The organism is Flagellimonas lutimaris (assembly GCF_003581615.1).
GTDB lineage: Bacteria > Bacteroidota > Bacteroidia > Flavobacteriales > Flavobacteriaceae > Flagellimonas > Flagellimonas lutimaris.
Genome location: NZ_QXFH01000070.1, coordinates 865073 through 922743, shown reverse-complemented (window position 1 = coordinate 922743; position 57671 = coordinate 865073). Strand labels below are relative to the sequence as shown.

The following is a 57671-nucleotide window of genomic DNA, read 5'->3' as shown; positions in this document are numbered from 1 at the left end:
TGGCAAAAGGGCCATTTTTGAATATCGAGGTGATATTTTTACTTTCCCTAAAGAAAAAGGAAGTTGGCGGAACTTGACGCAATCTTCAGGAGTGGCCGACCGCTATCCAATATGGTCTCCACAAGGGGATAAAATTGCATGGTTTTCAGATGCCAGTGGAGAATATCAATTGGTAGTGTCCGATCAGTATGGGCAAAACCAAAAATCCTATCCTTTGCAAAATCCCACCTTCTATTTTAAACCGGATTGGTCACCAAATGGACAATACATTGCCTATACGGATACGGATTACAATATGTGGTACATCGATTTAAAAACTGGTAAAGTCACTGCGGTTGATACGGACCGTTATGCCCACCCCAACCGTACCATGAATCCTGTTTGGTCTCCGGACAGTCGTTGGATTACTTACGAGAAACAACAAGACAGTCATTTTAAGGCCATATTTATTTATGACACTCAAACAGGAAAAAAAGTTCAGGTAACCGAAGGTACGGCAGATGCTACCAGTCCTGTGTGGGACGTATCGGGTGAATACCTTTACTTTTTGGCCAGCACAGACTACGGATTGGCTTCAGGCTGGCTGGATATGAGCTCTTACGACCCCAGTACCACCCGCAGTTTATATGCTCTGGTTTTGAGCGCATCGGGCAAATCTCCCAATCTACCCACAACGGACGAGGAATTGTCTAAAAAGGAAGAAAAAGAGTCAGAAAAGGGGTCAAAATCCAAAAAAAGTGAAAATAAAGAGGAAAGCGAGGATATTGTAAAACCTGTTATTATCGATTTTGCGAACATACAGGATAGAGTTGTTGCCCTCGACCTTCCTGCACGTAACTATCAATTTTTACAACCAGGAACGGAAAATAAAGTGTTTGTTGCAGAAGCTATTCCGAATGCAACGGGCCTAAAAGTTCACACTTATAATGTAACCGAAGAAAAGGCCACAGATTTTGCTGATGGAGTAACCAATATGGTTACATCCGACACAGGTGAATTTACGTTGCTAAAAAATGCAGGTGGTTGGATGATCACCGATACTAAGGGCACACCAAAACCTGAGGACAATCTTACCATCGATGCCAAAATCAAGATTGATCCCCAAACGGAATATGCACAGATTTTTAAGGAAGGATGGCGTTTTATGCGTGATTTTCTGTATGTGGACAATGTGCACGGAGCGCCTTGGGACAAAATATATAGCTGGTACCAACCTTGGATCAAACATGTGAAGCACAGAACAGATCTAAATTATGTCGTGGACATTCTTAGTGGTGAAGTAGCTATTGGACATTCTTATGTTGCTGGAGGGGATATGCCAGATGTGGACCGAGTACCTGTAGGTCTTTTGGGAGCGGATTTTGATATAGTCGATGGCTATTACAAAATCAAAAAAATATATACTGGGGAACAATGGAACCCAGAGTTACGCGCCCCTTTGGCCATGCCAGGAATAGAAGTAAAAGCCGGTGACTATCTATTGGCAATCAACGGAAGACCACTAAAAGCTAATCAGAATATTTATGAGCTTCTGGCCCAAACTGCGGACCGCACTGTTAATATAACTGTAAATGGCACTCCTAGCTTGACCAATGCCAAAATGGTTACAGTGAAACCAGTAGCCAACGAGTACCAATTGCGATATATGGACTGGGTGGAGACTAATAGAAACAAGGTAGACAAGCTTTCCAATGGAAGATTGGCCTATGTTTACATACCGAACACTAGCGGCAATGGTTTTAGCAGCTTCAACAAATATTATTTTTCCCAACAGGACAAAAAAGGTGTCATTTTGGATGAAAGAAACAACGGAGGTGGCTCAGCAGCGGATTATATGATCGACATCATGGCCAGGGAACCTATCGGCTATTTTAACAGCAAGGCCAACGATAATAGACCATGGACAAGCCCCATTGCAGGTATCTGGGGTCCAAAGGTCATGATTATTAACGAACGAGCAGGCTCTGGAGGTGATTTGTTGCCTTATATGTTCAAGGAAAAAGATTTAGGCCCTTTAGTAGGCACCCGAACTTGGGGAGGTCTTGTCGGTACATGGGACACCCCTCGTTTTATTGATGGTGGCCGTATGGTGGCTCCACGAGGTGGATTTTACAATACCAATGGTGAATGGGATGTTGAAGGAAAAGGAATTGCCCCGGATATAGAGGTAATCCAAAATCCAAAGGCCATTGTACAAGGAAAAGACCCACAATTGGAACGCGCAGTACAAGAAGCACTACGACTTTTGGAAACCCAAGAGTTTATAATGAAACCTGAACCTCCCGCACCTGTGCGATGGAAACGTCCCGAAGGATATGACAAAGAAGACAATAGATAATTAAAAAAGGCACCCAATCGGTGCCTTTTTCATTCCTTTTCATAGCTTAATAATCAATTGCCAAAACTATTTGCCAATCGCGGTTTTTGACTTTTGCTCCCTATAAACAAATCCGTAAGCGGTTTAAAGTGTCGCTTCCACTGGTAGGGAGCAAAGTCAAACCATAATTTAACTTCGGGGGTGTTACCGTCCTCCACCGTAAAACCGTCCTCAATCTGAAAATCCAAACGGTCGAACGAGTTGGCGGATTCCACTACACCATCCTGATATTTAAACTGGTTGCCCCAACCCGCTATGTAAAACCGCAATGCGGTATATTTACCTTCGGGCAAAGAAAGTACGCTCTTGGAACGAATAAAGTTTCCAGAAGCTATTCCTTTTAGGGTTACTGGGTTCTGACCAGGAAAATCTATAATAAAGTGCTCATTACCCTGCTCATCGATTGCCGAGAATTTGGTAATGTTAAGGGACATTTCTGAAACATTTAGCGTCTTAGCGGCCTCATTTCTCAAGATCAACTCAACTCCATGGGTTTCGGCAGCATACTTCGCTGTCATTACACTTGGTATATAAGGAGCTGTCGACCACATTGTTGGATAAAAATTCGTATTCTTCATAGCTATTGTATATATAAATTATACAGGTACAAAATTGAGGTGGTTTTATTGCCCCTACGTCCAATAGATTATCCAGTTTATATGCTCAATTAACCCTAAATAGACTTTTTAAGATTTTTTTAGGTTAAAATGACATAAATCACAAGTTTTCTATCTTTAGGAACCGAACATAAGCACATGAAAAACATCTTTTTAGGCCTATTAACTGTATGGGCCTGCAGCACCAACCTCTGGTCACAAGACACCAACGCTCTTTTGATTAACACCCATAATAGAAAAACCACTTCGCTCAATGGGTCATGGCACTATATTGTGGACCCTTATGAAAATGGATATTACAATTATCGGTACGAACCTTTTGACCAACAGGAACAACCTTCGACCAATGCCTATTTCACAAATACAAAACCAAAGAGTCCTTCAGATTTAATTGAGTATAATTTTGATGAAGCGGACACTATGCAGGTACCAGGTGACTGGAACACACAAAAAGAAAAACTATATTATTACGAGGGCACTATTTGGTACAAAAAATCTTTTGATTACCCGAAGACTAACCTCAAAAACAGAATATTCTTATATGTTGGAGCAGCCAACTATAAAACCGAAGCATATTTAAACGGTGAAAAACTGGGCACCCACATCGGTGGTTTTACCCCTTTCAATTTTGAAGTGACCCATCTATTAAAAGAGAAGGACAACTTTATCATCTTTAAAGTGGATAATAAACGAACCAAAGAAGGGGTTCCCACCCTAAACACGGATTGGTGGAATTACGGCGGCATTACACGCGACGTAAAGCTTATTGAAACCCCTCTTACTTTCATCCAGGATCATTTTGTGCATTTAGATTCAAAAGACAACAACATTATTAAAGGTGAAGTCAATTTGAAAGGCGGGAAGAATTTGGCCCATGAAGTCACGGTTGAAATTCCTGAACTGCGTATCAAAAAGAAATTGACTACGGATACTTCGGGTCGAGCTACTTTTGAAATCAAATCAAGAAAAATTGAATATTGGTCTCCCGAAAATCCAAAACTTTATGACGTATCCTTTACAACGAATGACGAAGAGCTTCAGGATCAAATCGGTTTCCGAACCATTACCACACAAGATGACGACATCCTCCTAAATGGGAAACCTATCCTTTTAAAAGGTATCAGCCTACACGAAGAGAGCCCGATTACCAAAGGGAGGGCCAACTCCAGAGCAGATGCTGAAAAGGTTTTGAGCTGGATCAAAGAAATGGGCGGAAATTATGTGCGGCTGTCTCATTATCCGCACAACGAGCATATTGTACGACTGGCGGATGAAATGGGAATTTTGGTCTGGGAGGAAAATCCAGTGTATTGGACCATTCAATGGAACAATCCAAAGACCTACGCGAATGCTCAAAATCAATTACTGGAAATGATTCAACGGGATAAAAACCGCGCTGCAGTAATCATCTGGTCCATGGCCAACGAGACCCCCGTAAGTGATGCAAGGAACACTTTTCTGACCAAGCTTATTAAAACCGCCCGAAAGACCGACCCAACCCGATTGATCAGTGCTGCCTTGGAACAAAGTAGTGACCCAAATAATCCCAACATCAAACATATTGATGACCCTATGGCAGATGTGGTGGATGTGCTCAGTTTTAACCAATACCTGGGTTGGTACGGGGGTACGCCCGAATCATGTAGAGACGCCCAATGGGAAATCACTCAAAACAAACCTGTGATCATTTCCGAATTTGGTGCAGGTGCCAAACAAGGTCTACATGGAGATAAAAATGAAAGATGGACCGAAGAATATCAAGAATACTTGTACATAGAAACCTTGGCCATGTTGCAAAAAATTGACCAATTGAGCGGAATATCACCTTGGATCTTGGTGGATTTTAGATCACCAAGAAGACCGCTTCCCCATATTCAAGATGATTATAACCGTAAAGGATTAATCTCCGAGGATGGCAAAAAGAAAAAAGCCTTTTGGGTGCTCAAAGAATTTTATGATACTTGGAAATAAGTCAGGAATTAAATACTGTAAAAAGAGTAACTTCCCTTTTCTAGCTGATAGATAAACCATGAAGATTAGTTATATTTTTTTATTGCTGGCACTGGTAGCCGAGATTATAGGAACCATTGGAGGATTTGGGTCTTCGGTATTCTTTGTGCCGTTGGGCAACTTTTACTTTGATTTTTACTCGGTACTCGGCATGACGGCTATTTTTCACCTTTCAAGTAACGTCAGTAAGATTTTCCTGTTCAAAAAAGGATTGGACAAAAAATTGTTGCTCTACATTGGGGTTCCTTCGGTAATCTTTGTAATTGCGGGAGGATTTCTATCCAAAGTGGTGGATAGTGGTTCACTCGAAATTGTATTGGGGGTTTTTCTGGTCGTGTTTAGCCTTTTGTTCCTCATCAAAACTGAAATTATAGTACTTCCCAATAAAAGAAATTCCGTAATCGGAGGAGCACTATCAGGTTTCTCTGCTGGACTTTTAGGCACCGGAGGTGCCATTCGGGGACTTACCATGGCCGCCTTCAATCTGGAAAAAAGTGCTTTTATTGCCACTTCTGCCTTTATCGATTTTATGATTGATTTTTCACGAACCTTTGTCTACTACGAAAATGGATACATTGGAAAACAAGAATTGACCTATTTACCGTTTTTGTTCGTCATTGGATTGGTAGGCACCTATTTGGGAAAGCGAATATTGCATTATATCCCTCAGGACAAATTCAGAAAAATTAGCTTGATTTTAATTCTGCTCATTGGACTGGCAACCATTACCAAATTGGGATTTGACCATTTGGGCTAATTTTCCTCGTAGTTCCCACCAATTTTGTCCAACACCTTTAAAAAGGTTTCAAATTCGGAATCATCAATGTTCTTTAAAGCCAATTTTCTCAATTGAAGTGCACTGGGTAAGGTCAAGTCCAAAATTTCCTGTCCTTTCGGGGTCAGTTCCAGTTTAAAACGCTTTTGGTCGCCCTCAAAACGGGTTTTGGAAATCCAGCCTTTACGCTCCAGACCGCCAATAACCCTCGAAGTTGTGGCCCTATTTCGAAAGTTTTCGTTTACAATATCACGCTGACTGGCATTCTCTCCCAGTTGATAGATTTGGTAGAGAATCACCCATTGCTCAATGGTCGTATCCACACCAAGCTCATCAAATTTGCGTAAATACGCTTTTTGAATCTTACGGAGCACCAAATCCAAATGGAACCCCATTCCCTGTATTTCATCTATACGATTAAGCATTTTTTTAAAGAATAGCCACAAAAATAGGGATTCCGATTTTGTCAGCTCTAAGTCATCAGAATACAGCATAAACTTTAACTCAATTTTCAGTCAACAAAATCGTTTTCGTATCTCAAAATTATTATTTTTGTTGTTGGTGCAACAAAATAAAACTGAACAATAAAAACGTAAAAATAATCATGGAGACATCAACACTTCCAAAAGACACAAATACATCCGCAGATTTTATGCCCATTAATGGGACCGACTATGTCGAATTATATGTGGGCAATTCCAAACAAGCAGCTCACTTTTACAAAACAGCCTTCGGGTTTCAATCCTACGCACAAGCAGGTTTGGAAACCGGATTAAAAGACCGCGAGAGCTATGTGGTAGTGCAGGATAAAATTAGATTGGTACTTACCTCCCCACTTAAAAGTGGAACCGAAATCGGAAAACATATCGACAAACATGGTGACGGGGTTAAAGTGGTGGCCCTTTGGGTGGATGATGCCACCCAAGCCTATAACAATGCCATGGAAAGAGGCGCCAAATCCTACATGGAGCCCAAAGTTGAGGAGGACAAAGATGGAAAAGTGGTACGTGCGGGAATTTACACCTATGGTGAGACCGTTCATATTTTTGTGGAGCGTAAAGATTACAACGGAACTTTTCTGCCTGGCTTCAAAAAATGGGAGACTCCAGATTACAACCCAGAACCAACAGGGTTAAAATTTGTGGATCATATGGTGGGTAACGTAGGATGGAACAAAATGAACCATTGGGTGAAGTTTTATGAAGATGTTATGGGATTCAAGAACATCTTATCATTTGATGACAATGATATCTCGACCGAATACACTGCATTAATGAGTAAAGTAATGAGTAACGGGAACGGTCGGATAAAATTTCCTATCAACGAACCCGCGGAAGGTCAGAAAAAATCACAAGTTGAAGAATATTTGGATTTTTATGAAGACGAAGGAGTACAGCACATCGCTGTGGCCACGGACGATATCATTAAAACCGTTCGTGATTTAAGAAGTCGTGGCGTGGAATTCCTAAGAGTTCCTGCCACTTATTATGATGCCGTTACCGACCGTGTAGGTGAAATAGATGAAGATATTGCTCCACTAAAGGAATTAGGCATTCTGGTAGACCGTGATGATGAAGGTTATTTATTGCAAATCTTCACCAAGCCCGTTGAGCCTAGACCAACGATGTTCTTTGAAATTATCCAAAGAAAAGGCGCACAATCGTTTGGAAAAGGTAACTTTAAAGCATTGTTCGAAGCCATAGAGCGCGAGCAAGAGCTTCGAGGCACATTGCACTAAAAATTGTAAATTATAGGTGTTAAGTTTTGGGTATTGATTTATGCTCATAACTTAACACTTATCACTTAAAACTAAAGCAATGCCTATTTATCATAAACTCGGGAAAATTCCGCAAAAGCGGCATACCCAATTCGAGAAGCCCGATGGCAGCCTCTACTACGAACAGCTTTTTGGAACTATCGGTTTTGATGGGATGTCCTCACTTTCCTATCACGTTCACAGGCCCACACAGGTCAAGGAAATTGGTGAAGCGTTGGATGTGAGCCCAAAGATTGCGGTAGAAAAGAATATTACCAGCCGAAAGTTCATTGGTTTTGATGTGGCGCCCAAAGATGATTTCTTGGAAGCGCGCGAACCCTTATTGGTGAACAACGACGTTCACGTAGGTTTGGCCGCGCCAAGAAAATCCGTGACGGATTATTTTTATAAAAATGCGGATGCGGACGAAATGCTCTTTATCCATAAAGGGACAGGGACATTGAAAACCTTTTTGGGCAATATTCCTTTTGAATATGGGGATTACCTCATCATTCCACGTGGGATGATTTATCAAATAGAATTTGATACAGAGGACAACCGCATTTTGTACGCCGAGTCCTTCCATCCTATTTATACCCCTAAACGGTATCGAAACTGGTTCGGACAACTTTTGGAACACTCCCCTTTCTGTGAGCGTGATTACAAATTGCCACAGGACCTTCAAACTTTTGATGAAAAAGGAGAGTTTTTGATGAAAATCAAAAAGCAAGGCATGTTGCATCAACTCGTTTATGCCTCGCATCCTTTTGATGTGGTAGGTTGGGACGGTTACAACTTCCCTTACGGATTTTCCATTCATAATTTTGAACCAATCACGGGACGCGTGCACCAACCGCCACCTGTACACCAAACTTTTGAAACGGGTGCTTTTGTGGTATGTTCATTCTGTCCCAGGCTTTACGATTATCACCCCAAAGCAATTCCAGCGCCTTACAATCATTCCAACATAGATTCGGATGAAGTGTTGTACTACGTGGATGGTGATTTTATGAGCCGGACCGGTATTGGCCCCGGCTATATTTCGTTACATCCAGCAGGTATTCCCCACGGACCGCACCCCGGCACTTACGAAGCTAGTATCGGTAAAAAAGGCACGGAGGAACTTGCGGTGATGATTGACACCTTTAAACCATTGCAAGTAACAGAGAACGCCCTCAAAATTGATGATGGTAAGTATTATAAATCGTGGTTGGAGTAAATTTGAGATAATTGAATGTCATTTCGATATGAGCGAAGCGATTGAGAAATCTTATCCCCAGATTTCTCACTTTGATTTCGACTGCGCTCAATCTGACAGTTCAAAATGACGAAAAGATAAGATTCCCGTTTTCACGGGAATGACATATAAAACAATATATGATCATAGAAATACCTGAAAACTCAGATTTTTCGATTCACAATATTCCCTTTGGGATTTTTTCTACGCAGGACAGAAGTCCACGGGTAGGGGTTGCCGTTGGAGAACATATTTTGGATTTAGCCGCCGTCGCCGAATTGGATGTGTTCGATTTCAACACGGCGCTACTGGAGAAAGACACTTTAAATGATTTTATTTCCCTTGGGAAAGAAATCACTACACGGGTCCGAAAAAACATTCAGTATTGGTTAAAGGACAACAATTCGGTTTTGGCCGGAAAGCCCGAACTCTTTGTGAAACAATCCGAAGCCCAAATGCATATGCCTATTGCCATTGGGGATTATACCGATTTTTATTCCAGTTTGGAACATGCAACCAATGTGGGCAAAATGTTCCGTGACCCAGAAAATGCACTCTTGCCCAACTGGAAACATATTCCCGTGGGCTATCATGGTAGGGCAAGTTCCATTATCGTAAGCGGACAGCCCATCTATCGTCCAAAAGGGCAAACGAAACCCAATGATGCAGAAGCTCCCGTTTTTGGTCCTACGCGACGTTTGGATTTTGAATTGGAAATAGGATTCGTTTGTGGAAAAGAAACCCAATTGGGAGATTCCATTTCTACAAAAGAGGCCGAGGATTATATCTTTGGGCTAGTGCTCTTTAACGATTGGTCGGCCAGGGATATCCAAAAATGGGAATACGTGCCGCTTGGTCCATTCTTGGCCAAGAATTTTGCATCATCGATATCCCCTTGGGTGGTTACTTTAGAGGCTTTGGATCCTTTCAAATTAGCAGGACCCAAACAAGAACCCGAAGTATTGCCCTATTTGAAGTATGATGGTGAAAAGAATTACGACATCAATCTAGAGGTCGGCATCACACCAGAACAAAGTGATGAAACCACGGTTTGCTTTAGCAACTTTAAGCATATGTACTGGAATATGGCCCAACAATTAGCGCATCACACGGTAAACGGATGTAACATTAACATTGGAGATATGATGGCTTCCGGAACCATTTCAGGTAAGGAAGAAAATAGTTTTGGCTCCATGCTCGAATTATCGTGGGGAGGCACAAAACCTATAAAACTAAAAGATGGGAACGAACGAAAATTTATAGAAGACGGCGATACGGTCACGATGAAAGGTTATGCACAAAAAGACGATATTAGAGTCGGATTTGGCGAGGTGACCACTAAAGTGTTGTCTGCAAAATAATTTTGGTAGTTGAGCGAAGTCGAAACTACTTGATTTAAAATTATGACTTCGACTCCGCTCAGTCACTTAGACTGAAAAAATTAAATAGATTCCTGCTGGAGTTTATGCTGAGCAAAGCGAAGCGCAGAAATGACATAAGAAACTAAAAAACATTCCCACCGGAGTTTATGATGAGTAAAGCAAAGTGCGGGAAGGATATAAAAATAAAATATGATCAAAACCATAGACCCAACCACAATACCTCAACCAGAACTGTACAGTATTTTATCGACTGCGGTAGCTCCAAGACCGATTTGCTTTGCAAGTACGGTGGACGCCGAGGGCAAGGTAAACCTGAGTCCGTACAGTTTTTTTAACGTCTTCAGTTCCAATCCACCTGTGATGGTGTTTTCCCCAACAAGAAGTGGCAGGGACAATTCCTTAAAACATACGCACCAAAATGTGGTGGAAGTACCAGAGGTGGTCATCAATGTGGTGAACCATGCGATGGCAGAACAAATGTCACTCTCGAGCACAGCTTATGACAAATATGTGAACGAGTTCGTGAAAGCTGGTTTTACCGAAGTGCCCAGTGTCAAAGTAAAACCGCCACGCGTGGGCGAAGCACCCGTATCTTTCGAGTGCCGTGTATTGGAAGTAGTTGAATTGGGACAAATTCCTGGGGCTGGAAATTTGATTATTGCGCAAGTGGATATGATTCACATCAATGACGAATACTTGACGGATAATGTCCTAGACACCGAAAAATTGGATTTGGTGGGCCGTATGGGGGGCAACTGGTATATCAGAGCCATTAAAGAGTCTTTGTTCGAGATTCCGAAACCTGTTCGCACGCACGGAATTGGTGTAGATGCATTGCCAAAAGGCATTCGCGAGAGCGATGTGCTCACAGGAAACAATTTGGGCCGATTGGGAAACTTAGAAAGTCTCCCTGCCACGGAAGACATTAAAACCATTGTCGAGAATGAAGGGGTGCAAAATTCTTCCAAGGATGAATTACACATCTTGGCCAAACAGCTATTGGAAAATGGAGATGCCGTAAAAGCGATGGCCTATTTATTATTTGCGGAGGGCTTATAAAGTTTGATAAAAATGAAAAAAGACATAACATCCATTTTCAAGGCCCATTTGGTGCCAAAAGAAGTATACAAAGGCGGAAAAAACATACCCCCGACCGATAAAAAAATATACAAACTGTCCTCCAATGAGAATCCTTTGGGTGCATCACCAAAAGCGGTTGCCGCTATGAAAGCTGCTTTGGACAACATCGATATTTACCCCGACCAGACCGATATTCGTTTACGCGAGGCTTTGGTTAAAGATTTTGATGGTCAGTTGAGTGCCGACCAGTTTCTGTGCGGCAATAGCGGTTCGGAGGTTATCGATATACTGCTTCGGGCTTTTATCAACGAAGGGGACGAGGTTATTTTTTCCAACCCTTGTTTTCTGCCCTACTCCGTTTTTTCCAGATGGTACGGAGCCAATCAGGTCGATATCCCCCTATTAGCCCCCAACTACGATTTGGATGTGGAGGGTATTTTAAACGCCATCAACGAGAAAACAAAGATGATATTCCTGACAAGTCCCAACAATCCTACGGGGACCTATATTCCAAAATCCGTGATGGATGATTTTATGGCCCGTGTTCCTAAAAACATTTTAGTTGTATTTGATGAGGTCTATCGCCACTTTGCAGATGCCGAAGATTATGTCACCGCATTACCTTATGTTTTGGAAGGCCACAATGTGGTTGGCCTCAACAGTTTTTCCAAAACTTATGGTTTAGCCGGGCAACGTATCGGGTATGGATATACCACAGCGACCATTGCCAGCTATGTGCGCTTAATCCACAAACCTTTTTTGCTTCCACTGACCTCGATTGAAGCAGCTATCGGAGCTTTGAACGATACCGAATTTATTGAAGAAACCGTGAAAACCGTTCTGGAAGGTAGGACTTTTATTGCTAAGGCATTTGATGAATTGGGCATCAAATATTGGCCGAGCCAAGCCAACTTTTTTATTATTGACCCGCCATTGCCCGAAATTAAATTCACGGACAAAATGATGGAGGAAGGCATTATGGTTCGACCTGTTTCGCAGTTTGGAGCTCCTGGCATGGTACGTATTACCATAGGTGATGCCGAGGCGAATGAAGCTTTGGTAAAGGCGCTTCGGAAAATTAAATAGCCTTAATCTAAATTCGTCAATTCGAGTGGTTTTTGGAGTGAAACGAAAAAATTGTATCGAGAATCAGAATTTCAATAACATGAAACAAGTTCTCGATACTTTTTCCTGAAGGAAAAAACTCGAACTGACGATTTGACTAAAATGGATTCCGCATCCTGCTTCGGCTTCGCTCAGCATCCGTGCGGAATGACAAGAATTACAACACAAACCGATAAGTTGCTTTCAGCAAAAAGATATTGTGGGGTTTTTGTCCAAAAATATTATCCCCTAAGCTCGGCAACAATCCTTCGGCTGGATTACCCGACTGAGTCACATCTTGCGACCACACCAAGAAAATTTCCGAGCCCGGAATATATTCCCAACGGATTACCAAGTTGGAACGGAACTGTACAAAAGAAAAATCGGGGTCATCAAAGCTAAAATCGGTCACACCATCCAAATCTTCATCAATGGCATAAGTTCCATCGACCAAACTGGTTTGTTGATTGTTATACTGAACAAATCGATTATCAAAAGTTTTGGCTATGGGGTCGATAATATGTTTAAAGTTGGAATAGCGTCCTCTGGAAATAAAAGGTTGTCCCCAGTATTGTATGGTCAAATTCGGGTTGATAGTATAGTTCAATCGAAACGACATGCTCAAGGTACGCTGATTGATTTCCCCATTCAGGTAGCGGGGCGAACCATTCACATCATCAAAATTATCAATGAACTGCAATTTATCTTGATTGATTCTCAAGGACGGAAAAACTGAAATCCGCAATGCATTTAAAGGTTGGTACACAAAACCACCCTCCATATAATAGGTCTTTATGGAATTATCCAGAGCCTTTCTTCCATTATGGAAGAAGGAAAATCGCAATTTCTTTCTATAATCGGTATTGATTCCGTTCCAAAAACTCACCCAAGGGGATTGTCTTAACCTAGGGCCTCCCCGTAGAGCAAAATTGGAATATTCAATAGGCGCATAATTGAATCCAATGTTGGTTCTCCAATTGTTTTTCCAGTTTTGCCAACTGTTGGTATTAAACTGCAGATAATTATGATTGCCTTGAAAATCCCATGCCGTCCAATGGTTATAATTAATACCCACACGCCTAAACGTGCTATCTGGTTTTAGGGTTTGATACCCAATCCAGGTATAGTGACGGACGTCATCAGCTTGTCGCTGAAATCCTATATCGTTGAGTTCCAATTCCGGTGAACGCCATGTGGCGCCAGATTCAAATTTCCAGTGACCGTTACCCACCTTACCTATTTGCACATTACCCCCTGTTCCTGTCATTGATGTTCTTGTGGTATCCACGGCAACATGATCGGCACCAACCCTATTGAACAAATGGGTGATGGATTCCTGTGTATTGGTAATGGCTTCTTCACTACCACGAACATGGCTCATGGTAATATTACCCCCCAAATACCAATCCCTATTTGCCCACTGGTGTTTAAAATCAAAACCTCCTGTGTAAGCGGCATCATGTAAAAAATTAAGTTGCTCAGGAATTTGTTCCCTATTGGTCGCCGTAAAGATTCCTCCTATATAGGAGTTCCTTTGATTGAAATCCTTTTGTAATCTTCCCACAAAATAATTGGTAAGGGGCTCCACCATTTCCTTTCGGGCATTCCCATTACCATTTAAAATGGTAGCGGTTCGCTGGGCAGTTACGCTTTCGAGCACGCCTATGGCCCACCCATCCTTGGTTTTACCACTAAATTTTGCTGCACCAATGATCGGGGTATTATCCGGTTGGTCCACAAACTCATCGTCTGCAGTATCTGGATACCCTTGCGGGCTTCTACCGATTCTTCGGGAATAAAAAATATTATCGGAACCGAATGTATTCCCTGCTTCGGATTGAGATACTCTAAAATCAAAGATGTTCTTGTTCTCCACAAAAAATGGACGACGCTCTTGGAAGAATATCTGAAACCCGTCCAAAGCAATGGCCGAAGGGTCAGCATCCACTTGTCCAAAATCGGGATTTACCGTCAAATCCAAAGTTAAATCGTTGGTAATTCCAATTTTTGCATCCAATCCAGCGGTGATATTACTTTCGCTTCCATCTCGAAACGGATTCCCTTCTTCTGCTTCGTAGGTTTCGGTCTTTGCTACCGTGTAAGGCTGAATCTCCAATTGTTTTTGAGGCTCAATATTTTTTAGACCATGTAGTTCTCCAAACTCACTTACCCAACCAGGTTGGTCCACAGGTTTGCGTTGCCACACGGAGCGTTCTTCGTTTCTAAAAAATCGTCTGGTCGACTGAAAACCCCAAACCTGCTCCTCGGCACTCCCAAATTTTAACTGACTTAATGGAATACGCAGTTCGGCCGTCCACCCCTCATCATCCAAATGGGCCTTGGCATACCAGATAGGATTCCAACTAGAATCCCAATTGTTACCGTTATTGGATATAAACTCATCACCTTTTACCCCTGCTGCGGTAATGGTAAAAGAAAATGCTGTACGTTTATCAAAATAACTATCAATATTGAACTCCACCCAGTCACCATCAAAACCATCCCTTCGGGATAACCTTTTTACAATTTTATCGGGCTCATCATCGTAACAACGTACACCTATATATAGGTTCTTGCTATCATATAGTATTTTAAATTTGGTTTGATGGGAAGGTGGTGTGTTTTCATCGGGCTGCCATTCAATATAATCCCCGCCCCATTCTACCAGATTCCACGCCTCATCTTCCAAAATACCATTAATGGTTGGAGCGGCATATTCCCCCAAAGCTTTGGTGGTATATTTTTTTTTGATAATGACCTCTGTGGAGTCTTGGGCTTGAAGGTTATAAACAAAGAAAAGACTAAAGAAAACCAGAACTGCGTTTCTCACGGATTCGTTTTTTGAATTAGATTGATGCAGTAAAGACCAATAAAAATCGTATGAGTTACAGCAGAAATTTTTTTTAATCTTTTTTTAACATTTTCACGGACTATATTGCGACTCTTTTTCGAACCCGTAGATTGAAATTGAAAAAAGTAGAAAAATATTCCAAATCAACCGTTTGTATTTCAATCTAATAATTGTACATTTGCAGCCCGTTAATCGGGATAGATTATTAAATCAATAATATTCGAGAAGTGGATACATTAAGTTACAAAACTATTTCCGCCAATAAATCTACTGTTGACAAACAATGGTTATTGGTTGATGCTGAAGGACAGACCTTAGGAAGATTGGCGTCTAAAGTAGCCAAAATACTTAGAGGGAAATACAAGACCAACTTTACCCCTCATGTTGATTGTGGAGACAATGTTATTGTCATCAATGCTGAAAAAATCGACATGTCCGGTAACAAATGGGAGGATAAAGAATATCAAAGATATACTGGGTACCCAGGTGGGCAACGTTCTGCTTCCGCAAAAGAAGTATTGGAAAAACATCCTGAGCGCATCATTGAAGCCTCTGTTAAAGGAATGCTTCCAAAAAATAAACTTGGAGCTGACTTGTTCAGAAACCTTAAGGTATATGCCGGTGCTGAGCACGGACAAGAAGCGCAAAAACCAAAAGCTATAAACTTAAACGACTACAAATAATGGAAGTGGTTCATAAGATAGGTAGAAGAAAAACCGCTGTGGCTAGAGTATATGTTTCCGAAGGATCTGGAAACATCACAGTAAACAAAAGAGATCTTAACGATTACTTTACCACTGGTACATTGCAGTACAAAGTGAAACAACCTTTCACTTTAACTGAGACAGATGGTAACTACGACGTAAAAGTAAACGTTTACGGTGGTGGTATCACTGGTCAGGCAGAAGCTGTTCGTTTGGCTTTGTCCAGAGCAATGTGCGAAATAGACGCAGAAAACAGAAGCGTTCTTAAGCCAGAAGGTTTGTTGACAAGAGACCCAAGAATGGTGGAAAGGAAGAAATTCGGTCAGAAGAAAGCCCGTAAGAAATTCCAATTCTCCAAACGTTAATATACCATGGGTGCTACGGCATTCAATTATAGATAAGTTCATTGAAAACCCTGAAATTATGTACTATACTTTCAGGGTTAAATTTTTAACCAAGTTGTCGTTGTTCTAAAAAGGATAATGTATTCGACTTTTTGGAAACTAGTTTAGCATCTAAATGGGTTGGGCGAACAAAATTTTGTGACCACCAATGCATTGCTACTTACAACGGAACGTAAACTAAGTACAAGAAATGGCAAGTAAAATTGAAGTAAAAGACTTACTGGAAGCAGGTGTGCATTTTGGACACCTAACAAGAAAGTGGAATCCAAACATGGCTCCTTACATCTACATGGAGCGTAATGGAATCCACGTGATCAATCTCTACAAAACGGTAGCAAAACTTGAGGAAGCTAACGAAGCTCTTAAGAAAATTGCATCCTCAGGAAGAAAAATCCTTTTTGTAGCCACAAAAAAACAAGCAAAGGACATTGTAGCGGACAAAGTATCCAAAGTAAACATGCCGTACATCACAGAAAGATGGCCAGGTGGTATGTTGACCAACTTTGTAACCATTCGTAAAGCTGTAAAGAAAATGGCAGCTATCGACCGCATGAAGAAAGACGGTACTTTCAACACCCTTTCTAAAAAAGAAAGATTGCAAGTTGACCGTTTGCGTGCCAAGTTGGACAAGAACTTAGGTTCCATTGCCGACATGACTCGTTTGCCAGGTGCACTTTTCATTGTTGACACCATGCGTGAGCATATCGCAGTTAAAGAAGCTCAAAAATTGAACATTCCAATTTTTGCAATGGTAGATACCAACTCCGACCCTCGTGATGTTGACTTTGCCGTTCCTTCCAACGATGATGCTGGTAAATCCATTGAAATCATTATGGAATCAGTAACACAAGCAGTTGCTGAAGGTTTGGAAGAGCGCAAGAGCGAGAAAACTGGCGGAAAAGACAAAGAAGAAGCCAAGGCTGCCAAAACTGAAGAAGCTCCAAAGAAAGAGGAGAAAAAAGTTGAGGCTGCTCCAAAAGCCGCTGAAGAAAAGCCTGCTAAAAAAGCTGAGGCCGCTCCCAAAAAAGAAGAAAAAGCTGCTGAAGAAAAACCAGCCAAAAAAGAGGCTAAAGCCAAGCCAGATGACCTTACCAAAATTGAAGGTATAGGACCAAAAGCTGCTGAAGCGTTGGCTGCCAATGGCGTAGGCACTTTCGCTGAGCTAGCTGATGCTGATGCCGAAAAGGTTAAGGAAATCTTGACCGAGGCCAGCTCTACTTTAGCTCACTTGGACCCAACATCTTGGCCAAAACAAGCCAAAATGGCTGCTGATGGCAAATGGGACGAACTTAAAGAATGGCAAGACAACGTAAAAGGTGGAGTTGAATAAACCCACTGATTTAACATTGTCCTAAACAAAAACACTTTCATAGTGTTTTACTTTACATAAAATTTAAAAAGAAAAGAAAATGGCAAAGATTACCGCCGCAGAGGTAAATAAATTAAGAAAGACCACCGGAGCTGGAATGATGGATTGTAAAAAAGCTTTGGTCGAAGCAGAAGGTGATTTTGAACAAGCAATAGAAATCCTAAGAAAAAAAGGTCAAAAAGTTGCAGCAAAAAGAGCTGATAGAGAATCTTCAGAAGGTGCAGCCATCGCAAAAGTAAGCGGCGATAGCACTCAAGGTGTTGTTATCTCTTTGAACTGCGAAACTGACTTTGTTGCCAAGAACGATAGCTTTGTAAAACTTGCTAACGATTTGGCTGATTTGGCACTTGGTTACGACAGCAAAGATGATTTTCTTGCTGCTTCCATTGATGGTATGACCGTTGCCGATAAATTGACAGAGCAAACTGGTGTTATCGGTGAGAAAATCGAAATCGGAAGCTTTGAAAGATTGAACGCTCCTTTTGTTGGATCATACATTCATGCTGGAAACAAAATTGCAACCTTGGTTGGTTTGTCCGCCAATGTTGATGGTGCTGCTGAAGCTGCTAAAGATGTAGCCATGCAAGCTGCTGCCATGAACCCGGTTGCCTTGAACGAAGATGGTGTAGATCAGTCAATCATCGACAAAGAAATCGAAATTGCAAAAGATCAATTGCGTCAAGAAGGTAAGCCAGAGGAAATGTTGGATAAAATCGCTCAAGGTAAATTGAAGCGTTTCTTTAAAGACAACACTTTGGTAAACCAAGCTTTTATTAAAGACAGTAAGCAAAGTGTTGCTCAGTACGTTAAATCTGTAGATTCCAGCTTGGAAGTTACTGGTTTTTCAAGAGTAGCTTTGGGATAATCCCAAGAGATTACCATATAAAAAAAGCCCCTTTAAAGGGGCTTTTTATTTTTACACAATTGACCTATTTGCCTACTTTGATTTTATCAAAATATCTCCATTAAAAGTCTTTAGCAAAAGCTCAGGGCCGCCCCCGTTGATTTTACCTTTCAGCCATTGCTCCAGCTTCACTTTGTATTTACCCGAAGTTTGCTTTTTGTCCACTACGGGTTTATTCTCCACGATCGAAATATCAAAATCGGTGTAAATATCCCCCATATCAGATTTTGCTTTTACATTCGCTTTTACTGAACTGGAAAAGACAACTTCAACATCGCCATTAAAACTACTAAATGCCATATCGGCAATATTTCCAACACTTTTAAAGTCTGCTTTCACCTCTCCGTTGGTGGTGTTTGCCGTAACGGCACCTTCCACACTGCCCAAGGTTATGCTTCCATTGACATTACTGATCTCCATATCCCCAGAAACGTTTTGAACATTAATATCTCCATTGTTCACCGTACCCAACTTTAGCGAAAAGTTGGAAGGCACCTTAATATCGAAATCCGTTTTTCTGTTCCAAGCCTCATTATTAATGGCAACTACATTGTTATCTTCTTCGGCACTTATGTTTAGCCCAGAATTTCCAATCCGTTTCATACCATTTTTAGTCTTGTTCGACGTTTCTTCACCCTCAACAACAAAAACTTTCACTATAACATCTTTGCCCTCATAACCAGTTACCGTAATAGATCCACTGATTTGATTTAGTTTTAAGGTTCCTTCTTGCCCTGGACTGCTAAGTGGAACCGCAAATAAATCCACTTCCTTTTTCTGCGCTGATACTATTCCTGTAAAAAGAACTAGTCCAATAATTATTAGGTTTTTTATTCTTCTCATGTCTTTATATTTTTTTAATGAATACATTTCCGTTCAAAGTCTCAAAATCAAAATCAACTTTGCCCCCTCCTATCTGTACCACGGGCCTGGTCTCATACTTATATTTGGGCTTACCCGTACTGCCCTCTTTTTTATTTGTCTTCATAAACTGTTTGTCTATGTCAAAATCGGTGAACATTTCCCCATTCATGCTTTTGAAAGAGATTTTGGCCGAAAGAGACTCTTGATACGAAATATTAATGTCCCCGTTCAATGCATAATATCTAGAGTCAATACTCGGGTTTTTTGCATATGAAATATCCACATCACCATTAATACAATGTACTTTGGTCTTTCCCATAATATTTGAAAGGACAATCCCGCCATTCACATTATTTGCCTCTACATACTCGCCTTTGGTGTTTTTCACCAGTAATTCTCCATCATTCACCGTACTTACATTGATTTTTACGGCATTGGGAACTTTCAACTTAAAGTTCAACGTATGCTCATAGGGAATATCATCATTATTGTTGCACCAATTATACCGCAATTTTTCCTTGTCAAATTCTATATACGGGGCATTGGGATAAAGTATGACCCTATCGGATTCTTGCACAACTTCGAGTGTAAGCTCTTCTTTTCCCTGTTCTAAATCGTTGGCATTGTCCGCAGTAATAATCTTTTCAACTTCCAAAACAACTTCGTTACCACCATAACCTTCAACAGCAACAGAGCCAAATACATTTTTTACTACCAAACTATTGCCAGAAGTATTGGCAAGGGTGATATTTTTTCGAATTACCTCCTTGAATTCCTTTTGTTGTGCCTTTGCACTCCACACACCTATCCCTAGGGAAAGACATGTCATAACTAATAACCGTTTCTTCATTTTTTAAAAATTTTGACTGTTCGTAATTTGATTTTTGCCCAAAGGGCGATTGATAAATAAACTATATGATTGATTCAATACTTTTTTCGATTCTCTTTTTTACCGTGGTATCCAATTGCTTTTGCTTGAGCAATTGCCTGAACGGTTCTATGGAAGCCTTTTCCTGTAGTGCTACCATTAAATTGGCAAGGGTAATTTGTAAAATCGGAGACTCTTGATTTGCAATGGACTTCACCAAACCTTGTCTAACCAAGGGATTATCCACATAATTGGTCAAGGATTCCACAGCGGCCAATCGTACATTTACATTAGGGTCATGATTAAGGGTCTGCAAAAGGGCCTTGATTACAATATCATCTGCATTCTCGAACTTATTGGCTTCGCCCACCCCTTGCAATCTTTGATTGGCCGAAGGTTGATCTAAGAGTGTCAATACCAACTTTTGCCTTACCTCCGCTGTTTCATTGCCATTAACCGAAATTTGTGTTGGCTCATTTCGTCCCATCGATGGCGCCAAATAATAGCCCGCCCCCAAACCAATGGCCAGCAATAAAATTCCAAATGCCAATTGCGGCCTAAAAATGGCGAACAATCCTTCAAGAAAATTACCGCCCATAGAACTACTTCTTTTCTTATCTACTTCATTGGAAAGCATTTCAAAAAATGTTTCATCCATTTTAGCCGAGGGTTCTGGTGCGTCAAGCACGTCAACCATGTTCCAAGTATCTAACAAATCTGTATACCGCTCTTTATACTTGGGATTTTTATCCAAAAACTTCTCAAACTCCCTTGCCTTATCCAAAGACATGGTTCCCATCATAAAATCCATTGCTTCCAATTCAAATTTTCCTTCTTCCATCATGTCGTTTCCAATTGTAAAAAAATCGTTCTTAAATCCTTAAGTGCCCTATGCGTCCTGACCTTGGCAGCCCCTTCGGAACAACCTAGTATCTCGGCAATTTCATTCAACTTCAGTTCCCTGTACTTGCTCAATAGCAAAATTTCTCTTTTATCATTTGGTAAAAGGGAAAGGGCACGTCTCAACATAATTGCATTCCCATTTTGTTCCATAGCTTCATTTAGGCTATCCTCCGACCCCATTTCGGTATCTTCTGGAGCAATATCCCTGGATATGCCCTGTTTTGAAACCTTAATGTGATGATCATAGTTGATATTTCTTGCCATACTGAACATCCAGGCAGTGAACGAACCTTCTCCTTTATAAGATTTCCTGTATTTTAAAATTCTGACAAATACATTCTGCACTAAATCTTCACTTACCGAAGGATTGTTCCCCAAGTTGTAGAAGAAGCCAAAAAGATTTCTTTTATGCCGTTCATAGAGCAGGCCTAACTTATCCAAGTCGCCATTCTTTACTTTCATCATTAAGTTATTGTCGGTTAGGTTTTGCAATTTTCTGGTTTTTTAGGCCTGTTGAAGGATATACCGTACTTTTTTAAAAAGGTTACAGAATGTATGGATTTTTTTATTCCTTTTATTCTGGGTATATCTTATTTTTCTATGATTTCCCGTAAATAATTTTGATTATTTTTGTCCGGACTTCAAGAAACTCTCAATGCATTACAAAAGAATTTTATTAAAATTAAGTGGAGAAGCCTTAATGGGCGAACAACAATACGGTATAGACGCCAAACGATTGGACGAATATGCCGATGAAATAAAATCTGTGGTCGAGAAAGGTGTTGAAGTAGCCATTGTAATTGGCGGAGGAAACATTTTTAGAGGCCTTTCCGGAGCAAGTCAAGGAATGGATAGGGTCCAAGGTGACCACATGGGCATGTTGGCCACGGTAATCAACGGTCTTGCCCTACAAAGTGCACTTGAACTAAATGGAGTTCAAACCCGATTACAGTCTGCCATAAAAATCAATGAAGTAGCAGAGCCCTTCATTAGAAGAAGAGCCATTCGCCATTTGGAAAAAGGAAGAGTGGTAATTTTTGGAGGTGGCACCGGTAATCCTTATTTCACTACGGATTCGGCTGCAGTTTTGAGGGCCATCGAAATAAAAGCAGATGTTATATTAAAGGGCACCCGTGTTGATGGTATTTACACATCGGACCCGGAAAAAGATAAAAATGCCACCAAATTTGATTCCATTTCTTTTAACGATGTCCTTTCCAAAGGACTTAAAGTGATGGATACCACGGCGTTTACATTAAGTCAGGAAAACGAATTGCCAATCGTAGTCTTTGATATGAACACACGTGGCAACTTAATGAAAATAGTATCTGGAGAAAATATAGGGACCGTGGTCAATGTCTAAACTTGGCATACACTTTGGTTTAATTTTATAAATTTGATTGTTATGGACGAAGACGTAAAATTTATTCTTGATAGCACAAAAGAAAGCATGGAAGCAAGTATTGAACACTTGCAAAAAGCATTGACCAAAATTAGGGCAGGTAAAGCTAGCCCAATGATGCTTTCAACTGTAATGGTCGATTATTATGGTTCACAAACACCGCTTTCCCAAGTATCCAACATCAATACTCCCGATGCCCGAACACTTTCCGTTCAGCCTTGGGAAAAAAACCTATTGGCCGAAATTGAAACTGCCATCATGAATGCTAATTTAGGCTTCAACCCTATGAACAATGGTGAAATGGTAATTATCAATGTTCCACCTTTAACAGAAGAAAGAAGAATACAGCTTGCAAAACAGGCCAAAGGAGAGGCGGAAGATGCTAAAGTGAGCATCCGAAGTGCGAGACAAGATGCAAACAAAGAATTAAAAGCATTGGATATCTCCGAAGACCTATTAAAAAATGCTGAAGTTGATGTGCAAGAATTAACCAACTCCTATAGCGATAAAGTGGATACCATCTTGACCGCAAAAGAGGCCGAGATCATGAAGGTTTAAAACTTGGATTTTGACAGGAGTCTTTCCTAGGAACACAACATATCATTTTTTACCTTTGCGCCCAACAAAACCCACATGGTAGCAAAGCTCACTAAAGGATTTTGGCCTAAGGTCGCAAGAATTATCCTCCGTAATAGAATCCTCATTCTTTTAGGGGTTGTTGGATTTACCGTTTTCTTAGCGCTTCAGTGGAAAAACATGCGTTTTTCCAACACAGAAGCCAATATTCTTCCCGATGACCATCCAGCTAGTGTTCAATACAATGCTTTTACCAAAATATTTGGCGAGGAAGGCAATGCCATAGTTTTGGCCATCAAGGATTCTGCCTTGTTTACTCCCGAAAATTTCAACCGATGGAACACATTGAGCAAACAACTGGAAGCTTTTCCTGAAATTGATTATGTTATTTCCTTAGAAAACCTGAAAGAACTCATTAAGGATAACGACACCCAAACGTTCTCCATGGAGCCCTTAATAGCCGCTCCTCCCAAGACTAAATCTGAAATAGATTCGCTGACAAACCACCTTTTCAACGAACTGCCTTTTTACGATAATCTGGTTTACAATCCCAAAACCGGTACCATCCAAACCGTTGTTTATCTAGATAAAGATATTATGAACACGGCGGTACGAAACGAGTTTATTCTCAATGATCTCGCCGAGCTTGTAGATGACTTTGAACAAGAGACTAACATGGATGTCCGTGTTTCCGGAATGCCCTACATTCGAACTTGGAACACAAAATCCATTGTGGACGAAATCGGCCTCTTTATAGTAGGCGCACTGCTCGTAACCTCTATTATTTTCTTCTTTTTCTTCAGAAGTTTTAGGGCCACTTTTATATCTATGTGTGTAGTGATCATTGGGGTAATGTGGGCCTTTGGAATACTTGGCCTTCTCAAATACGAAATCACGATTCTTACTGCTTTGATTCCGCCGTTGATTATTGTAATCGGGATTCCCAATTGTATTTTCTTGATCAATAAATATCAGCAAGAAGTAAAAAAACACGGAAACCAAGCACTTTCCCTTCAAAGGGTGATCAGTAAGATTGGTAATGCCACCTTAATGACCAACATTACCACAGCTTCAGGATTTGCCACCTTTATCATATTGGACAGTGATTTATTACGAGAATTTGGTATCGTAGCCTCCATCAACATCATAGGCATTTTTATCCTATCCCTTCTGATCATACCCATTGTCTACAGCTTTATGCCGCTTCCCAAAACAAAGCACTTAAAGCACTTGAATAAAAAGTGGATGGACATTTTTGTCAATTGGATGGAGAACATAGTAAGAAACCATAGGATTGCCGTGTACATTACCACAGTTGCAGTTTTGGTATTGAGCATTATTGGAATTTACCAAATGCGGATAACAGGAAGTAGGATTGAAGATCTCCCCAAGAAAAGTCACTTTTACAAGGATATCCAGTTTTTTGAAGCCGAGTTTGATGGCATTATGCCCATGGAAATTGTGGTAGACACCAAACGTAAAAATGGGGTGGTAAAACCTGCCACGTTAAAACGAATGGACCGATTGGGAACGGTAATCGATGAAATTCCGGAATTATCGCGACCTATTTCTATTGTGGACTTAGTGAAATACTCCAAACAGGCCTTTTACAACGGAATTCCAAAATACTATCAGCTGCCAACGAGCCAAGAGAACACATTTATTATGAATGCCGTTCAAAAGTCATCCACCGAAGGAACAGATCTTTTGCAAAGTTTTGTTGACAGCACAGGCCAAACTGCTCGTTTGACCACGTACATGCGCGATGTAAAAATCGACCGTATGGAGGAAATTGAAAAGGACCTGCAAGAAGCCATCACAAAAGAATTTCCATCGGAACGATACGATGTCTTTATGACTGGGAAAGCTCTATTGTTCCTAAAAGGAACAAAATATTTGGTCAAAAACCTGTTATTGTCCTTAGCACTGGCCATTGGATTGATTTCACTCTTTATGGCTTATCTATTCCGGTCCTTTAAAATGGTCATCATATCCTTGGTGCCTAACTTACTACCACTGGTTATTACCGCAGGGGTTATGGGGTATTTAGGGGTGCCTATAAAGCCGTCTACCATCCTGGTATTTAGTATTGCCTTTGGGATATCGGTTGATGATACTATTCACTTCTTGGCCAAATACCGTCAAGAACTCACCGCGCATCGTTGGCACATCAAAAGGTCGGTATATGCCGCTTTGCGTGAAACAGGGGTGAGCATGTTCTACACATCCATTGTTTTGTTCTTTGGATTTTCCGTATTCATTATCTCAAGCTTTGGGGGCACCAAAGCATTGGGAGGTTTAGTTTCGGCCACTTTGCTTTTCGCCATGTTGTCGAATTTGATTTTGTTGCCATCGTTGCTACTGTCTTTAGAAAGAAGTATTGCCAACAAACAGGTGCTCAAAAAACCACAAATCGACATTTTACCCATGGACGAGGACAACCTCAAGGACAAATAGTGTTCGAAACGGCCATAAATTAGGCCATTCCATTGCCATCGTTTTTTATCAAAAACCTATCTTTACCAATTAAATTACGATAGTTTTAGAATGATGTCTTATTCCATAAAAGAATTGCTAGAAAAGCAACCCGTAGGAGATTCCGTTGAAGTAAATGGATGGGTAAAAACATTTAGAAGCAACAGGTTTATCGCCCTGAACGATGGGTCGACCATACATAATCTCCAATGTGTCGTAGATTTTGAAAATTTGGATGAAGCTTTGCTCAAACAAATTTCGACCGGAGCCGCCCTTAAAATAACTGGAACTTTAGAAGAGAGCCAAGGCCGGGGACAAAGTGTGGAAATCCAGACTACAGATATATTTGTGCACGGAACTGCCGACCCAGAGACCTACCCTATTCAACCTAAAAAACATTCGTTGGAGTTTTTAAGGGAAAAGGCACACCTTAGAGTGAGGACCAACACCTTTTCCGCTGTAATGCGAGTTAGGTCAGTACTTTCTTTTGCTGTTCACAGCTATTTTCAGCAAAACGGGTTTTACTATATGCACGCTCCCATCATCACAGGTTCCGATGCCGAAGGTGCCGGGGAAATGTTCCGCGTATCTACTTTGGATGCTAAAAAACCACCATTGGATGATGCAGGTGAAGTGGATTATTCCGAAGACTTTTTTGGAAAAGAGACCAACCTTACCGTATCAGGTCAGTTGGAAGCAGAAACCTACGCCATGGGATTGGGCAAAGTATACACTTTTGGACCCACATTTAGGGCCGAAAACTCCAACACATCACGTCACTTGGCAGAGTTCTGGATGATCGAGCCCGAGATGGCCTTCTTTGATCTGGATGCCAACATGGACCTTGCGGAAGATTTCATCAAATATATAATCCAATACGTTTTGGACCATTGCCAAGATGACCTGGAATTCCTAGAGAAACGCCTTTTGGACGAAGAAAAGACCAAGCCTCAAAACGAGCGCTCCGAAATGGCATTGATAGAAAAGCTAAAATTTGTGGTCGAGAACAATTTCAAAAGGGTATCTTACACAGAGGCCATTGATATATTAAAGAACAGTAAGCCGAACAAAAAGAAGAAGTTCCAGTTCCCTATTAATGAATGGGGTGCAGATTTGCAGAGTGAGCACGAGCGCTTCTTAGTAGAAAAACACTTTAAGTGCCCCGTAATTCTTTTTGATTACCCAGCAGATATCAAGGCATTTTATATGCGATTGAACGAGGATGGTAAAACTGTTCGCGCCATGGATGTACTTTTCCCTGGAATTGGTGAAATAGTTGGAGGTTCCCAAAGGGAAGAGCGTTTGGACGTGCTGGAGCAAAAAATCAAAGAACTGGATATAGATGCCAAAGAACTTTGGTGGTATCTGGATCTAAGGAAATTTGGTACTGCAGTACATAGTGGTTTTGGTCTAGGTTTTGAACGTATGGTACAATTTGCCACAGGAATGGGGAACATAAGGGACGTAATCCCCTACCCTAGAACACCGCAGAATGCAGAGTTCTAATTTGATTTTATTATTTTAAGAAAGTAAGATTGTAAATCATCAATCCGTATGCTGAAACAACATCTACAGTTTAAGCTTTCCCAGAAACTGTCTCCACAGCAGATTCAGCTCATGAAACTTATTCAATTGCCAACACAGGCTTTTGAACAAAAGTTAAAACAAGAGCTGGAGGAAAACCCTGCTTTGGAAAGTGGTAAAGAGGAAACCGATGCTTTGGATGATATTTACGACGACACATATGATGATTCCGGGGATAACGAGAGCATTGATACCGAGGAAATCAATATTGATGATTACCTGAGCGACGATGAAATTCCCGATTACCGCACACAAGCTAACAATTATAGTGCGGACGATGATGACAAAAGGGTTCCCTATGCTGCAGGAACATCGTTCAACCAATACTTGATCAATCAACTGAACACTGCTTATCTGGACGACCAAGAATGGGCCATTGCAGAATTTTTAGTGGGCAGCGTGGACGAAAGCGGCTATATACGCAGACCGCTTGCAGACATCATGGACGACCTTGCCTTCACACAGAACATCTATGTAGAAGAGGAGAAAATCGAGGAGGTTCTTAAGATTGTTCAAGATTTGGATCCACCAGGTGTAGCCGCACGATCTTTGGACGAATGTTTGATCATTCAACTAAAACGAAAAGAGCAGAAACCATCTGTTGAGCTGGCTATAAATATTCTTGAAAAGTCATTTGATCATTTCACAAAAAAACACTACACAAAGCTTATACAGAAACACCACATTTCCGAGGAGCAACTCAAAGAAGCTATTTTAGAAATAGAGAAACTCAATCCAAAACCAGGAGGATCCTATTCAGGGAACACCCGTATGATCGAGCACATTGTGCCCGATTTCTCCATTAAAATTGTTGATGGCGAACTGGAGCTTACCCTAAACGGGCGAAATGCTCCAGAGCTTCATGTTTCCAAGGATTACAGCAATATGCTGGAAGGCTATAAAAATGCCAAGGAAAAGTCGAAATCCCAAAAGGACACGGTGATGTTCATCAAACAAAAGTTAGATGCGGCAAAATGGTTTATAGACGCCATAAAGCAGCGACAGCAGACACTTTTTATCACGATGAGCACCATTATGGAATATCAAAAGGAATATTTTATGACCGGGGACGAGAGAAAATTACGCCCAATGATTCTAAAGGATATCGCGGACAAAATAGATATGGATGTTTCCACGGTTTCAAGGGTAGCCAACAGTAAATATGTAGATACGCCCTATGGAACCAAATTGATAAAAGATTTCTTTTCCGAGTCCATGAAGAATGAGCAAGGAGAGGATGTTTCCACCAAGGAAATAAAAAAGATTCTGGAAACCGTTATTCGGGACGAGGAGAAGAAAAAACCCCTTACCGATGCGAGATTAGCCAAAATTCTAAAAGAAAGGGGCTACCCTATTGCCCGGCGAACCGTTGCCAAATATCGGGAACAGCTTGGCATACCAGTGGCAAGGTTAAGAAAGGAAATTTGATGCGCCATATATTCCACATCATCTCATACCTATTCCACCCATTATTCATACCGATTGGAGGTACGATCGTCTATTTTATGATTGCTCCTTACAGTACTTTGGAAACCCAAAGCGGGAACATACTTCCTATTTTTATACTAACCGTAATTATCCCTATCATCTTTTTTTTGATCTTGAAAAACTTGGGGGTAATCAGTTCCATATTTTTACCAACCATACAAGAACGAAAATATCCTCTTTATATAAGCTGTATCATCTTTTTGATGATTCTATATAAAGTAATACCAAATAATTACGTAAACGAGCTCTTTTACTATTTTACAGGGTTGCTAACAGCTACTAGCGCTACACTTATTCTATTGTTCTTAAAATTTAAGACGAGTATGCACCTTTTGGGCATGGGAAGTATTCTAACCTTTATGATTGCCTTGAGTATTCATTTTGAAATCAATATTACCATTGCAATCAGCCTATTTACGCTTTTTACGGGGATGGTGGCTACTTCAAGATTATACCTTAAAGCACACACCAAAAACGAACTTTTGATAGGCTTTCTCCTTGGCTGTTGCTCCCAGTTGATTATTTTGAAATACTGGCTATAGGATATAGAATATCAATCCAATTCTAAGAACCCTAAAATCAATAGGATTACCGGCCTCAATGGTAGTTCCTTCCTTGAGTAAAGTATTTAAACCATAATAGGCATGAATGTTCCATGTATTGTACCCGAAATTCAATGTAAGTCCATATTGGAACTTTTCAATATCAGGATTGGAAAAAGTAGTATTACCTGTTTCTGTAACCAACTTGGACCTACCGGAAAAAACATAACCCAATCTGGCCCCGGCATAGATTCGCCAAAACTTATAATCCTCGGCGTTAGAAGTGCGCCATCTTAATTCGAAAGGGAGTTCAATGGCATGAGTGGCCAACTTACTCCTATTAAAATTGGATTCATCCACTATTTCATATAAGACCGCAACAGCTTCTTCGGTGGCCATCAAATTGGAATAATAGGAGTTTATGGCATAACCCAATCCCAAACCAATCCCAAAATTTCTTTTTCGATTTAATGGAATATCCTTAATAAAGCCAACTTGTAAATTATAGGAAAGATTACGTTGTGCAACATTATCCGGTTTATCAACTAAAACATTATAGCCAACTCCAATATAAAATTGATCTTCCAAGTATCTATCATCCACTTGTTGCCCATCAGATAAAGTGACTTGACTGAAAACAGGAACTGATAGCAACATAGCTGCCCCTAGTCCTAATCGAAATATGATACGAAACATGATGTGTTTGTTTTAAACAAAAAACGCCTCAAATTAAAAATTTGAGGCGTTTCCCACTAAATCTAAGCTATTGGCTACTGTAGATTGTTAAAAGCATCCCCTTCATAAGTGGTATAATTCACTTTAAGGGCATTAACTTCTCTCAATTGTTGCTTAATATCAGTGATAAGACCCATATTCGCGTCTTTATCAACCTTTAAAGCCGTAGTCAATACATTTTGAAGCTCTTGGGGTTTCTTTGCACGTTCTGCCAATATGAATGTACCAACTTCGTCTACGTTGGCAAATTTATCATTCAATTGAATCTTAGGCTCTGTACCAAAAACTTTTTGATATTCTTGTGTAGGTGTTCCTACATAAATGTAAATTACACGATCCTTCTTTTCCAACTTCTTTATTTCAGAGGCATTGGGAAGGGTATTGGCAACCATTAACGAACTATCTTTCATAGTGGTTACGGTCATAAAGAAGAACAATAGCATGAAAACGATATCTGGCAACGAAGCTGTTGACACCGCTGGCAAATCGCCATCCTTCTTTTTGGTAAACTTAGCCATATTAAATAGTTTTTAATTGGTTGTTGTTTCTGCTTCTGAAAGCTTTTGCGGGAACATATCTTGGATACGTTTCACTTTATCTTTCAATTCATCTCTTACGCTTGATGGGGTTTCAGGATTAAGATATTCTGCTTCCATTTTGGTGAAATCCCTACCGAACAAACGTTGTGCTTCTCGGTTACGCAAGTCATTGTAAGCACCAACCAATTCATTTTGAACGGTAATATAGGTACTGTACTTTGTCTCCCTGTCATTTTTTAATGAGATAATCGCTTTTGTTGGGTTATCTGATGAGGAAGGATTCTTTCTACCTTTACAGTAGCTACAAGTACCGTCTGCACCATTTTCCAAAAATGCCGTGGCAGCTTCTCGTAAATCCTTAATTTCCATTAGATTATCCTCAACTAAAAGTTGACCATTTCTATTGATATTAACAGTAAAAATGTTCTTCTGCTTAATTATAACATCTGTATCTGGCGGCTCAATTGGCGGCAACATACGATCCAAACCTGCATCTGTTTCAATGGTGGTGGTCACCAAGAAAAAGATAAGCAAGAGGAACGCAATATCCGCCATGGAGCCGGCATTTACTTCCGGTGCTCCTTTTCTTCTAGGCATAATTCAACTTTTTTACTTAACAAACATTCTTTTCAATCCTGGGAATACCATTAGGACCACAGCTAGTGCGGTTAGGATGAAAAATACATTCAATCCCATTCCAATGTTTTTCACAGTTCCTTCCGTGGTTTCAACTCCTCTTTCGGACATTGTTTCTACCACAGCCATATTATCAGATGAAAGCCCATAGGATATAGCCACAACAATGGCCAATCCGCCTATAGCAAACAAGGCTTTCTTAATGCTACCTTTAGTGGTGAACAATTTTGCCAATCCAAAAACTAATGACGTAATAACAGCAATAGCTAATAGGATATACATAATAATGAACATAAAGTTCATTGAACCACTATTAATGGCATTTGGATCATCGGCAGACGGAAGAGAGAACCAAAGCACGGCTGCAAGCAATCCGATGACGATGAGTAATATTTTTACTATTTTATTCATGATTCTCGATAGTTTTTAATTCGTAATTATTTTTTATGGGCAGCCAACATGTCAATCAATGCAATTGAGCTGTCTTCCATGTCATTTACGATACTATCGATTTTAGCAATAATATAGTTGTAGAAAATCTGAAGGATAATCGCTGTAATCAAACCAAATACAGTAGTCAACAACGCCACCTGGATATCACCTGCAATCAAGGAAGCACTCAAGTTCCCTACCGCTGCAATTTTCTGGAAGGCCGCAATCATACCGATTACCGTACCCATAAATCCAAGCATGGGAGCAATAGCGATAAACAAAGACAACCAAGAAACGTTTTTCTCCAATTGACCCATTTGTACACCTCCATAGGCAACAACAGCTTTTTCAGCAGACTCGATTCCTTCATCAACTCTATCCAAACCTTGGTAATAGATAGAAGCAACAGGTCCTTTTGTGTTTCTACAAACTTCTTTAGCAGCTTCAACACCACCAGAAGCCAAAGCGTCTTCAACTTGTTGTTTCAACTTAGTGGAATTTGTAGTTGCCAAATTCAAATAAATAATTCTTTCGATGGCTACAGCCAATCCCAAGATCAAACAAAGAAGTACGATACCCATAAAGGCAGGACCCCCTTGGATAAATTGCTCTTTCAATACTTGGGTGAAACCTTTGCTGGCTTCAGCTTCTTCTTGCAACATTGCTGCAGATGCAGTTGTAGTTCCCATCACAAACATTCCGGCAGCAGCCAGAGTAAAGGATATTTTTTTCATTTTACTTAAACTTAAATTTAGTTAGTTAATAATGTTAAAGATATAAAAATTTTATAATAGAAAAACTAAAATACCTTGCAGAGAGGAAGGGATTCGAACCCTCGATACACTTTTGGTGTATACACACTTTCCAGGCGTGCGCCTTCGACCACTCGGCCACCTCTCTATTGTTTCATTTAGGGCGACCAATAAACAAAAAAATAATTAGTTATAGAAATTTGAAGCGTTAATTTTACACCATTTCACCGCGAAGTGGCGTCTCGAAAATTGTCTTGAACAATTTGTCGGGAACCCTTGTCCCAATTAGGTACATCGCCTTTGCAATAGCCGCCTCGGTTGTAATATCCTTGCCGTTAACCAGTTGCATCTCCTTAAGCTTTTCACTGGTTTCGTAATGCCCCATAAAAACGCTTCCTCCCGAGCACTGAGTCACATTAATTATGTGTAATCCTTTTTCTTTGGCAATTTTTAATTCATTCAAAAACCAATCGTCCATTGGAGCGTTACCTGCACCGTAAGTTTCCAAAACAAGGGCCTTTAAATCAGGAATGTTCAACATGGATTGGAGTACATTTTGGTTAAGCCCAGGAAATAATTTTAAAATCGCCACCCTATTATCCATCTTTTTGTGGACTTGAAGCGACTTATTTTTGGTCACTTTTTTTAATAAATAGTTGTGATGCACCTTTAAATGCACCCCAGATTCAACCAATGACGGATAATTTAAAGAGGCAAACGCCTCAAAATGTTCCGCGTTTATCTTGGTGGTTCGATTGGCTCGATATAGTTTATACTCAAAATACAATCCCACTTCCTGCACCACAGGCTTCCCTTTTTTCTGAAGGGCCGCTATTTCAATAGAAGTAATAAGGTTTTCCTTGGCATCTGTACGTAAGTCCCCAATTGGCAGTTGGGACCCAGTGAAAATGACCGGTTTTTCCAGATTTTCCAACATAAAACTAAGTGCCGACGCAGAATAACTCATGGTATCGCTACCATGCAACACCACAAAACCATCATAATCCCCATAATGTTCTTCAATTATAGATGCAATAACCGCCCAGTAATCGGGATTCATATTCGAAGAATCGATTGGGTTTTCGAACGAAACTCCTTTCAGGTTACAATCCAGCTGTTTAAGTTCAGGGATATTTTTGACGAGTTCATCAAAATTGAATGCTTTGAGCGCACCTGTTTTGTAATCCTTCACCATCCCGATGGTCCCCCCGGTATAGATCAGTAATATGTTGGTTTTCTTTTTCATAGGTCAAATTCCGAATATTTCCATGGAGTTTGCTGTAGTAATTTCCGCGATTTCCACTTCGGGTTTACCATATATAGACGATAGTTTTTCCAACACCTTTACTATGTAGTAGCTTTCATTCCGTTTTCCGCGATAAGGGGTCGGTGCCAAATACGGCGCATCGGTTTCCAAAACAATATGTTTGAGGTCGATTTGATTCAAAAACTTATCAATTTTGCCATTTTTAAAGGTAGCCACTCCCCCAATACCCAACTTCATATTATAAGATATGGCTTGATGGGCCTGCCCCAAGGTTCCCGTAAAACAATGAAAAATCCCGAAGAGGTCATCTCCCTTTTCTTGTTCCAAGACTTCGAACACCTCATCAAAAGCATCACGGCAATGAATCACTATCGGCAAATGGTATTTTTTCGCCAACTGAATCTGATAGGCAAAAGCCTCTTGTTGCTCTTTTAAAAAGGTTTTGTCCCAATACAGGTCCACCCCTATTTCACCAACCGCGTAGAACTTTTTCTTGGATAGCCATTCTTCCACATGGGCCAACTCATCCTTATAATTTTCTTTTACGTGGGTCGGGTGCAATCCTGTCATTAAAAACACATTTTCAGGATAATTAGATTCCAAATCCAGCATGGATTGCGTGTAAGTGGAATCGATAGCAGGAATAAAAAAACGTTCCACCCCGACATCCAGGGCACGCTGCATCATTTCATCTCTATCTTCATCAAAGGCTTCACTATATAAATGGGTATGGGTATCGGTTATAATCATTTTACTATTTGATATTTTCCTGAACGGGCATTAAATCCTTCTTGTTCCTATACAATTCCATGGCTTTTTGGAATTTTAATGCTCCTTCTTTGGTTTGGTCAAAAATGAATCCATTCAACTCTGGATGATTTTTATCTATCCATGAAACCAAATTTTCACGATTAGAAGCCCATAAGGAATCATTGAAATCAACATATTCGACAATGTCAATACTTTGTATCGCACCTTGCTTAATTTTCATGATTTCATGGGTGATAAATGGGCTGTCCTGCAAAAAAAGAATCCTATCACACTCTTTTGACACCTTCAAGTGAAGATTTTCACCATCTTCTCTTAAATCCAAAATCTTATATTTTGGACCAAATACCGAGTCCCATTGAAATAGGGTACGATAATCTTCCTTGGCATAGGTTCTTATGTAATCCATCTCGTTAAACCGTATACTGTCCAAAAACAATCCAACCACTTGATTATAATCTGATGCATTTAAGGCATCAATATAGTCTTCAGCAATTTGAATCTTATCAATTTCCCTATTTTTTTGACCACAGGAAATTGCAACAGCAATGCAAAGAATTAAGACGGCAATCTTTTTAAAATTGAAAATATTCATAACGCAAAAATAGGCTTATCTTAGACGCCCCAAAACTTTGTTTCTGATTAAAGCCCCTCGAGGGCATATTTTCATATGGCATCACTCAAAAAATTCCTCAAATCCAAAGACTACATTAAAATACCTTTGGTATTTACCGAAACGAACCACTTTGAACTCGTGGCAACCCTCAACGGTATAACGGGGAAATTCATCTTGGACACCGGAGCATCCAACACCTGCGTTGGAATGGATAAAATCGAGTTTTTTGAAATGGCTTCCGAAGCAACAGACATTAAAGCTGCGGGGGCAGGCGCCACAGAAATGGAAACCCTGATTTCCAATAAAAATAAAATCCAAATTGGGGATTGGAAAAAGAAAAAGCAGAAGGTTGTTCTCTTTGATCTCACTCACGTTAACCAAGCTTTGGTCGCTCACAATGCATTGCCCGTGGATGGAATTATTGGCGCCGATGTGCTTAAAAAAGGTAAGGCCGTAATTGACTACAATAAAAAATGCCTCTACTTAAAAAAGTAAAGGCATTTGTCAGTTCGAGCGCAGTCGAGAACAACTCGCTCTAGTATTATTTATTTATAGTTCCAACGCTTTTTTCACGTTTTCGTCCATCAAAAATTCTTCTGGACTTTCCAATGCTTCTTTAATAGCGACCAAGAACCCAACCGATTCTTTGCCATCAATAATCCTGTGGTCGTAAGAAAGTGCTACGTACATTACAGGTGCAATAGCAATGGCTCCATCTCTAACAATGGCGCGTTCCACAATGTTGTGCATCCCTAAAATTGCACTTTGCGGTGGGTTAATAATCGGTGTGGACAACATTGAACCGAACACCCCACCGTTAGTAATAGTGAAAGTACCTCCCGTCATTTCATCCACAGTGATTTCACCTTCCCTGGCACGGATGGCCAAACGTTTTACTTCGCTTTCGATTCCTCTGAAGGTCAAGTTTTCTGCATTTCTGATTACGGGAACCATCAATCCTTTTGGTCCAGAAACTGCAATACTGATATCGCAGAATTCATAAGTAATCATCTCCTTACCGTCAATCATAGAGTTGACAGCTGGATACATTTGTAAGGCGCGGATAACCGCTTTGGTGAAGAAGGACATAAATCCGAGACTTACACCGTGCTTTTCCTTGAACTCTTCTTTGTATTGTTTGCGCAACTCAAAGATTGCGGACATATCCACTTCGTTGAAGGTAGTCAACATCGCGGTCTCATTCTTTGCAGCAACCAATCGCTCGGCCACTTTTCTACGCAACATGGATAGTTTGGAACGACTTTCACCACGGTTACCACCTGTTGGGGTTCCCATAGATGGCACTGCTTTTACAGCATCATCCTTTGTGATACGACCATCTCTACCGGAACCCGATACGGATGAAGCGGAAACTCCTTTTTCATCCAATATTTTCTTTGCTGCTGGCGAGGGAGTTCCAGAAGCATAGGTTTCTTTTTTAGGCTCTTCTTTTTTGGGAGCCTCTTTTTTAGGTTCTTCCTTCTTGGTTTCTTCCTTTTTATCGGATGCATCCGGTGAACCTTCGGGCTTTTCGGCACTTGTATCGATAAGGCAAACTACCTCACCAACGGCTACGGCGTCTCCCACCTCAGCTTTAAGGGTAATAATTCCGCTCTCCTCTGCAGGAAGCTCCAATGTTGCCTTGTCCGAGTCCACCTCGGCTATGGCTTGGTCCTTCTCCACATAGTCTCCATCCTCTACTAACCACTCGGCGATTTCTACCTCTGTAATGGATTCCCCTGGTGAGGGAACTTTCATTTCTAAAACCATTCTGTTATAGTTTATACTTGTATTATCTTATTTGCATATTATCCTTACTCTTGTCAAAAACGTAGTCCAATACTTGGGCATGACGTCTTTTTGAACGCACGGCACTACCTGCAGCAGGCGCACCATAAAATCTACGGGATGCTACCCTAAACTGTTTGGCCTCGTCCAAATGCATCAACATGTGACTCCATGCCCCCATGTTTCTTGGTTCTTCTTGGGCCCAAACAATGTCGTCTGCATTCTTGTATTTCTTGATAATGCTACGCATTTCTTTTGCCGGCACTGGGAACAATTGCTCCACACGAACCAAAGCTACATCATCTCTTTCAAGTTCCTCTTTCTTAGCCAAAAGATCATAATAGAACTTACCGGTACAGAATACCAATGTTTTCACCTTGGCAGCTTTAGCATCCGCATCATCTATCACCATTTGAAAACCTCCTTTGGCCATCTCCTCTTTTGTGGAATGTACCTTTGGATGCCTCAACAAACTTTTAGGCGTAAATACCACCAATGGCTTACGAAACTTGGCCTTCATTTGTCTACGGAACAGGTGAAACAGGTTTGCAGGAGTAGTCACATCGGCCACATACATATTATCCTTGGCACAAAGCTGTAAGTATCTTTCCATACGTGCTGATGAGTGCTCCGCTCCCTGACCTTCGTAACCGTGGGGCAACAACAGCACCAATCCGTTCTGCAGTTTCCATTTATCCTCTGCAGATGACAAGTATTGGTCTATAATGATTTGGGCTCCGTTACTGAAGTCTCCGAACTGTGCCTCCCAAATGGTCAATGTTTTTGGACTTGCCATGGCGTACCCATAATCAAATCCCATTACGGCGTATTCCGATAGTAACGAGTTATAGATATGGAATTTTCCATTTTGGTTATCGCCCATCTCGTTCAACAACACTACTTCTTCTTCATGCATTTCCGTTTTGATGACAGCATGTCTGTGGGAGAAGGTTCCCCTTTCCACATCTTGCCCTGTCATTCTAATATCATAACCTTCCTCTATTAAAGACCCATAAGCTAAAAGTTCGCCCATGGCCCAATCGAGTTTGTTATCTTCAAAATACATTTTGTGGCGACCTTCCACCAATCTCACCAATTTTCTAAGGAATTTTTTATCCTCTGGAAGTTTAGTTATGCTCTTGGCGACCGCATCCAACTTTTTAAGGACGTAAGTCGTATCCATAGGTTTCAGCATCACCTCTTCGGTCACCTGCTTAAACCCTTCCCACTCATCTTGCATGAAAGGAGTTATCCTGGTCTTCTCTATCTTTCGGGAATCTAGCAAATCCTCCTCTAGATCTTTTTTATATTTTTCTTCAAGGTCTTTTAGGTAGTTCTCATCAATCACACCTTCAGCGATCAATTTCTCAGCGTAAATGTCCCTTGGGTTCTTATGTTTGGATATGGATTTATACAATAACGGCTGGGTGAACTTAGGTTCATCACCTTCGTTGTGGCCATACTTTCTATACCCCAACAAATCCAAGAAGATATCACGCTTGTAGCGCATCCTATATTCCAGCGCAAAAGTTGTAGCATGAACAACAGCTTCGGCATCATCAGCATTTACGTGAAGTACCGGTGAAAGGGTCACTTTACCCACATCCGTACAGTAGGTCGAAGACCTAGCATCCAAATAATTGGTAGTAAACCCAATTTGATTGTTCACTACAATATGAATGGTCCCTCCTGTGGCATAGCCATCCAAACGAGCCATCTGAATTACTTCGTAAACCACACCTTGCCCTGCAAAAGCAGCATCTCCATGAATCAAAATAGGAAGTACTTCTGTGATTTCATCTTGATGATCACGATCCTGCTTAGCCCTGGAAATACCTTCAACAATAGAGTTCACTGTTTCTAAGTGAGAGGGATTAGGGGCTATATTCATATTGACTATTTTCCCGGAGTCCGTTTCACGAGTAGAGGTCCATCCCAAGTGATATTTTACGTCCCCGTCAAAAATGGTTTCTTCGTAATCCTTACCATCGAATTCGCTAAAAATATCCTTTGGCGACTTTCCGAAGATGTTGGTCAATACGTTCAAACGACCCCTATGGGCCATACCTACAACAAATTGCTTCACTCCTTGGTCCGCAGCTTTTTCAACAATCACGTCCAAAGCAGGAATCAACGATTCACCACCTTCTAGCGAAAATCGTTTTTGCCCTACATACTTGGTGTGCAAAAAGCTTTCGAAAGAAACAGCCTCATTTAACTTTCTGAGAATATTTTTCTTTTCTTCCGCGGTAAAATTGGGGTGATTGTCATTTTTGTTGAGCCAATCCTGAATCCATTGGATACGTTCCGGGGTTCGTATATACATGTACTCCACCCCAATGGCATCGCAATAGATACTTTCCAGATGACGTATAATTTCCTTGAGGGAGGCTGGTCCTATTCCAAGAATTTTACCGGCATCGAAAACCGTATCCAAATCCTCTTGTTTCAGACCAAAGTTATCAATGTCCAATGTAGGGGCGTACTTTCTCCTTTCCCTTACTGGATTGGTTTCGGTAAAGAGGTGTCCACGAGAGCGGTACCCATCAATAAGGCGAATTACCTGAAACTCCTTTTGAAGCGCCTCGGGCATTTCCACTTTCCTACCATTGGAAAGCACAACCATTCCGCCTTTATCCGATTCGATTCCCAAATCTTCGAGGGAACCTTCCAAACCAAAATCAAATCCTTGAAAAAAAGCCCTCCAACTGGGCTCAACATTATCGGGATTCGTTAGATATTTTTCGTATTGCTCCGCAAAAAATGAAGTATGCGCAGCATTTAAAAATGAATATTTGTCCATTCGTTCTATTTCTCCAAAACTTTATGGAAAATTTTGTCAAAAATACGGGTTTTAGCATTTATATGCTTGTATTCCCCTCAATTTCTTATTCAAATTTAAAACTATATCACAGAATGTACTTGAAAGCAATAAAAATGAAATTTTTAACTGAAATTAACAGAGGAAACTAAAAATAATTTAACTTGAACCACCAGTTAAACCGACCAAACATGTCCAAACTTAAAAATAGATACCTCTCCTTAGATGTTTTCAGGGGGTTGGATGTCGCCTTAATGATCATTGTTAACTCTCCAGGCCGAGGTTCAACCACATTTTCGCCCTTGCTCCATGCAGAGTGGAATGGTTTTACGCTCACCGACCTAGTTTTCCCCACTTTTTTGTTTGTTGTGGGAAATTCCATGAGCTTCAGTATGAAAAAGTATGAAAGCATGGGGCAATCTGCAGTTTTCAAAAAGGTGTTAAAGCGCACAGCTATTATATTTTTACTGGGCTTTTTAATGTACTGGTATCCCTTTTTTGATGACGGACAGTTAAAACCTTTTTCAGAAACCCGGGTTTTTGGGGTTTTGCAACGTATTGCACTTTGTTATATGTTCGCCTCCATAATTCTTCACTTTGTGAAGACCAAAACTGCCATTTGGCTCAGTATTGCTTTTTTAGTAGGCTATCACCTTATTTTAATTGGTTTTGGCGACCTTACCCTAACGGGGAATGCTGTACTAAAACTTGATGAATGGCTCATTGGCCCCAACCATATGTACCATGGGGAGGGCGTTGCTTTTGACCCAGAAGGTTTGCTGAGCACCCTTCCTGCCATTGTTAATGTGATTATTGGATACTTGGCTGGTCGATTCATTCAGAACAACGGTCAAAATTTTGAAACCGTCGCCAAATTGATGATGGTTGGATTTGCCCTGGTCTTTGCAGGCTTGGCATGGGACCTTATATTGCCCATCAACAAAAAACTTTGGACCAGTTCCTTTGTGTTACTCACCTGCGGAATCGACCTTTTTGCCATAGCTACACTTATCTATGTTCTGGATATGAAAAAAGCAAAAAGCTGGAGTTACTTTTTTGAAGTGTTCGGTAAAAACACCTTATTTATTTATCTACTGTCAGAGGTATTTGTCATAACCCTTTTTGCAGTGGATATTGACGGGGAATCCCTTTACCGATGGATAGCCGACAACGTTTTTATCTCGTGGTCTGGCGGTTATATGGGCTCTTTGCTATTTGCGCTGTGGATTGTCCTTTCTTGTTGGCTAGTGGGTTATATTATGGACAAAAAAGGTATTTACGTGAAAGTCTGACCAAAGGTCAGTTACTGTATTTGGCCTTGTACCAAACTTTTTGCCATTCCCTTTTCAATAATAAAAAGGATACCTCTGCCGAAATATCAACGACATCGGACGGAGCTATCTTTTTAACTTCTTTCTCCGAAATATCCACAACATATAATAGGTTGAGGTACTCAGGAAACTTTTCCGCGATCAAGTAATAGATTTTTTCGTGGATGGTACTTTTAAGTTGCTCGGGAGTAATGTCCAAAGGAATATTGATGGGTACATTGGCCAACTCAAAATCCTTTTTAAGTTGATGCAATAATTTTTGATAGAGTTGCTCTTGCTGAACAGTCTCCAACAACTCCAAGCTAGTATTAAAGTTGGATAGCATACTCTATTTACGTTACAAATTCAATTTGAGATTTTTTAACTTGAACTTCTAACAATTTTCTCCCACTCCCATGCAGATTTCATAGCATCGTCCAAGCTGGATTTTGCCTTCCAACCCAAAACCTCATTTGCTTTTTTCGTATCAGCATAAGCTTGAACAATGTCACCAGGTCGTCTGTCCACGATTTTATAATTCAACTTTTTACCTGAAACGCGTTCAAAACTCTGAATCACTTCCAGCACGGAACTCCCCTTGCCTGTTCCTAAATTGAAAACTTCATAGTTGGTTTCATTCTTACTTGCCAAAAGTCGTTGCAAAGCGGCAACATGGGCCTTGGCCAAGTCAACCACATGGATATAATCCCGAATACAGGTACCATCATCCGTAGGATAGTCATCTCCGAAAACCGAAAGTTGCTCACGTAGACCAATACCTGTTTGGGTAATAAAGGGAACCAAGTTTTGTGGGACTCCAATAGGAAGCTCTCCTATTTTTCCGGAAGGGTGGGCCCCGATAGGGTTAAAGTATCGCAAAGCGATTGCATTCAAATCTTGATTTACTTTGCAGGTATCCCGAATAATCTCTTCGCCCACCTGCTTGGTGTTACCATAAGGCGACTCCGCAGGTTTTACAGGGGCCGCTTCGGTAATCGGCATTGTATCAGCTTGCCCATATACTGTGCACGAACTGCTAAAGATAAAGCTCGCCTCTCCTTTTTTCTTTAATTCTTGAAGAATATACACCAACACTCCAAGGTTGTTCTCGTAATACTGCAATGGTTTTTCCACACTTTCACCAACCGCTTTGGATGCAGCAAAATGGATTACACCTGCAATATCATCGTGCTTTTGGAAAAATGCTTGGACCTTTGGTTTTTCACGTAAGTCAAATTCTTCAAAAATGGGTTTTTTACCAGTGATTGATTTAATGCCATCCAAAACATCAATGGATGAATTGGAAAGATTATCCACAACTACTACTTCAAATCCCTCATTTTGCAATTCAACAACTGTATGGGACCCAATAAATCCGAGACCACCTGTTACCAGTATTTTCATTTATTATTTATTTACGAAGTCGATTACCAGTTCTGTGATAAATTTAATTTGCTCATCATCCAACTCCGTATGCATCGGAAGTGAAATCACCTCTTTCACTAACTGATTGGTCACAGGAAAATCATCTTCATTGTAACGGTCGTCCGCATAGGCTTTCTGCTTATGCAACGGAACTGGATAATACACTCCACAAGGAACGCTATTATCGTTCAGATGTTGCACCAGACCATCTCGTTTATCATTGGTGATTCGTAACGTATATTGATGGAACACATGACAATCGCAAACACTTTTTTCAATTTCGCATCCACACGATATTTTTGGCACGACGATATGTTCTTGCCCTTTAAATGCTTTGGAGTATTTTGAAGCAGCTTCCCAACGCTTTTGATTATAAAAATCTAGTTTAGGTAGTTTCGCTCTCAAAACAGCAGCTTGGATGGAGTCCAAACGGGAGTTCACTCCAACCACATCATGATAATACCTTTCGTACATTCCATGATTAACGACACCTCGGATGATATGGGCCAAGTCATCATCATTGGTAAAAATGGCCCCGCCATCTCCATAACAACCCAAGTTCTTTGATGGGAAGAACGATGTTGCACCAACATGGCCAATAGTCCCTGCTTTTTGTTTTGTACCATCTTTGGAATAGTAAGACCCACCAATGGCCTGCGCATTATCTTCAATTACGTATAGATCATGCTTTTTCGCCAATGCCATAATCTCGTCCATATTGGCACATTGTCCAAATAAGTGTACGGGCACAATAGCCTTTGTTTTGGGAGTAATCGCCTTTTCAATAGCTTTTACATCAATATTAAAAGTGTCCGGTTCCACATCTACTAGCACAGGAGTAAGGTTTAAAAGAGCTATCACCTCAACTGTGGCAGCAAAGGTAAAATCGGCAGTGATCACTTCATCACCAGGCTCTAGCCCAAGACCCATCATGCATATTTGAAGAGCGTCGGTTCCGTTGGCACACGGAATTACATGTTTTACACCCAAATACTCTTCCAATTCATTTTGAAAAGCCTTTACATGCGGACCATTTATAAATGCTGAAGAATCCAAGATTTCTGAAATTGCCTCATTGATCTCGGTTTTTATACCTTCATATTGACCTTTTAGGTCAACCATCTGTATTTTTTTCATCCGAATAAATTAATACGTCAAAATTAAGAAATTAAGATGCCATAATGGTCTCTGACCGAAAGAATGTATTTTAGCGAAAAATGATGCCGTTGCGTTTTCTTTACAACATTCTGATTAACATTGCTTGGGTTGGCCTAAAAGTGGTTGCGCTTTTTAATGCCAAGATAAAATTGTTCGTAAAAGGTCGGAAGAACTCCTTTCCCATATTGAAAGAGAAAATCGCTTCGAACAGTAAATCAATCTGGGTGCATGTGGCCTCTTTGGGCGAATTTGAGCAGGGGCTACCCATTTTGGAAAGATTACGGACAAAGTACCCTGAACACAAACTTGTCCTGAGTTTTTTTTCACCTTCGGGTTATGAGGTAAAAAAGAATACAACAGTTGCTGATGTGGTGGTATATCTTCCCATGGATAGCAATTCCAAAGTGAAGCGTTTTTTAAACCTCATCAACCCAGAGTTGGCCATTTTTGTAAAGTATGAGGTATGGCCCAATTACCTCTATCACCTCAAAAAAAGAAAGATTCCAACTATTTTGGTATCTGCCATTTTTTCCAAAAGACAGATTTATTTTAAATCCTATGGCAGGTTTATGCGAAAGAGTCTGGATACATTTTCCCATTTCTTTGTTCAAGATGAAAAATCCAAAAAGCTTTTGGAATCGATTGGTTTCAATAACGCAACAATTGGTGGTGACACTAGATTAGATCGAGTTTCTGAAATTTTGAAACGAAACAATCAATTGGATTTCATGAACCGTTTTAAAAACAATCAACTTTGTTTAGTCGCCGGAAGTACATGGCCTGAGGACGAGGAGTTACTCATCAACCATATCAACAATACCAAAGAAAAGATGAAGTTTGTGATTGCTCCCCACGAAATAAAACCTGCCCATATTGAAAAGATTACCTCTGCCCTGCAAAAAAGAACCATTCTATATTCCGAAATAGGAAGTCAAAATTTAAAGGAGTTCGATATACTTGTTGTAGATACGATTGGTTTGCTGACCAAAATTTACAGTTACGCCAATATCGCCTATGTGGGCGGTGGTTTTGCTACAGGTCTGCACAACACCATGGAACCTGCAGTTTTTGGAATCCCTATCATCATCGGACCTCAATTTGAAGGATTCAAGGAAGCAAAGGACCTTGTTAAAGAGGGTGGCATAATACCTATTTCCAGTCAAGGTAGTTTTAACAATTTGATGAGCGAACTACTAGACAACCCCGTTTCCATCAAAAATATCGGAGAAATCAACTCAAACTATATCAATTCCAATCGAGGTGCTGCCAATTTGATTATGCAGCATATTTCCAAGATTATCTAAATTTTGGTTAGCTTTAGCAAAATTCATCCAGCATGGACAAGCGTATTTTTAGGATTTCATTGACAGCGGCCCTAGCGGGCTTTTTGTTTGGGTTTGATACCGTTGTAATCTCAGGTGCCAACCAACCCATAAAAGAAATATGGGACACCAATTGGTTTTTGGGCGATTCCATCTTCACCTTCCACGGCATTTTTATTATGTCCATGGCACTTTGGGGTACAGTTTTGGGTTCGCTTTTCGGTGGTATTCCCACTGATCGTTTGGGAAGAAAAAAAACCTTGTTCTGGATAGGAGTTCTTTATTTTGCATCTGCCCTGGGTTCGGCTTTTGCTCCCGAACCTTTTAGTTTTTCACTTTTTAGATTTATTGGAGGGGTTGGTGTAGGAGCTTCCTCAGTTGCTGCACCAGTTTATATCTCCGAAATTTCAACCGCCCAAACACGGGGTAGGCTAACGGCCATGTACCAGTTCAATATTGTTTTTGGGATTTTGATTGCCTTCATCTCCAATTATCTTATTGGGATTATATTTGATGAGAACATCGCTTGGCGTTGGATGCTGGGCATTGAGGGGCTTCCAGCTTTGATTTACACCATTATGGTGTTTAAGATACCTAACAGTCCACGGTGGTTGTTGATGAAGAACCATGCAGATGCTATTGTGATAGAATCCATTACGCTACTTGGGATTGCAAAAGACAAGGCTTCGGTTCATCTAGAACAAATAAAAGTTGCTCTGTTTGATACTACTGAAAAGAAGAAAGAAAGCTTGTTCTCGGGAAAATATAACAAGCCCTTGATGTTGGCCTTTTTGATTGCCTTTTTCAATCAGCTATCAGGAATTAACTTTGTACTATACTATGCCCCGGAAATCTTGGAACGTGCCGGCCTTGCTTCTGGCGAATCACTCTTCAGCTCCATATCCATCGGGGTAATTAATTTGATTTTCACCTTTGTGGGAATTTCCCTGATTGACAAACTGGGAAGAAAACAATTAATGTACATTGGTTCCATTGGCTACATTGTAAGTTTGGCCATGGTGGGTTGGTGTTTTTATTCAGGGGCCAGCTCAGTGTTACTTCTTACCTTTATTTTGATTTTTATTGCCTCCCATGCTATTGGACAAGGTGCAGTGATATGGGTTTTTATCTCTGAAATATTTCCGAATAAGGTCCGTTCCTATGGGCAGTCATGGGGGACAGGAACACATTGGGTTTTCGCCGCTTTAATTACTTTACTGACCCCTACTTTTTTAGATGCTGAAATAGGAATTTTTAAAGATAACCCATGGCCTATCTTTATCTTTTTTGCGGTTATGATGGTACTCCAATTATTATGGGTGATTTTTATGATGCCAGAGACCAAAGGAATCTCTTTGGAAGAGCTGGGTAAACTACTCAGTAGAAAAAAAGAATAATCAAATTAATTGGTTTACAGTACATGCCAAAAACACATCCTTTAGTCGAATAGTGTATCTAGTTTTATAGTGAATGCGCAAATAATTCCGTAAATTGATAGAAATTACACTATTATGGCGGATGAAATTAGCATTGGGAACAAACTCATGGTCGGTTTTTTACGGGTCATGGTTTTTATATTGATCGTGATATTAATAGCAATTCCCGTTTTAATTGCTTTAGACCTTTTAGGTGTATTGGAAGCCATTGGTCTCTCTTCCTAGAAAATCACATCTTCTTCTCCCATTGATTTTGTAACCAGCTTGATATAGGAGTTTATGGCCTTGTTTACATTGGCAGGCTCTGTAACATCGACCTCTCCTCTCCAAATCAACTCTATTTCCTTTCCAACACATATACAATAGAGCGAAGTCTCTGAGTGGTATATGTTAAATGTGTCGTAGTATTCGGGGTCGTAGTAAATCTCTTGGTGCTCCAAATAATCGTTGGTAAACCTCATGAACATTTTGTCCACATCATTTATATGCTCCTTAAATGTCCTTCGATTTTCAGTACCCACAACCTTGGTGAACAAAATAGCATCAAACCCCTTATCCAATAGTTGTTGCTCTACTTCTTCCAATTCCTCTTCAGATCGTTCTGAGGTAGTGAATTCCACATCAAAAAGATCCATACTGCGCACCGCATCCACACCTTGTTCTTTCAAGGCTTCCACAAACTTGGTCTCATACTCCATTCGGGCATTGTCGTCTTGTACCATACCCACAACGAGCACTTGGTAAGCATCAAAGAGCACTATATCTGGGTTCTTCCAGGTACTTACCAATCTGGTCGAGGAACACCCCATAAGGAGTATCATGCTTATGGCTATTAATTTTGATTTCATCACTATGTTTTTTTTTGATTGATGCACAGTATAGATCTTGTTTATCTTTTAATGTGTGGAAAATGTAGCTTGTCTTTTCTCAAGCTGCCTTCTCAAATCCTCTATGGTCTTGGACATGGACTTTTCAAAATCATCCGTATCGGACTTGGCAAAGATTCTTGGACCTGGAGCACTAAGTTCGATTTCACAAATCTTGCCATCTCCGGATTTATCATTCTCTGTTTTAAAAAGTACATTGGCCTTGATCAACCAGTTGTACTTATTTTCTAAACCTTCGAGCTTTTTCATTAACAATTCGGTTAATGATTCACTAGTCATCATTTTTTGATATTGAACATGTACTTCCATGATTATTGTTTTGATTATAGTCAAATCTATAACTACTAAAGATAAAATTTAATGACAATTGTCAGTTTAAATTTCACCTATTTATCCCAAAGAGAAGGGTTGCCCCGTACTTTGTAAAACTGAGAACCAAAACTCTCCTTCCAGTTCTATTTTTTTCCTCTTTTTAGTGACTTCGGAAATAGGCACATACACATAACGATTGTTCACCCTACTGGCAACAAATTTAGTTTTCCCTGCCATGGCACCATGTACTGCTTGATAGGCCAACCTACTACAAAATACACTATCACTGGAGTTTGCCGGGGCACATCTCACAATATAACTTGGATCGATATATTTTATGGTCACCGGGCTTTTACCCTTAAAATATTCGGCGATTTTCTCCTTTAGAAAAACCCCGATATCCTCATGCTGAATATTTCCAGATGCATCTTTAACAATTTTTCTGTCTTTAAAGAGCTGTTGTCCAGCGCCTTCTGCGACAACAATAACTGCGTGTTTTTTCTTTTGCAGACGTTTTTCCAACACCTTTAAAAAACCTTCTTCACCATCAAGAGAAAAATCCATTTCCGGAATCAGGACAAAATTTACAACGGGCATGGCCAAAGCGGCCGAAGCGGCAATAAAACCACTATCCCTTCCCATTAATTTGATAATGGAAATTCCATTGTAGGCTCCAGTTGCCTCGTTGTGTGCATCGCGTATAATGGGGCTGGCAACATCAAAAGCGGTTTCAAAACCAAAAGATTCATCTATCAAATCAATATCGTTATCAATTGTTTTTGGGATTCCCACTACACTGATTTTGGCATTCCTCTTGGAAATCTCCTCTCCCAAAGCGTTTACGCCTTTCAAAGTTCCATCACCTCCAATGGCAAATAGCATATCCACCTTATTATCTTGCAGTGTATCGACCATTACAGAAACATCCTGCGCACCTCGGGAGGAGCCTAAATAAGTACCTCCGAATTGATGGATATCCTTTACTTTTTCCGGTGTCAATTTTACAAGTTCATGGCCCTTCTCAGGATTAAGGCCTTCATAACCATAGGGAACCCCAATAATTTTCTTGACCCCATAGAAATAGTGCAAAGCCATAACCAAACCTCGAATCACATTGTTGATTCCAGGGCATAACCCTCCACAAGTAACAATTGCTGCGGTTGTATTTTCGGAATCAAAAAATAGGTCTTGCCTTGGGCCCGCTTTCTCCAAACAAAGTGGCTCCTCGCCTTTTTCTAAACAATGTTGGTAATGCTCCATGGAGAGATCAAAAACCAACTTATCAGATTCCCTGATAAAATCGAATATGTGATCCCCTTTTAGTGTACTTAGCTCTAGGGGCGACTTAAATTTAGGCGCCCCTAAGCTTTCTATATAAAATCTATTTCTGTCGTTCACTATATTTATTCTTAAAGATGTTCAGTCAAACTGTGATGCGAATCGATCAGTGGACCTCCATTCATAATTTCTTCTGAAGCTTGACTTGCAAACTTGTCAAAGTTGATGTGGAACGAGTGTGCCAATTGTATCGCTTTGCTCACATAAGCTCCTTTTTGTAACCAAGTATTCATCGGATCCAAAATTTCCGTTGGAACGCCTGGACAATATTTTGGCATAAATAGGCCAAATATTGGATGCGTATCAAAATCTACATCGTCCAGTTTGCCCTCAAGAATGGCAGATATCATCGCTCTTGTATATTTAAGCTTGATTCTGGACCCTACTCCATAAGGTCCTCCACTCCATCCAGTATTGATCAACCAAACATTAACACCTGAAGCTTTCATTTTTTCGCTCAACATTTCAGCATAAACGGTTGGGTGCAAAGGCATAAATGGTTCTCCAAAACACGCAGAGAACGATGGAACGGGCTCAGTTATACCAGCTTCTGTTCCAGCAACCTTGGCCGTATAACCAGAGATAAAATGGTAAGCTGCTTGGCCGGGCGTCAATTTGGATACCGGAGGCAACACCCCAAATGCATCACAAGTTAAGAAAAAGATATTTTTAGGGTTTGATGCATAAGAAGGTTCTTGAATATTGTCGATATGAAAAATAGGATAACTCACCCTTGTGTTTTGGGTAATGGAACTATCAAAATAATCCACTTCCTTTGTTCCTTCCTTAAACACTACATTTTCCAACAATGCCCCGGGTCGGATAGCCCGGTAAATATCGGGTTCTTTTTCTTCGGTAAGATCAATTACCTTGGCGTAACATCCTCCTTCAAAATTAAAAATAGTGTCTTCCTTGGTCCACCCATGTTCATCGTCACCAATCAACTTTCTGTCTGGATCTGCCGACAAGGTGGTTTTTCCCGTTCCTGATAGTCCAAAGAAAATAGCAGTATCTCCATCCTCTCCAACATTCGCGGAGCAGTGCATTGGAAGAACTTCTTTTTCGGTTGGAAGGATAAGGTTAAGAGCAGAGAAAATACCTTTTTTCATTTCTCCGGTATAGGCAGAACCAGCTACCAACGCAATTTTTTTGGTGAAATTGAGAATAGAAAAATTTCCGCTCAATATGCCATATTCAGATGGATTTTGGGCTTCATAACCTGGAGCACACAATACCAGCCACTCTTCTTCAAAATTTTCCAATTCACTCTCGTCCAACCTTAAAAACATGTTTTTAATGAAGTAATTGGACCATGGATATTCTGTAATAGTCCTCACGTTCATTCTATATTTTGGGTCGGCACATACGTAGGCATCCCTTACGAAAACTTCCTTACCGTCTAGGTAATTCGTCACTTCATCATAAAGTTTATCGAAATTCTCCGGCGAAACAGGTTTGTTGATCCTACCCCACCAAATTTTATCTTTGGTATAGTCATCCTTTACTAAAAATCGGTCCTTTGGAGATCTTCCTGTGAACTTTCCTGTATTTACACAAAGGGTCCCGTTTTCGGTTTCGACCCCCATGTCTTTTTCCAGTGTTAGTTTTTGTAAAGTCTCGGCATCGAGATTCCATTGTGCTTGGACATTTTTCAATCCATACTTGCTTAAGTCTTTGATTGTGGTCATATCAGTGATTTTTGATGGTTAGAAGCTCCATATCCATGGAACCAATACTAATGTTGCTATAAAGAAAAGCAGGAGCAAAGGCCCACCTACTTTTACATAATCAATAAATTTATACCCTCCTGCTGCCATTACCATGGCATTGGTTGTGGTTCCTACAGGAGTTAAAAATGCCGTAGAGGCGCTTACGGCCACTGCAATCATAAATGGTTTTGGCGAGACCCCTAAGGTCATCGATGCCATTACCGCAATTGGAGCCATTAATACTGCTGTTGCCGAGTTGTTAATGGTTTGACTAAAGGCTGCTGTCAATAAAAATATACCTGCCAACAATGCTACCGGATGTATACTTCCCAATGTATTCACCAAACTATTGGCCGCCAATTGTGCCACACCCGTTTTTTGCAATGCCAGTCCCATTGGAATCATGGCTGCAATCATAACAACGCTTGTCCAACTGATTCCTTTGTAGGCTTTGGAAATGGGCACACAGCCCGTCAACATCATAATTCCGGCACAAACAAGTGCTGCAATTGCACCTGGCAAAATATTGAATACCAAAAGCAGAATCATCAACACCAAAGTTCCCAAAGCAATATAACTTCTAGTGGTCAATTGGTCCACATTTTTGGCCAATGCTTCTGGACTACCTGAAATAACCAAGTTTTCGTACATGGATTTCAGTGCTATAATATTTTCCCATTGTCCGCGAATCACGAAGGCATCACCTGCTTTAATCTTTATCTTACCTGTCAGCGGGGCGTTGTCTCTTGATACTGCTAAAAGTTGTACTCCCGCCTGTCTCAGATAATGTCCCAAATTAATGGTCTTGCCCACAAAAACGGATTTAGGGGTAATGAGCATCTCTGCCATACCCACCTCTTGGTTGATAAGCTCTTTTTTGAGCATGTCCTTTTCAGGTTTTAGCGGTATAACCCCCAAGTGAAACTTTAGTACAAGTTTATCCACATCTTCTGGCTTGCCTTTCACTGTAATAATGTCGTGATAGCGCATTTCGGTATCCAACCCGGGCATTTCTACAAATTGTGGAATTCTGTGAAGTTTGTTAGGATGTCTACGTTTTAAACGCATAACGGAAACTCTATGTTCCCCCTCAAAATTCCAGTCTCCTATTTTGGTATTGATCAATTGCGACATGGACCTAATACGCAATCGATACAGATTATCACCAATACTGTAATTCTCTATCCATTTATGCATTTCTTGATCAATGGCCATCGGCTTATTGTTTGTCCTATGTGTAGGCAATAACTTGTAGCCAACATACCTAAAATAAAGAACGGAAATGATAAGAAGTGGCACTCCAATCAATCCAAATTCAAAGAACGAAAAACCTGCAAACCCATTCTCGACCAAAGCGTTGCTCACAATAATATTGGGTGGCGTACCAGTTAATGTTAGCAAACCTCCCGTATTTGAGCCAAAAGCCACGGGAATCAATAATTTAGACGGCAGTGTGCCCGCATTCCAGGCAGCAGTGACCGTAACGGGAAGCAATGCGGCCACGGTACCTGTATTACTCACAAAACCGGAAAGCAAACTGGATCCTAATGTTACAATGACCAATAAACGTGACACATTTCTTCGTGCCCATTTTACAAAAAATTGTCCAGCCATGGCAGTCCATCCTGTCCTGGAAAGCCCTTCACCAATAATAAATAAAGCGGCTATCATGATAACCGTCGGATTGCTAAATCCAGCTAAAGTCTCACTGAGATTCAATATCCCAGTTAGAAAAAGAGAGAGCATAGCTATAAGGGCTACTACATCGGGAGGAAACTTCCCCCAAACAAATAAAATAATGGTAATACCTAAAATAATCAGCAGTGGCAGCATGCTTAGAGGTAAAAGTTTAGTCCAGGGCCAATACTGGAATCTCCGAGTGCAAGGTCAAAAGTTTGGTCAATCGACCTTCAGATGGCTCACTCTTTTCCGTATGGTTTCGTGGCAATATGGTTAACATGTCAATGTTTTTCTCAGTAATATAATTCAATATTCCCTGTTCCACATCATCATTTTTACTAAAAGAGTGGTCTTCATAAAAATGTTCCAAATAGTATTCCAACAGATTTTCATTCGACTCCTTAATGGCCTCCTCATCATAAATGGAATCTTTGTAAATGGTCAGGGCATGGACGCGCGCATCAAAAGTACGTGCGATATCCAATAGAGTTTCCAAAACCTCTTTATCATCGATTTTTTCGCCACCCATTACCAAAGCAATATTTTTGGGTTCCTTAATACTTGTTCCATAAGGAACTGATATTACAGGGCAATTGGCTTTCAAAACCAATTGTGAAGTGTTGGTAATCGCTTCATCCGTAATTTTATCGCCCATGGTCCCCATCATGATCAAATCTGCATTGCTCTTTTCTTGGGCCGACAGAATGGTACTAATCACTTCACCTGTATCCGTAGTAAATTCCGGAGCAACTTTCAATTTCACATCAAAAGAATTCATCACTTTGGAAAAATCCTTTTCCAACTTTTCATTATCCGTTTCACTTATGGGCATAGTACCCACATAAAGGCCCAAAATACCTATGGAACGTCCTGTTCCCACGAAATTGACCACATATTCCAAGGCATTGATGGATGCCTCTGAAAAATCAAAAGGAATTAATATTTTATTTAAACTGCTCATACCTATTTTAATTATCGGTTTTAATTATCTATCCAAAAGTAGAATCGACCCTTGACGTAAAACATGACAGAAGTCAGATTTCCCAACTTTTCTATGATATTAGCAAAAAATCCGCCCTTATAAAAGTCTAACAAGTTATTTTTTTGATATCATAATGGCTATATTTAAAATCAGTAAAATAATGCAACATCAAATATGGATTTAGTAATTGGCATAGATATCGGAGGAACCAAAACCAAAATTGGGTTGGTTGATGAACATGGTGAATGCTATGAAAAAACATTTTTTAGAACCAAAGAATATCCAAACCTGGATGCCTATCTGGATAAAGTAAAATCTACTTGTGATGAGCTTATAGCACAGTTTGGAGAAGGCGCCAACATTATTGGGTGTGGCATCGGGGCACCCAATGCCTCTAGCAAAAATGGCACTATTGAAAGTGCAAGCAATTTAGCTTGGAAAGGAAGTGTACCCTTGGTTAAGCTTTTAAAACAAAGGATGGACATGCCCATTCGCATTATGAACGATGCCAGTGCAGCTGCATTGGGCGAAATGCTCTTTGGAGGGGCAAAGGGTATGACCGATTTTATTGTAGTGACCTTAGGTACCGGTTTTGGGGCAGGAATTGTGGCCAATGGGCAACTCATAGATGGATTTGATGGTTTTGCGGGGGAATTGGGCCATGTAGATATGACCATTGGAGACGGCAGGTTAACAGGACTTGGGGTAAAAGGAGGATTAGAGGCCTATGTATCCGCCACCGGGTTAAAACGGACTGTTATGTACATGCAGAGCAAATATTTGGTGGAGAGTAGGTTCAGAGACATCGCTTATAACGACCTCCATGGCGAGGACATTACCCAAGCCGCAGAAGAAGGTGACGAAATCGCCTTAAAGGCCTTTGATTATACCGCCCGTATAATGGCACAGGCGTTAGCCAACTTTACAGCTTTTACGCAACCCGAAGCTTTTATTTTAATGGGCGGACTTACCAATAGCGGCAAATGGATCATGACGCCTTTAGAAAAGTATTTTAATGGTTTTCTTTTGGATGTATACAAAGGAAAAGTAAAGCTTATACACTCAAGTATGCACGGCAAAACGGCTGCTATTTGTGGTGCAGCGGCCCTAATCTGGGAAGATAAAAAGAAAAAATAGGTGCAAAACACCTTGTTTTCTCAAAAAAAAGGTTAGCCTATGACAAGTATCATACTCTACCATTCATTTTAATGAAAAACTTTGTACTCCAACAATCCAAAACCATAGATTATGGGGTATGCAAAGTATTTTACTGGATTGCTTTGTTCCATAGTATTTTCAGTCCTTTTTGTCCAACCTCTTCATACCCAAAATTCTGATGAAAACGAATACGGTTCTTGGTTGGCGCTGTGCGGCACTACGAAACTTCATGAAGATTGGAGCATACCTACGGTAGGAATCATTCGACATCACCATATGTTGGACAGATATGGTTTTTTCTTTTTCAGGACAGGGGCTTCCTATCGCATTAGCAAAGCCTCTTCCTTTACAGGTGGTTTTGCCTTGCTCAACTCGAACTCTTATCTGGAACCAAACGATGTAATCAATACCAACCAATTTTGGATTTATGGAGAATACACTTTAAAATCCAAGTTTAATGATAATTCAATAGCACATCGGTTACGATTGGAAAACCGAAGACTGATCAATACAGAAGACCCTAAGGTTAACAATAGAATTAGGTATCGCCTTCAATTTAAAAGGCCTATATATAAAGATGTTTATTTTAAGGCTTTTGATGAGGTCTTTCTTAATGTAGAGGGCAATGTTTTTAATCAAAATAGAATCTTTGTAGGGGTGGGACGCCAAATCACACCAAGTTTAAAAGCAGACATCGGATACTTTAATCGAAAGTTTAGAAATTCCAGTGAAGATATGATCCGGTTAAGTCTTTCCTTCAATATTGATCTCACCAAAAATGATTTGGCCCAAAACTCTGATTAAAAACATAAGTCATTCATAACTAATATGTTTCCATCTATATACAAACCTGATTATTATCATATTTTTTGATTTTCAACAAAGTTACCTTTAACCTAGTTAAATAGTAAAAGTCATGAAACCAAAAAAGAACCCAAACGCCGAAATTGGACGCAATAGCAGTCTTTATTTCATGATAGGACTAACTTCGGTATTGTTCATGACATGGCAATCATTCGAAGTAAAGTTCTATGAAGAGGAATCCAAAGTTTCAGAAGTCGTACAAGTAACCGATGAGCTTAAGGAAGATGTACCCATCACGGAAATGATACGAACTGCCCCACCACCTCCACCCCCATCGGCTCCCGATGTAATTGAAATTGTGGAAGATGTGGACGACGTGGAAGAAACTGTAATCGAAAGTACCGAGAGCAGCCAAGAAACCTTCATTGAAGATGCCGTTGTAAGTATTGAAGATGTTAATGTGGCAGAGGTCGAAGAAGATGTAGTAGTTCCTTTTGCGGTGATTGAATATGTACCTGTTTTCCCTGGATGTGAAGACTTACAAACCCAAGCAGAGCGCAAGGAATGTTTTAACAAAAAAGTGCAGGAACATATTAAGAAGAACTTTAAATACCCCGCATCTGCTTTAGAAATGGGTATAACAGGCAGAGTTTACTTGCAGTTTGTAATAGATTCCAAAGGGCATGTAAGCAATATACAAAAAAGAGGCCCCGATAAACTATTGGAAAAAGAAGCCGTGCGCATTATAGCTTCTTTACCAGAGGTAAAACCAGGGGAACAACGCGGAAAACCCGTAAGTGTCAAATACAGTATTCCAATCAATTTTGTAATGGCAAACAATTAACATTATCCAATTTAAGAAAAAGGTCCAAGAATTAACTTGGGCCTTTTTTATTTATTGATCCAAATTGTATCCTTATACTCCTCGAACTTAGAAGCACTCTCCCTGTTCTTGGCTATTAAGTGGGATCTGTCAAATCTTCTTGCCCTGTAACCCAATAAGTGCAGAAAGGACTTGGCAAAAAAGCGGGCGACCCGTTGGTCCACCACCAAAGTATCCTTCTCATCATCTCCCCATTCAACCCCGGGCAGTTTGACTAAAAGATGATCTACTTTAAACCTTCTTAATTCCTTTGACAACCATAATGACAGTTTAGGTATTGGACGTATGAAGTAAAAGCCTTCATTCCCTTGATCCTGGTAGAGTGGCATAAAAATTTGTCGCTTCTTTGTTGTTTTTAACTGAACACCATCAACAAGAGCCAAGTTCCCACCTTTTGGAACTATTTGAAAATTTATAAATCCCGGGAACATTTTAAAATTGCTTTTTGGACCAATATCATGCTGATGGTATATTTCATAAAATTTATGGGGAGCAGAACTGGAGTTGGAAATTGCATCCTTTAGCTGTCGCTGTTTTTCTTCCGAAACATTCACAGATTGAGTCAACGCCAAAGTATAGCGAATAAATTCAATACAATTTTCCACCGCCTCGTCATCATCGTGCTGTCCGCTTTCAAAACCTAGGGAAACATAACCCAACTCATTGATATAGCTCAACAAGGCACCCTTTAAATATTCTTCTATTCCCAATATAATGGGCAAAGGATAGTTAGACGCATATTTACGGTTCAACAAGCTATCGTTGAGAACCATAAAAGGAGACGTATCGCTCGATGTAGTATGAAGATCCATGAAATAGAACGGAGGGGCACCTGTATCCAGTATATTATGTAGCATACGGAATAATTGGCTCAGCTCCTCCTCTTCATTATGCTTAATTTCCCTGTTATGGACAATGCGCTCAATCCTTTCCTGAAACCAAATTCTATTCAAATCCTCATGTTGAAATCGCTGCTTGCTTTCTAAGGCTCCCAAATTTCCAGAAATAGCATATACTTTACCATTTACCGGTATTTTCTTGGACCTAATCTCCTCAAACACATCTTTTAAAGCAAAAACACCAGCTGTCTCATTCCCGTGGACACCACCAAAGAAAACCACCGTGGGTCCGCCTTTTTCGCCCTTTATATAATCGATTACCCGATCAACTTCCAAGGTTTCATCCAATGCTATGCTGTGAACTAAAGACATGGCTATAAATCTACTTTACTGATGATTCCAACCGTATGGGTATCCACACATACCGGCAAACATCCTATTTGGTGTTCTTCCATTATTTTTTGGGCGGTTTCTATTTCTGTTCTGGGCTCCACAGTTATAACATCTTTAACCATAATATCAGATACCCTAGCTTCTTTTTTGTCCAATTTTTCAAACTTTTCGATATGGCTCCATGTAAGCAAGCCAACCAACTCCCCCTTTCCGTTTTCTACGGGTATGTGGTGAATGTTGTTCCACTGCATAATAGCTATAGCCAAGTTGGCATAATCATCCTCATATAGCTTCAATAGTTTTGTTGACATAATCTGTCTTACCCAATGGAACGATTCCTTAGTTTTGGCCATACCCTTTATAGGCTTCCATTGATGAACGGGAACGTCGCTCTCTTGGTTATTGTGCA

54 protein-coding genes and 1 tRNA gene (2 of these 55 running past the window's edge) are annotated in these 57671 nt (G+C 40.4%); 26 read left to right on the top strand and 29 right to left on the bottom strand.

All coding sequences use genetic code 11. From position 1 onward, the window contains the following. Positions 1 to 2338, top strand: partial view of a S41 family peptidase gene (locus D2V08_RS08595; protein WP_119607620.1) — the 3' portion only. Its footprint begins 941 nt before the window's first position; 2338 of the gene's 3279 nt are visible here — the last part of the coding sequence; its start codon lies beyond the left edge, outside the window; the stop codon is at positions 2336 to 2338. A 53-nt stretch (positions 2339 to 2391) separates the two neighbouring features. Here D2V08_RS08595 and D2V08_RS08590 read toward each other — a convergent pair whose 3' ends face one another. Next, complete coding sequence (locus D2V08_RS08590) at positions 2392 to 2955, bottom strand: hypothetical protein (RefSeq protein ID WP_119607619.1); 564 nt, start codon at positions 2953 to 2955, stop codon at positions 2392 to 2394. Between the two features lie 177 nt (positions 2956 to 3132). On the opposite strand from D2V08_RS08590, the gene D2V08_RS08585 reads away from it, so the two are divergent. Continuing rightward, on the top strand, positions 3133 to 4965 hold the full coding sequence (locus D2V08_RS08585) for a glycoside hydrolase family 2 protein (RefSeq protein ID WP_119607618.1): 1833 nt from the start codon (positions 3133 to 3135) through the stop codon (positions 4963 to 4965). Positions 4966 to 5023: 58 nt separating this feature from the next. Beyond that, positions 5024 to 5761, top strand: a complete 738-nt coding sequence (locus D2V08_RS08580; RefSeq protein ID WP_119607617.1) for a sulfite exporter TauE/SafE family protein — start codon at positions 5024 to 5026, stop codon at positions 5759 to 5761. On the opposite strand, the gene D2V08_RS08575 is transcribed toward D2V08_RS08580, so the two are convergent. Then, positions 5758 to 6204: a MarR family winged helix-turn-helix transcriptional regulator gene (locus D2V08_RS08575; RefSeq protein ID WP_119607756.1), complete on the bottom strand. Its 447-nt coding sequence runs from the start codon at positions 6202 to 6204 to the stop codon at positions 5758 to 5760. The genes D2V08_RS08580 and D2V08_RS08575 overlap by 4 nt on opposite strands. Positions 6205 to 6383: 179 nt before the next feature. On the opposite strand from D2V08_RS08575, the gene hppD reads away from it, so the two are divergent. From hppD to D2V08_RS08550, 5 genes are all read left to right on the top strand, one after another. Continuing rightward, complete coding sequence (hppD, locus tag D2V08_RS08570; RefSeq protein ID WP_119607616.1) at positions 6384 to 7517, top strand: 4-hydroxyphenylpyruvate dioxygenase; 1134 nt, start codon at positions 6384 to 6386, stop codon at positions 7515 to 7517. A gap of 79 nt (positions 7518 to 7596) precedes the next feature. Beyond that, a complete protein-coding gene (locus D2V08_RS08565; protein ID WP_119607615.1) occupies positions 7597 to 8754 on the top strand; it encodes a homogentisate 1,2-dioxygenase in 1158 nt (385 codons plus the stop codon). Positions 8755 to 8912: 158 nt separating this feature from the next. Beyond that, positions 8913 to 10133, top strand: a complete 1221-nt coding sequence (gene fahA, locus D2V08_RS08560; RefSeq protein WP_119607614.1) for a fumarylacetoacetase — start codon at positions 8913 to 8915, stop codon at positions 10131 to 10133. Positions 10134 to 10343: 210 nt separating this feature from the next. Next, complete coding sequence (locus D2V08_RS08555) at positions 10344 to 11213, top strand: flavin reductase family protein (RefSeq protein WP_119607613.1); 870 nt, start codon at positions 10344 to 10346, stop codon at positions 11211 to 11213. Positions 11214 to 11225: 12 nt separating this feature from the next. Further along, a complete protein-coding gene (locus D2V08_RS08550) occupies positions 11226 to 12320 on the top strand; it encodes a pyridoxal phosphate-dependent aminotransferase (RefSeq protein WP_119607612.1) in 1095 nt (364 codons plus the stop codon). 196 nt (positions 12321 to 12516) lie between these two features. On the opposite strand, the gene D2V08_RS08545 is transcribed toward D2V08_RS08550, so the two are convergent. Beyond that, positions 12517 to 15168 carry a DUF5916 domain-containing protein gene (locus D2V08_RS08545; RefSeq protein WP_119607611.1) on the bottom strand — a complete coding sequence of 884 codons (2652 nt, stop codon included), beginning with the start codon at positions 15166 to 15168 and terminating at the stop codon, positions 12517 to 12519. Between the two features lie 248 nt (positions 15169 to 15416). On the opposite strand from D2V08_RS08545, the gene rplM reads away from it, so the two are divergent. The 4 genes from rplM to tsf all read left to right on the top strand — a co-directional run bounded on the left by rplM (position 15417) and on the right by tsf (position 18531). Then, a complete protein-coding gene (rplM, locus tag D2V08_RS08540) occupies positions 15417 to 15872 on the top strand; it encodes a 50S ribosomal protein L13 (RefSeq protein WP_119607610.1) in 456 nt (151 codons plus the stop codon). Beyond that, positions 15872 to 16258 (top strand): 30S ribosomal protein S9, encoded by a 387-nt coding sequence (gene rpsI / locus D2V08_RS08535; protein WP_119607609.1) that lies wholly within the window; start codon positions 15872 to 15874, stop codon positions 16256 to 16258. The genes rplM and rpsI overlap by 1 nt, the downstream gene beginning before the upstream one ends. A 229-nt stretch (positions 16259 to 16487) precedes the next feature. After that, positions 16488 to 17627 (top strand): 30S ribosomal protein S2, encoded by a 1140-nt coding sequence (rpsB, locus tag D2V08_RS08530; protein WP_119607608.1) that lies wholly within the window; start codon positions 16488 to 16490, stop codon positions 17625 to 17627. A 79-nt stretch (positions 17628 to 17706) separates the two neighbouring features. Continuing rightward, on the top strand, positions 17707 to 18531 hold the full coding sequence (gene tsf / locus D2V08_RS08525; RefSeq protein ID WP_119607607.1) for a translation elongation factor Ts: 825 nt from the start codon (positions 17707 to 17709) through the stop codon (positions 18529 to 18531). 72 nt (positions 18532 to 18603) lie between these two features. Here tsf and D2V08_RS08520 read toward each other — a convergent pair whose 3' ends face one another. The 4 genes from D2V08_RS08520 to D2V08_RS08505 all read right to left on the bottom strand — a co-directional run bounded on the left by D2V08_RS08520 (position 18604) and on the right by D2V08_RS08505 (position 21670). Continuing rightward, entirely contained in the window at positions 18604 to 19413 is an 810-nt protein-coding gene (locus D2V08_RS08520; RefSeq protein WP_147374082.1) for a DUF4097 family beta strand repeat-containing protein, read from the bottom strand. Positions 19414 to 19417: 4 nt separating this feature from the next. Further along, positions 19418 to 20284, bottom strand: coding sequence for a DUF4097 family beta strand repeat-containing protein (locus D2V08_RS08515; RefSeq protein ID WP_147374081.1), 867 nt, complete (start codon positions 20282 to 20284; stop codon positions 19418 to 19420). A 61-nt stretch (positions 20285 to 20345) separates the two neighbouring features. Beyond that, entirely contained in the window at positions 20346 to 21146 is an 801-nt protein-coding gene (locus tag D2V08_RS08510; protein ID WP_119607604.1) for a HEAT repeat domain-containing protein, read from the bottom strand. Beyond that, positions 21143 to 21670 carry an RNA polymerase sigma factor gene (locus tag D2V08_RS08505; protein ID WP_220473388.1) on the bottom strand — a complete coding sequence of 176 codons (528 nt, stop codon included), beginning with the start codon at positions 21668 to 21670 and terminating at the stop codon, positions 21143 to 21145. The genes D2V08_RS08510 and D2V08_RS08505 overlap by 4 nt, the downstream gene beginning before the upstream one ends. Before the next feature lie 190 nt (positions 21671 to 21860). Here D2V08_RS08505 and pyrH point away from each other — a divergent pair, with 190 nt between their 5' ends. The 6 genes from pyrH to D2V08_RS08475 all read left to right on the top strand — a co-directional run bounded on the left by pyrH (position 21861) and on the right by D2V08_RS08475 (position 29272). Continuing rightward, complete coding sequence (pyrH, locus tag D2V08_RS08500) at positions 21861 to 22568, top strand: UMP kinase (RefSeq protein ID WP_119607602.1); 708 nt, start codon at positions 21861 to 21863, stop codon at positions 22566 to 22568. Positions 22569 to 22610: 42 nt separating this feature from the next. Then, positions 22611 to 23165 carry a ribosome recycling factor gene (gene frr, locus D2V08_RS08495; RefSeq protein ID WP_119607601.1) on the top strand — a complete coding sequence of 185 codons (555 nt, stop codon included), beginning with the start codon at positions 22611 to 22613 and terminating at the stop codon, positions 23163 to 23165. Positions 23166 to 23240: 75 nt separating this feature from the next. After that, on the top strand, positions 23241 to 25640 hold the full coding sequence (locus tag D2V08_RS08490) for an efflux RND transporter permease subunit (protein ID WP_119607600.1): 2400 nt from the start codon (positions 23241 to 23243) through the stop codon (positions 25638 to 25640). Between the two features lie 90 nt (positions 25641 to 25730). Then, entirely contained in the window at positions 25731 to 27164 is a 1434-nt protein-coding gene (asnS, locus tag D2V08_RS08485) for an asparagine--tRNA ligase (RefSeq protein WP_119607599.1), read from the top strand. Between the two features lie 48 nt (positions 27165 to 27212). Further along, positions 27213 to 28670: an RNA polymerase factor sigma-54 gene (gene rpoN / locus D2V08_RS08480; RefSeq protein WP_119607598.1), complete on the top strand. Its 1458-nt coding sequence runs from the start codon at positions 27213 to 27215 to the stop codon at positions 28668 to 28670. After that, positions 28670 to 29272, top strand: a complete 603-nt coding sequence (locus tag D2V08_RS08475; RefSeq protein ID WP_119607597.1) for a hypothetical protein — start codon at positions 28670 to 28672, stop codon at positions 29270 to 29272. The genes rpoN and D2V08_RS08475 overlap by 1 nt, the downstream gene beginning before the upstream one ends. On the opposite strand, the gene D2V08_RS08470 is transcribed toward D2V08_RS08475, so the two are convergent. The 9 genes from D2V08_RS08470 to D2V08_RS08430 all read right to left on the bottom strand — a co-directional run bounded on the left by D2V08_RS08470 (position 29267) and on the right by D2V08_RS08430 (position 34996). After that, on the bottom strand, positions 29267 to 29968 hold the full coding sequence (locus D2V08_RS08470; protein ID WP_119607596.1) for a porin family protein: 702 nt from the start codon (positions 29966 to 29968) through the stop codon (positions 29267 to 29269). The genes D2V08_RS08475 and D2V08_RS08470 overlap by 6 nt on opposite strands. 74 nt (positions 29969 to 30042) lie before the next feature. Beyond that, positions 30043 to 30525, bottom strand: coding sequence for an ExbD/TolR family protein (locus D2V08_RS08465; protein WP_119607595.1), 483 nt, complete (start codon positions 30523 to 30525; stop codon positions 30043 to 30045). A gap of 12 nt (positions 30526 to 30537) precedes the next feature. Next, the gene (locus tag D2V08_RS08460) at positions 30538 to 31143 is read right to left on the bottom strand and encodes an ExbD/TolR family protein (protein WP_119607594.1); all 606 of its coding nucleotides are present in this window, start codon (positions 31141 to 31143) and stop codon (positions 30538 to 30540) included. 12 nt (positions 31144 to 31155) lie between these two features. Then, positions 31156 to 31593, bottom strand: a complete 438-nt coding sequence (locus tag D2V08_RS08455) for a hypothetical protein (protein ID WP_119607593.1) — start codon at positions 31591 to 31593, stop codon at positions 31156 to 31158. 26 nt (positions 31594 to 31619) lie between these two features. Next, positions 31620 to 32348 (bottom strand): MotA/TolQ/ExbB proton channel family protein, encoded by a 729-nt coding sequence (locus tag D2V08_RS08450; protein WP_119607592.1) that lies wholly within the window; start codon positions 32346 to 32348, stop codon positions 31620 to 31622. A gap of 78 nt (positions 32349 to 32426) precedes the next feature. After that, positions 32427 to 32514, bottom strand: a tRNA-Ser gene (locus tag D2V08_RS08445). Positions 32515 to 32580: 66 nt separating this feature from the next. Continuing rightward, positions 32581 to 33612 (bottom strand): asparaginase, encoded by a 1032-nt coding sequence (locus tag D2V08_RS08440; protein ID WP_119607591.1) that lies wholly within the window; start codon positions 33610 to 33612, stop codon positions 32581 to 32583. Between the two features lie 3 nt (positions 33613 to 33615). Further along, positions 33616 to 34383, bottom strand: coding sequence for a TatD family hydrolase (locus D2V08_RS08435; protein WP_119607590.1), 768 nt, complete (start codon positions 34381 to 34383; stop codon positions 33616 to 33618). A 4-nt stretch (positions 34384 to 34387) separates the two neighbouring features. Then, positions 34388 to 34996 carry a hypothetical protein gene (locus D2V08_RS08430; protein ID WP_119607589.1) on the bottom strand — a complete coding sequence of 203 codons (609 nt, stop codon included), beginning with the start codon at positions 34994 to 34996 and terminating at the stop codon, positions 34388 to 34390. A gap of 75 nt (positions 34997 to 35071) precedes the next feature. Here D2V08_RS08430 and D2V08_RS08425 point away from each other — a divergent pair, with 75 nt between their 5' ends. Beyond that, entirely contained in the window at positions 35072 to 35512 is a 441-nt protein-coding gene (locus D2V08_RS08425; RefSeq protein WP_119607588.1) for a retropepsin-like aspartic protease family protein, read from the top strand. A gap of 54 nt (positions 35513 to 35566) precedes the next feature. Here the strand turns inward: D2V08_RS08425 and odhB are convergent, their stop codons facing one another. Continuing rightward, positions 35567 to 36787, bottom strand: a complete 1221-nt coding sequence (gene odhB, locus D2V08_RS08420) for a 2-oxoglutarate dehydrogenase complex dihydrolipoyllysine-residue succinyltransferase (RefSeq protein WP_119607587.1) — start codon at positions 36785 to 36787, stop codon at positions 35567 to 35569. 22 nt (positions 36788 to 36809) lie between these two features. Further along, positions 36810 to 39608, bottom strand: a complete 2799-nt coding sequence (locus tag D2V08_RS08415) for a 2-oxoglutarate dehydrogenase E1 component (protein WP_119607586.1) — start codon at positions 39606 to 39608, stop codon at positions 36810 to 36812. Positions 39609 to 39817: 209 nt separating this feature from the next. On the opposite strand from D2V08_RS08415, the gene D2V08_RS08410 reads away from it, so the two are divergent. Beyond that, positions 39818 to 40918, top strand: coding sequence for an acyltransferase family protein (locus D2V08_RS08410; RefSeq protein ID WP_119607585.1), 1101 nt, complete (start codon positions 39818 to 39820; stop codon positions 40916 to 40918). A 7-nt stretch (positions 40919 to 40925) separates the two neighbouring features. On the opposite strand, the gene D2V08_RS08405 is transcribed toward D2V08_RS08410, so the two are convergent. From D2V08_RS08405 to D2V08_RS08395, 3 genes are read right to left on the bottom strand one after another with little or no spacing between them, the layout of a single operon-like run. Beyond that, entirely contained in the window at positions 40926 to 41282 is a 357-nt protein-coding gene (locus D2V08_RS08405) for a hypothetical protein (protein WP_119607584.1), read from the bottom strand. A gap of 35 nt (positions 41283 to 41317) precedes the next feature. Further along, a complete protein-coding gene (gene galE / locus D2V08_RS08400; protein WP_119607583.1) occupies positions 41318 to 42340 on the bottom strand; it encodes a UDP-glucose 4-epimerase GalE in 1023 nt (340 codons plus the stop codon). A 3-nt stretch (positions 42341 to 42343) separates the two neighbouring features. Next, positions 42344 to 43498 (bottom strand): DegT/DnrJ/EryC1/StrS family aminotransferase, encoded by a 1155-nt coding sequence (locus tag D2V08_RS08395; RefSeq protein WP_119607582.1) that lies wholly within the window; start codon positions 43496 to 43498, stop codon positions 42344 to 42346. A gap of 80 nt (positions 43499 to 43578) precedes the next feature. Here D2V08_RS08395 and D2V08_RS08390 point away from each other — a divergent pair, with 80 nt between their 5' ends. The 3 genes from D2V08_RS08390 (at position 43579) to D2V08_RS17305 (ending at position 46502) form a co-directional block, all read left to right on the top strand. Continuing rightward, positions 43579 to 44823, top strand: a complete 1245-nt coding sequence (locus D2V08_RS08390; RefSeq protein WP_313790101.1) for a 3-deoxy-D-manno-octulosonic acid transferase — start codon at positions 43579 to 43581, stop codon at positions 44821 to 44823. Between the two features lie 32 nt (positions 44824 to 44855). Next, the gene (locus D2V08_RS08385) at positions 44856 to 46238 is read left to right on the top strand and encodes a sugar porter family MFS transporter (protein ID WP_119607581.1); all 1383 of its coding nucleotides are present in this window, start codon (positions 44856 to 44858) and stop codon (positions 46236 to 46238) included. A 114-nt stretch (positions 46239 to 46352) separates the two neighbouring features. Beyond that, on the top strand, positions 46353 to 46502 hold the full coding sequence (locus D2V08_RS17305) for a hypothetical protein (RefSeq protein ID WP_182835504.1): 150 nt from the start codon (positions 46353 to 46355) through the stop codon (positions 46500 to 46502). Here the strand turns inward: D2V08_RS17305 and D2V08_RS08380 are convergent. The 6 genes from D2V08_RS08380 to D2V08_RS08355 form a co-directional block, all read right to left on the bottom strand. After that, positions 46499 to 47125 carry a hypothetical protein gene (locus D2V08_RS08380; RefSeq protein WP_119607754.1) on the bottom strand — a complete coding sequence of 209 codons (627 nt, stop codon included), beginning with the start codon at positions 47123 to 47125 and terminating at the stop codon, positions 46499 to 46501. The two genes, D2V08_RS17305 and D2V08_RS08380, sit on opposite strands and share 4 nt — an antisense overlap. A gap of 48 nt (positions 47126 to 47173) precedes the next feature. Beyond that, entirely contained in the window at positions 47174 to 47473 is a 300-nt protein-coding gene (locus tag D2V08_RS08375) for an HPF/RaiA family ribosome-associated protein (RefSeq protein WP_119607580.1), read from the bottom strand. Positions 47474 to 47554: 81 nt separating this feature from the next. Beyond that, positions 47555 to 48874 carry an ATP-dependent 6-phosphofructokinase gene (locus D2V08_RS08370; RefSeq protein ID WP_119607579.1) on the bottom strand — a complete coding sequence of 440 codons (1320 nt, stop codon included), beginning with the start codon at positions 48872 to 48874 and terminating at the stop codon, positions 47555 to 47557. Positions 48875 to 48885: 11 nt separating this feature from the next. Then, a complete protein-coding gene (gene pckA / locus D2V08_RS08365; protein WP_119607578.1) occupies positions 48886 to 50502 on the bottom strand; it encodes a phosphoenolpyruvate carboxykinase (ATP) in 1617 nt (538 codons plus the stop codon). 18 nt (positions 50503 to 50520) lie between these two features. Next, positions 50521 to 52356 (bottom strand): SLC13 family permease, encoded by a 1836-nt coding sequence (locus D2V08_RS08360; protein WP_119607577.1) that lies wholly within the window; start codon positions 52354 to 52356, stop codon positions 50521 to 50523. Positions 52357 to 52372: 16 nt separating this feature from the next. Then, a complete protein-coding gene (locus tag D2V08_RS08355) occupies positions 52373 to 53164 on the bottom strand; it encodes a universal stress protein (protein WP_119607576.1) in 792 nt (263 codons plus the stop codon). A 195-nt stretch (positions 53165 to 53359) separates the two neighbouring features. On the opposite strand from D2V08_RS08355, the gene D2V08_RS08350 reads away from it, so the two are divergent. The 3 genes from D2V08_RS08350 (at position 53360) to D2V08_RS08340 (ending at position 55991) form a co-directional block, all read left to right on the top strand. Further along, positions 53360 to 54322: an ROK family protein gene (locus tag D2V08_RS08350; RefSeq protein ID WP_119607575.1), complete on the top strand. Its 963-nt coding sequence runs from the start codon at positions 53360 to 53362 to the stop codon at positions 54320 to 54322. 111 nt (positions 54323 to 54433) lie between these two features. Then, the gene (locus D2V08_RS08345) at positions 54434 to 55147 is read left to right on the top strand and encodes a DUF2490 domain-containing protein (RefSeq protein ID WP_119607574.1); all 714 of its coding nucleotides are present in this window, start codon (positions 54434 to 54436) and stop codon (positions 55145 to 55147) included. Between the two features lie 112 nt (positions 55148 to 55259). Then, positions 55260 to 55991 (top strand): energy transducer TonB, encoded by a 732-nt coding sequence (locus D2V08_RS08340; RefSeq protein ID WP_119607573.1) that lies wholly within the window; start codon positions 55260 to 55262, stop codon positions 55989 to 55991. A 47-nt stretch (positions 55992 to 56038) separates the two neighbouring features. On the opposite strand, the gene D2V08_RS08335 is transcribed toward D2V08_RS08340, so the two are convergent. Together D2V08_RS08335 and D2V08_RS08330 are read right to left on the bottom strand one after the other, a co-directional pair. Then, positions 56039 to 57241: a succinylglutamate desuccinylase/aspartoacylase family protein gene (locus D2V08_RS08335; protein ID WP_119607572.1), complete on the bottom strand. Its 1203-nt coding sequence runs from the start codon at positions 57239 to 57241 to the stop codon at positions 56039 to 56041. Positions 57242 to 57243: 2 nt separating this feature from the next. Continuing rightward, positions 57244 to 57671 carry the 3' portion of a CBS domain-containing protein gene (locus tag D2V08_RS08330; protein ID WP_119607571.1) on the bottom strand. The gene runs 1417 nt beyond the window's last position, so 428 of the gene's 1845 nt are visible here — the last part of the coding sequence; the start codon falls outside the window, past its right edge; the stop codon is at positions 57244 to 57246.

Bases quoted from the DNA above. Each gene is read 5' to 3' on its own strand.
- D2V08_RS08590 (WP_119607619.1), bottom strand. From the start codon at position 2,955: ATGAAGAATACGAATTTTTATCCAACAATGTGGTCGACAGCTCCTTAT.
- D2V08_RS08585 (WP_119607618.1), top strand. From the start codon at position 3,133: ATGAAAAACATCTTTTTAGGCCTATTAACTGTATGGGCCTGCAGCACC.
- D2V08_RS08580 (WP_119607617.1), top strand. From the start codon at position 5,024: ATGAAGATTAGTTATATTTTTTTATTGCTGGCACTGGTAGCCGAGATT.
- D2V08_RS08575 (WP_119607756.1), bottom strand. From the start codon at position 6,204: ATGCTTAATCGTATAGATGAAATACAGGGAATGGGGTTCCATTTGGAT.
- hppD (WP_119607616.1), top strand. From the start codon at position 6,384: ATGGAGACATCAACACTTCCAAAAGACACAAATACATCCGCAGATTTT.
- D2V08_RS08565 (WP_119607615.1), top strand. From the start codon at position 7,597: ATGCCTATTTATCATAAACTCGGGAAAATTCCGCAAAAGCGGCATACC.
- fahA (WP_119607614.1), top strand. From the start codon at position 8,913: ATGATCATAGAAATACCTGAAAACTCAGATTTTTCGATTCACAATATT.
- D2V08_RS08555 (WP_119607613.1), top strand. From the start codon at position 10,344: ATGATCAAAACCATAGACCCAACCACAATACCTCAACCAGAACTGTAC.
- D2V08_RS08550 (WP_119607612.1), top strand. From the start codon at position 11,226: ATGAAAAAAGACATAACATCCATTTTCAAGGCCCATTTGGTGCCAAAA.
- rpsI (WP_119607609.1), top strand. From the start codon at position 15,872: ATGGAAGTGGTTCATAAGATAGGTAGAAGAAAAACCGCTGTGGCTAGA.
- rpsB (WP_119607608.1), top strand. From the start codon at position 16,488: ATGGCAAGTAAAATTGAAGTAAAAGACTTACTGGAAGCAGGTGTGCAT.
- tsf (WP_119607607.1), top strand. From the start codon at position 17,707: ATGGCAAAGATTACCGCCGCAGAGGTAAATAAATTAAGAAAGACCACC.
- D2V08_RS08520 (WP_147374082.1), bottom strand. From the start codon at position 19,413: ATGAGAAGAATAAAAAACCTAATAATTATTGGACTAGTTCTTTTTACA.
- D2V08_RS08515 (WP_147374081.1), bottom strand. From the start codon at position 20,284: ATGAAGAAACGGTTATTAGTTATGACATGTCTTTCCCTAGGGATAGGT.
- D2V08_RS08510 (WP_119607604.1), bottom strand. From the start codon at position 21,146: ATGATGGAAGAAGGAAAATTTGAATTGGAAGCAATGGATTTTATGATG.
- D2V08_RS08505 (WP_220473388.1), bottom strand. From the start codon at position 21,670: ATGATGAAAGTAAAGAATGGCGACTTGGATAAGTTAGGCCTGCTCTAT.
- pyrH (WP_119607602.1), top strand. From the start codon at position 21,861: ATGCATTACAAAAGAATTTTATTAAAATTAAGTGGAGAAGCCTTAATG.
- frr (WP_119607601.1), top strand. From the start codon at position 22,611: ATGGACGAAGACGTAAAATTTATTCTTGATAGCACAAAAGAAAGCATG.
- D2V08_RS08490 (WP_119607600.1), top strand. From the start codon at position 23,241: ATGGTAGCAAAGCTCACTAAAGGATTTTGGCCTAAGGTCGCAAGAATT.
- asnS (WP_119607599.1), top strand. From the start codon at position 25,731: ATGATGTCTTATTCCATAAAAGAATTGCTAGAAAAGCAACCCGTAGGA.
- rpoN (WP_119607598.1), top strand. From the start codon at position 27,213: ATGCTGAAACAACATCTACAGTTTAAGCTTTCCCAGAAACTGTCTCCA.
- D2V08_RS08475 (WP_119607597.1), top strand. From the start codon at position 28,670: ATGCGCCATATATTCCACATCATCTCATACCTATTCCACCCATTATTC.
- D2V08_RS08470 (WP_119607596.1), bottom strand. From the start codon at position 29,968: ATGTTTCGTATCATATTTCGATTAGGACTAGGGGCAGCTATGTTGCTA.
- D2V08_RS08465 (WP_119607595.1), bottom strand. From the start codon at position 30,525: ATGGCTAAGTTTACCAAAAAGAAGGATGGCGATTTGCCAGCGGTGTCA.
- D2V08_RS08460 (WP_119607594.1), bottom strand. From the start codon at position 31,143: ATGCCTAGAAGAAAAGGAGCACCGGAAGTAAATGCCGGCTCCATGGCG.
- D2V08_RS08455 (WP_119607593.1), bottom strand. From the start codon at position 31,593: ATGAATAAAATAGTAAAAATATTACTCATCGTCATCGGATTGCTTGCA.
- D2V08_RS08450 (WP_119607592.1), bottom strand. From the start codon at position 32,348: ATGAAAAAAATATCCTTTACTCTGGCTGCTGCCGGAATGTTTGTGATG.
- D2V08_RS08440 (WP_119607591.1), bottom strand. From the start codon at position 33,612: ATGAAAAAGAAAACCAACATATTACTGATCTATACCGGGGGGACCATC.
- D2V08_RS08435 (WP_119607590.1), bottom strand. From the start codon at position 34,383: ATGATTATAACCGATACCCATACCCATTTATATAGTGAAGCCTTTGAT.
- D2V08_RS08430 (WP_119607589.1), bottom strand. From the start codon at position 34,996: ATGAATATTTTCAATTTTAAAAAGATTGCCGTCTTAATTCTTTGCATT.
- D2V08_RS08425 (WP_119607588.1), top strand. From the start codon at position 35,072: ATGGCATCACTCAAAAAATTCCTCAAATCCAAAGACTACATTAAAATA.
- odhB (WP_119607587.1), bottom strand. From the start codon at position 36,787: ATGGTTTTAGAAATGAAAGTTCCCTCACCAGGGGAATCCATTACAGAG.
- D2V08_RS08415 (WP_119607586.1), bottom strand. From the start codon at position 39,608: ATGGACAAATATTCATTTTTAAATGCTGCGCATACTTCATTTTTTGCG.
- D2V08_RS08410 (WP_119607585.1), top strand. From the start codon at position 39,818: ATGTCCAAACTTAAAAATAGATACCTCTCCTTAGATGTTTTCAGGGGG.
- D2V08_RS08405 (WP_119607584.1), bottom strand. From the start codon at position 41,282: ATGCTATCCAACTTTAATACTAGCTTGGAGTTGTTGGAGACTGTTCAG.
- galE (WP_119607583.1), bottom strand. From the start codon at position 42,340: ATGAAAATACTGGTAACAGGTGGTCTCGGATTTATTGGGTCCCATACA.
- D2V08_RS08395 (WP_119607582.1), bottom strand. From the start codon at position 43,498: ATGAAAAAAATACAGATGGTTGACCTAAAAGGTCAATATGAAGGTATA.
- D2V08_RS08390 (WP_313790101.1), top strand. From the start codon at position 43,579: ATGATGCCGTTGCGTTTTCTTTACAACATTCTGATTAACATTGCTTGG.
- D2V08_RS08385 (WP_119607581.1), top strand. From the start codon at position 44,856: ATGGACAAGCGTATTTTTAGGATTTCATTGACAGCGGCCCTAGCGGGC.
- D2V08_RS17305 (WP_182835504.1), top strand. From the start codon at position 46,353: ATGGCGGATGAAATTAGCATTGGGAACAAACTCATGGTCGGTTTTTTA.
- D2V08_RS08380 (WP_119607754.1), bottom strand. From the start codon at position 47,125: ATGAAATCAAAATTAATAGCCATAAGCATGATACTCCTTATGGGGTGT.
- D2V08_RS08375 (WP_119607580.1), bottom strand. From the start codon at position 47,473: ATGGAAGTACATGTTCAATATCAAAAAATGATGACTAGTGAATCATTA.
- pckA (WP_119607578.1), bottom strand. From the start codon at position 50,502: ATGACCACAATCAAAGACTTAAGCAAGTATGGATTGAAAAATGTCCAA.
- D2V08_RS08360 (WP_119607577.1), bottom strand. From the start codon at position 52,356: ATGCTGCCACTGCTGATTATTTTAGGTATTACCATTATTTTATTTGTT.
- D2V08_RS08355 (WP_119607576.1), bottom strand. From the start codon at position 53,164: ATGAGCAGTTTAAATAAAATATTAATTCCTTTTGATTTTTCAGAGGCA.
- D2V08_RS08350 (WP_119607575.1), top strand. From the start codon at position 53,360: ATGGATTTAGTAATTGGCATAGATATCGGAGGAACCAAAACCAAAATT.
- D2V08_RS08345 (WP_119607574.1), top strand. From the start codon at position 54,434: ATGGGGTATGCAAAGTATTTTACTGGATTGCTTTGTTCCATAGTATTT.
- D2V08_RS08340 (WP_119607573.1), top strand. From the start codon at position 55,260: ATGAAACCAAAAAAGAACCCAAACGCCGAAATTGGACGCAATAGCAGT.
- D2V08_RS08335 (WP_119607572.1), bottom strand. From the start codon at position 57,241: ATGTCTTTAGTTCACAGCATAGCATTGGATGAAACCTTGGAAGTTGAT.